This window comes from Paraburkholderia sartisoli (assembly GCF_900107685.1).
GTDB lineage: Bacteria > Pseudomonadota > Gammaproteobacteria > Burkholderiales > Burkholderiaceae > Paraburkholderia > Paraburkholderia sartisoli.
Genome location: NZ_FNRQ01000005.1, coordinates 344,657 through 400,555, shown reverse-complemented (window position 1 = coordinate 400,555; position 55,899 = coordinate 344,657). Strand labels below are relative to the sequence as shown.

Genomic DNA, 55,899 nt, shown 5'->3' with positions numbered 1-55,899 from the left:
ATTTTGATGGACCGAAGTGCCAGCATGGACGGTGTCATGGGAAAATCGCCCGTTGTCGAATCGGGCGGCATGTCCAAGAACGAGGTCGCCCGGCGCTCGCTTCGGCGTTTCGTCAGCGAGCGCCCTGATGACCGCCTCGCTTTCTTGATGTTCGGTATCAGCCCCGTGCTTGTCGTGCCCTTCACCCGCAATCACCGGGTTATTCAGGATGCCATCGAGGGCACGTCATTCGGCCGTGGGATGCCGGATACGCAGCTTGACCGCGGGCTGCTCGCTGCGATCGGCCAGTTTGACGGGCAGCCGCCCTATGCGGGTCGGCGCGCCATCGTGCTGGTATCCGATGGAGGCGCGAGACTGAACGCCAGGGCGCGCGCGGATATCAGGGCCGGTCTCGCACGAAACCGGATTTCGCTTTACTTTGTCTATTTGCGAACGAGCACCTACACCAGTCCCGACCTGACCAACATTGCGCCGTCTTATCAGTCTTCGGCCGAGGCCGAACTACATCGCTACTTTGAGACACTGGACACCCCTTACAGGCTCTATCAAGCGAACGGTGCCGCTGCCATGGCAGCCGCCATGGCGGAGATTAACAAGCAGCAAAAATCCCGTGTGTCGTTCACGGAATTTTTGCCGCGACAGGACGGTAGCGCCCTTTGTTTCGCTATCGCATTGGTATGTTGCACCTGCTTGCTGGGGTTGCGTCTCGTCCAGGTGCGGAGCTGGTCATGAGGCGGGCATCCATTCATATCGCTTTTGGAACGCTGGCGTTCTGTCTTGCCGGAATAGCGATATATGACGGGGCAACGCTGCGTTATGAGCGCTCTGTCGCTCACGCAGTCGTGACCTCGTCGACTGTCGGCAAAGCAAAGCCAGAAGCGGGGGGAATCGTTGATGATGCAGCGGAGGTGCGGCTCGCTCGCGCGGTGTTCCTGTCGAAGACGGGAGACTATGCTGGCGCCCAAAGGCTTTACGACGGACTGATCACGGCGGATACGAACAAAGCGATACAGACAGCGGCGCTGTTTGACCTTGGCAACATGTATCTCCGCCAGGCGACCCGCGGCGACCCGCCGGGTTCGATCCAGTCGCTACCGATGCTTGAGCAGGCCAAGGAACGTTATCGGTCGGTGTTGCGGCTTGCCCCCGACGACTGGGACGCCCGATACAACCTCGAACGGGCGCTACGGCTGGCACCTGAGATGCACATGGATTCGAACGAGCCCGACATCCAGAAGCAGACTCAAGTGAAGGTGCGCGGAGCGCAGAGCGAGGACCTGCCATGAATTTCCCGGCGATGACGCTCGGCCTGTTTGAGCAGCGACATTGGGCGACTGTTGCGGCGGTGCCGTTGCTAGCCGCCGCTGTGTGGATGCCGGGCTTGACGCTCCAGCGGAGCGTGTTCAGCTACATCGTCACCTTCGATATCACGCAGAGTATGGACGTCGAAGACGTCAGCCTGGGTAACACACCACTAAGCCGGCTGAACTTTGCGCGCGAAGTCATGCGGGACAGTCTGGAGCGGTTGCCCTGCGGCTCAAAAATCGGCTGGAGCGTTTTCACTGGCCAAAGCACCCTGCTCTTGCTGCCTCCCATTGAGGTTTGCAGCAACTATGATGCGCTGCTCGCCTCCCTTGACAGCATCGATGGCCGGATGCGCTGGAGCAACTGGAGCCGGATTGCCGAAGGCGGCGTCTATTCGGCTGTCCGCACGTCTCAGAGCGTGGGACACGACACGGGGGTCATTTTTTTCACGGACGGACAGGAAGCGCCACCGGTACTACCTTCAGACGAGCGCGTGCGCGACATTGCTCCCGGCCAGGTGAAAGGCTGGCTGATGGGCGTAGGGGGCGACCAACCCGCTGCCATCCCGCGAACCGACGAGAGCGGCAACCGTATCGGGTACTGGCGCGCCGACGACGTGATACAGGTACCGCCGCAACCGGGCGCCAGTATCGCCGTCGAAAGCCACGAAGAACTTTCCGAACTTCGCGGCCAATATCTGGCATCCGTCGCTCAGCGAACTGGTTTTGGATATCGACGTGTTCGTGTTCCGCAAGACGCGGTTGGGGCAATGCTCGATGAGCGTCTGGCACATCGAGAGCCCGTGCCGACCGATTTAAACTGGCTTCCTGCGGCCATCGCACTGGTTTTGTTGGCGTGGCGTTTCTTGCCGGAACGCTGGACGGCGCGCCGGCATGTTTCGCCTTCTCACTCGCGCGCCTGATGCAGCCATCGGAAATAACCGGATGGCGCACGGGTTGAGCGCTGAAACGAATCACTCAACCGTCACGGATTTGGCGAGGTTACGGGGCTTGTCGACATCCGTGCCCCGCGAGCACGCCGTGTGATACGCCAGCAACTGCAGCGGCACGACGTGCAGGATCGGCGACAGCACACCATAGTGCTCCGGCATCCGGATCACATGCAGCCCCTCTTCGCTGACGATGCGCGTGTCCGAGTCGGCGAACACATACAGCTCGCCGCCGCGCGCACGCACTTCCTGCATGTTCGACTTCAGCTTCTCGAGCAGCGCGTCGTTCGGCGCGACCGTCACGACTGGCATCGCTTCCGTCACCAGCGCGAGCGGCCCGTGCTTGAGCTCACCCGCCGGGTACGCTTCCGCGTGGATGTACGAGATTTCCTTGAGCTTCAGTGCGCCTTCGAGTGCAATCGGGTAATGCAGGCCACGCCCGAGGAACAACGCATTTTCCTTGCGCGAGAAATCTTCCGACCACGCGATGATCTGCGGCTCCAGCGCCAGCACGCTGTTGAGCGCGGCCGGCAGATGGCGCAACTGGCGCACGTATTGCGCTTCGAGCGAAGCGTCGACGTGCCCGCGCAGTTTGCCCAGCGTCGCGGCCAGCACGAACAGCGCGACGAGCTGCGTCGTGAACGCCTTGGTCGACGCCACGCCGATCTCGCGCCCCGCGTGCGTCAGGAATGACAGTTCGGTGAGCCGCACCATCGCGCTCGTGCCGACGTTGCACACCGAAAGCGTATGCCTGTGCCCAAGCGACTGCGCGTGCTTGAGCGCGGCGAGCGTATCGGCCGTCTCGCCCGACTGCGAAATCACCACCACCAGCGACTTCGGATTCGGCACTGAATCGCGATAGCGGTATTCGCTCGCGATCTCGACCTGCGTCGGAATCTTCGCGATCGATTCGAGCCAGTATTTCGCCGTCAGCCCCGAGTAATAGCTCGTGCCGCACGCGAGAATCAGCAGGTTGTCGATCTCGCCGAATGCCCTGGCCGCTGCGTCGCCAAAGAGCGATGCATCGAACGAATCGGCCTGCGGAATCGTGTCGCTGATCGCGCGCGGCTGCTCGAAGATTTCCTTCTGCATGAAGTGACGATAGGGCCCGAGCTCGACCGCGCCGCCATAGGCCGCGACCGTACGCACTTCGCGCTCCACGTCGCGGCCGTCGCGATCGGCGACGCGCACGCGTTCGAGCGTGAGCTCGCAAACGTCGCCCTCTTCGAGGAAGATGAAATGCTCGGTGCTGCCCGCCAGCGCGAGCGCGTCCGAAGCGAGGAAGTTTTCGCCCTGACCCAGACCGACGACGAGTGGCGAGCCCTGGCGCGCGCCGACCACCGTGTTCGGCTGGTCCTTATGTTCCACCGCGATCGCGTACGCGCCGTGCAGTTGCTGCACGGCCTCGCGCACCGCTACGAACAGGTCGCCGCGATAGAGGCTGTGGATCAGATGCGCGATCACTTCGGTGTCGGTCTGCGAGACGAACTCGTAGCCCTTGCCGCGCAGCATCTCACGCAGCGACTCGTAGTTCTCGATGATTCCGTTGTGTACGAGCGCAAGCGCATTGCGCGAGAAAATCGGATGCGCGTTGTTCGTGACCGGCGCGCCGTGCGTCGCCCAGCGCGTGTGCGCGATACCCGTGAAGCCTTCGAGATGCGTCTCGCGCACCTGCTCGTCGAGATCGGCGACGCGCGCCACGCTGCGCGCGCGACGCGGCTCGCCGCCCGCGAGCACGGCCACGCCGCAGGAATCGTAGCCGCGATATTCGAGGCGCCGCAGTCCTTCGATCAGAACCGGGACGATGTTACGTTGCGCAACCGCGCCGACAATGCCGCACATAAATATCAGTTCCTTTGCAGGGGTTGGGTACCGCGAAGTGTCAGAACGCGGCGCGTCCCGTCAGCCTTTTTTCTTGACCGGACGAACGTAGCCTGTCTTGCCGATCTGCGTCTTCTCGTTCAGCACGAGGAGATTCTCCTCGACGTCTTTCCATACCGTCGTGCCCGCCGCGATCGTCACGCCGCGCCCGACGCGCACCGGCGCGACGAGCTGCGTATCGGAGCCGACGAACACGTCGTCTTCGATGATCGTGCGGGACTTGTTCGCGCCGTCGTAATTGCACGTAATCGTGCCCGCGCCGATGTTCACGCGCGCGCCGATATCGGCGTCGCCGATATAAGTGAGGTGATTCGCTTTCGAGCCGTGCCCGAGCACCGCGTTCTTCACTTCGACAAAGTTGCCGACGTGCGATTCGTCCTTCAGCGTCGCGCCCGGGCGCAGCCGTGCGTACGGTCCGAGCACGACGTTCGCGCCGACGTCCGCGCCTTCGATATGCGTGAACGCGTCGACGCGCGTGCCCGCGCCGATCGTCGCGTTACGGATCACGCAGTTCGCCGCAATCGTCACGTTATCGCCCAGCGTGACGGTGCCTTCGAACACGCAGTTCACGTCGATCGAAACGTCGCGGCCGCATTCCAGCGTGCCGCGCACGTCGATACGCGCCGGATCGGCCAGCGTGACGCCCGCCACGAGCAGCGCTTCGGCCACGTTGCCCTGATGGATGCGCTCGAGTTCCGCGAGTTGCTGCTTGCTGTTGACGCCGAGCGTTTCCCACGCTTCGTCCGGCTGCGCGGTGACCACATCGAGGCCGCTTTCGATCGCGAGTTCGACCACGTCGGTGAGGTAGTACTCGCCCTGCGCGTTGTCGTTCTTCAACGATGCGAGCCAGCGTGTGAGTTGCTGCGTGGGCGTGACGATGATGCCGGTGTTGATTTCGGCAATCTTCAACTGCTCCGGTGTCGCGTCTTTCTGTTCGACGATGCGCAGCACCTTGCCGTTCGCGTCGCGCACGATGCGGCCGTAGCCGGCGGGGTCGTCGAGCGTCACGGTAAGCACGCCATAGCCGCCCTGGCCCGCGCGGTCGGTCAGACGCTTTAACGTGCCTGCGCGCGTGAGCGGCACGTCGCCATATAGCACGAGCGTGGGCACGGAGGGATCGAGCAGCGGCAGCGCCTGCTGCACGGCATGTCCCGTGCCGAGCTGTTGCTCCTGCACCGCGAACTGCACGTCGGGCGCCGCGACGGCGCCCCGTACAGCCTCCGCTCCATGACCGATCACGACGACGAGTCGCGTCGGGTCGAGCGTGCGGGCAGTATCGATGACGTGGGACAGAAGCGGCCGGCCGGCCAGTGGATGCAGCACCTTGGGCAGCGCGGAGCGCATGCGCTTACCGGTGCCTGCCGCCAAAATGACTATATTCATGGCGCCGACGAGGGGTCGAGTTGGAAGCCTTCAATGTTAGCACGCACTTCGCGCTATCGAAGACGCCTCCCACCCGGCGCTACTGCCGCCGTTGCGCAAAACCCACCGACGCAGCGCATCAGGTGATTTCCCTGGCTGCCAGATGGATATCGACCGGCCTTCTGCCACTTGCACATTTCCTCCTGCAGGCGCGCCGTCTGCTCGCCAAGTGCTTGATTTGTATTTGGATGTATCATCCGGGTTCTGCCCGGTACCGCTTTCTGACGCCTTTTCCCGGCGTCCACGCGCCACTGCGGCAATCTTCACTCTGTTGCGTGCCTGCCATGAAAGCCTCAAACAATTTTTTCCGCCTCGAAACCCGGTTGCAGTCGCAGGTCGGCAAAGCGATTGCTGACTTCAACATGATCGAGGACGGGGACAAAATCCTGACGTGCATGAGTGGCGGCAAAGACTCGTACACGATGCTCTCCGTTCTGCTCGCGCTGCAAAAGCGCGCGCCGATCGACTTCGAGATCATCGCGATGAATCTCGACCAGAAGCATCCTGGCTTTCCCGAAGAAATCCTGCCGCAGTATTTCGAGTCGATCGGCGTGAAGTACCGGATCGTCGAAGCGGACACGCATTCGATCGTCAAGGAGAAGGTGCCCGAGGGCAAGACCACGTGCTCGCTGTGCTCGCGCCTGCGCCGCGGCGTGATTTACCGCACGGCAAAAGAGCTGGGGGCCAACAAGATCGCGCTGGGCCACCATCGTGACGACATCGTCGAGACGTTTTTCCTGAACCTGTTCTTTGGTGGAAAGATGAAGGCGATGCCGCCGAAGCTCGCCACCGACGACGGCGCGCACATCGTGATCCGGCCGCTCGCGTACTGCAAGGAGTCGGACATCGCGACGTACGCGCGTGCGATGGAATATCCGATCATTCCGTGCGACCTGTGCGGTTCGCAGGAAAATCTTCAGCGCAAGAAAGTGAAGGACATGCTGACGCAATGGGAACGCGACACGCCGGGCCGCGTCGACAACGTGTTTCGCGCGCTGTCCGACGTCGTGCCGTCGCATCTCGCCGACACCAGCCTGTTCGATTTCCGCGCGCTCGCATCGGGTCTCGCGAAGATCGACGAAGCGTCGCTCTTCGGCGACACGTCCTACACGCAGACGGCGCTCGTGTTCTCGCATTCCAGCGAGAACCGCATCGAGTTCGTGCGTCCCGCGGCGCGCGCCGCTGCCCCTGACGTTAGCGCAACGGCTGCCAATACAGCCGACGCTTAATCTTCCTTGATCCGGAAGACTTCGACGCCGACGGCGTCGCAGTCCGGATACACATCCGGTTTTTCTGTCGAAACGCGTGCCGCGCGCACCTGCGGATGCGCGAGCAGGGTCTTGACGAGATCGTCGCAGAGCGTTTCCTGCAGATGGATGTGGCCCTGTTCGACGCGACGCGCGATGGTCGAGCGCATGAAGTCATAGTCGACGACTTCGCTCAGCCTGTCCGCGACAGGCGTGGACAAGGCGAGCGGCACGTATAGCTCCACGTTGATCACGACGCGCTGCTCGCCGCGCTTTTCGAAGTCATGCACGCCGATGTTGATGTGCACTTCGTAGTTGCGCAGAAAGAGCCGGCGACAGTCGGCGAGCCGGGGATGCGAAAGAGCGTCGTGCATGATCGTTCCAGTGTCGATAGAAGCGTGCGGACACGCAGGGAGCGCTTCGCGCAGTGAAGGCCTGCAGGCCTTCGCGTGCGTTCAGGCGCCCGTCAAAAACATTACGTCGCGCGGCAACGGCACGAGATGCTGACCGCCGTCGACGACCAGCGTCGAGCCCGTCACGCCCTGCGCATCCGCGAGATACAGCGCGGCGGCCACCAGGTCTTCTGGACGCGAAGCACGGCCAAGCGGCGTGACCGCATGCGACTCGGCGAAACCCTGCGGCGTTTGATCGGCGGATTGCAGCGTGAGCCCAGGCGCCAGCCCGACCACGCGCAGCTTCGGCGCGAGCGCCTGCGCGAGCGCGACGGTTGCCGTCTGCAGCGCGGCCTTCAACACCGTGTATGAAAGATAGTCCGGATTCATGTTGTACAGCTTCTGGTCCAGCACGTTGATGACGCAGCCGCGCAGCGATTCGTCGCTGCACGCGGCTTGCGGCGTCGCTTCATGCAACGTGCGCGCCAGCACGAGCGGCGCCGCCAGGTTGATCGCCGTGAGATGCAGCAGCCGTTCATAGCCGACGTCGTCCGCCGCGTCTTCAGCGAAGAGCGATGCATTGTTGATCACGCACGCGGGACGGCCGAGCGCTGCGATGCAATCCGGCACGAGCTTCAGGACCTGTGCTTCGTCGGCGAGATCCGCGTGCAGCGCGACCGCACGACGGCCGAGCGCGACGATCTCCTCGACCACTTCATCCGCTTCCTCGCGGGACGCACCGTAATGCACGGCCACGTCCCAGCCTTTCGACGCGAAGCCGATGGCGAGCGCGCGGCCAATCCGGCGGGCCGCGCCGGTGATCAGGACGATGCGCGCGGGGGCGCCGTGGATGCTGCCGGTGGGTGAAGTGCTGGAAGAGTCGGTCATTTACAATATGCGGATGAATCCGAAAGCTCACGAACCCGATAGTTTACCTGCTCCCGGCGCGGCCGCGCTTGCGCAGTCGGAGGCGCTGGTCGCGCGGATCCGCGCGGAGATCGACGCGAACGGCGGCTGGCTGCCGTTTGAGCGCTACATGGAGCGCGCGCTGTACGCGCCGGGCCTCGGCTACTACAGTGGCGGCGCGATGAAGTTTGGGCGCCGCGCGGAGGACGGCAGCGATTTCGTCACCGCGCCCGAGCTGTCGCCGCTTTTCGCCGCGACGCTCGCGCGCCCCGTGGCGGAGACCCTGTCAGCGAGCGGCACGCGTGCCGTGATGGAATTTGGCGCCGGCACCGGCAAACTCGCGGCGGGGCTTCTGAATGAACTTGCGGCGCAGGACGTCGAATTCGACACGTATTCGATCGTCGATCTGTCGGGCGAACTGCGTGAGCGTCAGCGTGCGACGATCGAAGCGGAGGCGCCCGCGCTGGCTGCGAAGGTGCGCTGGCTGGATGCGTTGCCCGAGCGCTTCGAGGGTGTCGTGATTGGCAATGAAGTGCTCGACGCGATGCCGGTGCGGCTCTTTGCGCGTACCGGTGGCGTGTGGCGTGAGCGTGGCGTGACCTGGCGCGATGGCGCGTTGACGTTCGAGGACCGGCCGGTTGGCACGACTGCCGACATGGCGTTTCTCGATTCCCTCGAAGTGGACGGCGACTATGTCGCTGAAACACACGAGGCCGCGTTTGCCTTTACGCGGACGATCTGTACGATGCTTGAACGTGGCGCCGCGTTTTTTATCGACTATGGATTTCCGCGCCACGAGTATTACCATGCGCAGCGCGCGCAGGGGACGCTGATGTGTCACTACCGGCATCGTGCGCATGGCGATCCGTTTTTGTATCCCGGGTTGCAGGACATTACTGCACACGTCGAGTTTAGTGGCGTCGCCGAAGCGGGTGTGGATACGGGGGTGGATCTGCTTGGGTATACATCGCAGGCGCGGTTTTTGTTGAATGCCGGCATTACCGATGCGCTTGGCGATCTGGATCCTTCGGACATCAAGCGGTATTTGCCTGCGGCGAATGCGGTGCAGAAGCTGCTTTCCGAGGCCGAGATGGGGGAGCTTTTCAAGGTGATCGCGTTTTCGCGCGGCATCGACGAGGGGATTGCCGCGTTTGCGCGCGGCGACCGGTCACATTCGCTTTGAGCGCGATGCCATGATCCGCTGGTTACTCACTACTTTTGTTGCTGTCGCGGTTTTGTCGCGGTGCTGGCCGTGGCTCAGGAAGGTCGGCATCGGGAGATTGCCGGGGGATGTCACCCTCAGGATTGCTGGGAAAGAGTACCCTTTTCCCTTTATGTCTACTTTGGTTTTGAGTATGGTTTTGTCTTTTATCGTTCGAATGGTTTAAAGGTTTTCGGTTTTTTTTTGCCTCTTTGGCGGGGCGGCATTTTGGGTTTTTCGTGCCGAAGCTGGGGTTTTTTGTTGATCTGGCTTTTTGGCCTTTCCTTGCATTCATGTCGGTCTATTAGTGTTGCCCCTGTGCGGGGCGGCATTCCGGTTTTTCGTGCCGAAGCTGCGGTTTCCTTTGGCCTTTCCTTGAATTCATGTCGGTCTATTAGCGTTGCCCCTGTGCGGGGCGGCACCTACTTTTCTTTGTCTTCCAAAGAAAAGTAGGCAAAAGAAAGGCGCTTCGAAAACTCATTTCTTCAAGGCGCATCTTCAGCGGGGAACGGCAACCCATGAAGTGTCGCCCCCACGCCTCACCCGCCATCGGCCCCCGCGCGATTCCATCCCGCGCGCGTTCAGTGCTCGTGACAAAGCCGTCATCCACCCGACTCCGCGCTACGCGCATCGCCGACCGGCATAACCCCGCCCGCGCATTCGCGCGGACACCCACACCCACACCCACACCCGCATCCGCAATCGCAATCGCAATCGAAGTCGCATTCGAAGTCGTGCTCGTGCTCGTGCTCGTGCTCGTGCTCGTGCTCGCATCTAAATTGTGATGGCAATCGCCGCCACAATCGCACTCTCAATCGCAATCGATGATCTTCGGCCCCTGATGCCGGCACCGTTGAGCGGGCGCTCCGCGACGCACGTAGTGCGGAGTGGGATGAATGAGCCCTGTGTCACGGGCGGTGCTGTGCGGGAGATCAGATCGTGCGCGGACCCGTGTGGCCTGGAGTGCGGGGGCGACATCTCATGGGGTGCCATTCCCCAACGATGACGCACCGAGAAAAGATGGCCTTTCGAAGCGCCTTTCTTTTGCCTACTTTTCTTTGGAAGACAAAGAAAAGTAGGTGCCGCCCCGCACAGGGGCGACGCTAATAGACCGACATGAATGCAAGGAAAGGCCAAAAACCCAGAACAACAAAAAAGCATGCCGCCCCGCCAAAGGGGCAAAAACCAACCTAAACAGACTCACCAAGAGCCAAAGCAACTTCCCGAACCCGCTCCTGCCGAACGGCATCTTTAATCAGAGAAGGCCGGTCAACAAACCGGCCAGCAACCGCGCCTCCATCCACAGCCCGCGCAGCAACAAGCGCGATACGCAGCCGTTCGGCCTGCGGATACTCCCGTGCCTCAAACCCCAGCCGCCCGCGCGCATCCGCCTCGCATGCCTGCAGCGCCTCGGCAAACCGCGCAGGTTTTCTCAACGCATCGCATCGCTCGAACAATCGCACAAGTCCGGCCGGCCCGGTCTCCATCACGCGATGAATATTGCCGTGCTCACGCGCCACCAGCACCGCCAGATCGCGACACTCATTCGGCACCCGCAACCGCTCGCACAAAGGCTTCAGCAAATCCACACTGCGCCCCTCGTGCCCAATATGCCGCGGCAACACGTCCTCGGGCGTCGTCGCCTTGCCAAGATCATGCGTCAACGCGGCAAACCGCACCGTCAACGCATAACCCTGCGTGGCGGCGTGATCCAGAACCATCATCACATGCACGCCCGTGTCGACCTCGGGGTGGTAATCGGCGCGCTGCGGCACGCCAAACAACGCATCGATCTCCGGCAACACGCGCGCAAGCGCGCCGCATTCCCGCAACAGATCAATCATCCGCGACGGCTTCGGCTCCATCAATCCACGTGATACCTCCTGCCACACGCGCTCCGGTACCAGCGCGTCCACCTCGCCCGCCGCCACCATCTTCCGCATCAGCGCCATCGTCTCCGGCGCAACGGTGAAGCCGGCAAAGCGCGCCGCAAACCGCGCAATGCGCAGGATCCGCACGGGGTCTTCAAGAAACGCATCGCTGACATGCCGGAATACACGATTCCGCAAATCAGCCTGTCCGTTGAACGGATCGATCACGGGCCCGGCAAGCTCGCCGTCAGGACGCACCTCGCGCGCCATCGCGTTGATCGTCAGATCACGCCGCGCCAGATCCTCCTCAAGCGTCACATCGGGCGCGTAGAAAAACTGGAAGCCGTGGTAGCCCGCCGCCGTCTTGCGCTCGGTGCGCGCAAGCGCATATTCCTCGTGCGTCTGCGGATGCAGGAACACCGGAAAATCCTTGCCGACCGGACGATAACCCTGCGCCACCATCTGCTCGGGCGTCGCGCCAACCACCACGTAATCGCGATCCTTGACGGGCACACCCAGCAGTTCGTCGCGGATCGCGCCGCCCACTGCGTAGATATTCATGCGCAAGCGTCGTAGTGCGCCACGCGATGCGTCTCACGCAACGCGTCATCAATCCACGCGCTTACGGCCGGCAGCTCCGTCACGCGGCGCGCGTAAGCAGAGGCAACCGCGGAAAGCGCAGGCTGCCACGTGTTGAAGCGCATCACGACCGGTGCGTACATCGCGTCCGCAATGCTGAAGTCGCCAAACAGGAACGGACCGCCATGCTTCGCGAGGCAGTCGCACCACAGGGCGTCGACACGCGCGATGTCCGCAAGCGCCTCCGGCGTCGCGCCCCGGCCCGGAAACGACGCGCGGATGTTCATCCACATCGACGAACGCAAGCCGACAAAGCCGGAGTGCATCTCGGCGCTCACGCTGCGCGCCTGTGCGCGCACGCCCGCGTCGCGCGGCCACATCGCGTGCTGCGTGAACTGCTCGGCAAGCGTCTCGCAGATGGCAAGCGAATCCCACACGTGTACGCGGTCGTCGGTGATCAGGCACGGCACCTTGCCCGACGGCGAAAGCGCAAGAATCGACGCCGTCGAATCCGCCTCCTGCAATTCGATCACGCGCTCCTCGAAGGGAATGCCGAAATGCTTCAGCACCAGCCACGGCCGCATCGACCACGACGAATAGTTTTTGTCGCCAATAACGAGTTTCATGCGTCTATCGATAAGTAAAAGTGAAAGTCACCGTCCCGCGCTCGCGCGGAACGCGTTGAAGCGCGAGCGCAGCGAGGCGCCCGTCAGATACACCGGTGCAATCGTTTCGATGCTAGCAGGCTCGATGTCGAGCTCGGGCGCAAGCGGCCCGCTCAGCACGCTGTCCACCTTCATCGAATCGAGATTGTCGCGCGTTATCACGGGCTCGCCAGGCGCCATTTCGAACGTCATCGCCTGAAGCCGCGCCAGCGCGTCCGGCAAGCGGATGATGCGCGCGTGACGCCCGATCACGTCGCCGCAGAATTTCACCAGCGCCTCCAGCGTGTACACGGTCGGCCCGCCAAGCTCGTACGTGCGGCCCGTGGCGGCATCGAGGTCGAGTACGTTCGCCATCGCCTTCGCAACGTCGCCGACAAACACGGGTTGAAACTTCGCGTCGGGCATCGCAAGCGGAATCATCGGGAAAACGCGCTGCAGGAACGCGAACTTGTTCAGAAACGCATCCTCGGGGCCGAACACGACGGATGGCCGGAACACCGTGGTCGCCAGCGTCGACTGGCGCACGGCCTTCTCGCCGTCGCCCTTCGAGCGCAGATACATGCTCGGCCCCTTTGGGTCGGCGCCGATCGCGCTCACGTGGATCAGGCGATGCACGCCCTTGCCTTCGCAGGCAGTGACGATTTTCGCGGGCAGTTCGACGTGCGCTTTCGCGAACGCTTCGCCATACGGATTCGCGCGGCTCGCGTGCAGGACGCCCACGAGGTTGATCACGGCGTCGGCGTTTTCAACGAAACTGGCAAGCTGCACCGGGTCGAACACGTCGACTTCGAGCACATCGACGGGCAACAGCGTGAGATGGCGGGCATGATTTCGCCGGCGGGTGGCGATGCGCACGTCCTTGCCGAGCTCGACAAGCGCGTTGACGAGGTGACTGCCGATGAATCCGGAACCGCCGATGATCGCGATGGCTTGATGGCGCATTTTCGACTCCCTGGGTGGAAGCCGCGGCAACGGCTGGTGAGGCGGCCGCCGCGCGGCGAAGCGCGGCGGCGTGGCGCGGGCGTTTTATGGTGCGATGTAGCCCAGACGCACTTTCAGCGATTGCGGACGGCCTTCGAACAGTGCCGCATAGTAGACCGTGTTGGACAGCACATTCTTCACGTAGTCGCGCGTTTCCTGGAACGGGATCGTCTCAGCGAAAATCGCGCCTTCGACGCCCCTCGGCAGATTCTGCTTCCACGCGCGCGGACGCCCCGGGCCGGCGTTGTAACCGGCCGTGGCCAGCACGGCAGACCCGTCGAACTGATTGTAGATCATCGACAGATAGTTGGTGCCGAGCAGGATGTTCGTGTCGATGTCGTTCATCTGCGCGCGCGAAATCGTGCCAAGCCCGATCTTCTTCGCGACCAGTTGCGCGGTGCCCGGCATCAACTGCATCAGGCCGCTCGCGCCGACTTCGGAGCGCGCATTCATGATGAAACGCGATTCCTGGCGGATCAGCCCGTACGCCCATTCGACGTCGAGCCCCGTGGATTGCGCATCGCGCTCGACGATATCGCGGAACGGCGACAGGTACCGCAACGAAAAATCGTGCTCTGTCTTCGTGCGGTCAGCGGTGTTCACCGCGCGGTCGTACAGCTGGATGCGCCTCGCGTATTCCGCGGCCGCGATGAGCTGGCGGTCGGTCATCGAGCGCAGCGGCCAGTTCCATTCGCGATTGCCTTCAAGGCGCAGGTTCAGCGCGTAGAAACGTTGCGCGAGCGCGAAGCCCGGCGTTTTGCCAGCCTCCTCGACTTCGGCGTCGGTCACGGTGGTTTTCGGTGGCACGGTGATCTTCTGGCCGAGCTCTTCGGCCGCGAGCTGGCCGTAGAAGTTATAGCCCGCCGCGATCTGCTCGAATTCCTGGTTCGCCGCGACCGTGTCGCCGCCCTGCTTCACCGCACGCGCGTGCCAGTAGATCCACGCAGGTTGCGCGCGCAGCGCAGGCGGCATCTGCTCGATCGACCAGCGCACCATCGTCCAGTCGCCGGCGAGCAGCGCCATGCGTGTGCGCCATTCGTATGCGGGGTTCGAAAGCGTGGCGTTCGCCGAGAGCCGGTACCAGTCGACCGCGGCCGGCATCTGCTTCGCCGCCGCCTGGTAGGCGATCGTGCCCCAGCCGATCGCGCGCTCGGGCGTGGTGAGCGACGGCGCCACCGAGGCAAACGTCGCAGCCGCCATCGCCGGATCGTTGCGCGCCATGCGCGTGATCGCGAGCAGCGCCAGCTGGTGCGACTGCGGATCCGGCCCGACGCCGCGTGCAAGCAGCAGCGGCGGCGTGCTGGCCGCCTGGTCGAACAGCGCCGGATCGGGACGCTGGTTGCCAAGCGCGTCGACGAGCCTCGCGCCCGTGTTCGTGTAGTTCTGCTCGTACGCGAGACGGATCTGCTGCCACACGTCGTCGGTCGAGAACTGCTGGTTGATCGCAAGCGCGGTGATCAGGTCGACGCAGCCGTCGCCATACTGCTTCGGATCGGTGAGCAGCGCGCGGGCCGCATCGGCGACGTTTTCGCCGCGCGCCGCGCGCGACTCGAGCGCGTAGCACTTCACCTGCGTGTCGTCGTTCAGCACGAAACGCGGGTACTGCTGGTCGAAGTTGCGCCAGTCGTGACGCGCGCCGAGCACGAGGAGATAGTCGTTGCGCAGGCGGTCGGCAATCGCCTGGCCGTCGTACTTCTGCAGGAACGACAGCACGGGCGCGTCCGGCGCGTCGATGCGCGCGTGGCCGGACGTATCGAAGAGCTGCGGCTTCAGCGTGAAGTACTCGAGATACGACGGCGCGGGATAGTCGGGAATCATGCTCGCCAGTTGCGCGGCGCGCGGCGCATCGTTATTGCGCGCTGCTTCGCGAAGCTGGATGAAGGTCTGATCGTCCGGCGTGAGCTGGGTGAACGTGACTGGACGAACTGCGGAGGCCGTGCCGCACGCGACGAGTGCCGCGGCAGCCAGCGCAGAACCGACCGCGCGATATACTCGAAAGAGGCGTTTGGACATCGTTATTTCTGGAGCGGAAATTGAAGCCAAGCATAGCACGCAACCCTCACGCGAAATCGAAAAAGGAACTGCGCGCAACACTGCTCAGAGCCCGTCTCGACGCGGCTCGCGAGCCCGCGCACGCACTCGCGTTAAAGCACCAGGTGCTCCGGACACTGGAACGATATGCGCCTGCATGCGTGGGGTTCTACTGGCCGCTCGCGGGTGAATTCGACGCACGCGAAGCCATCGCCGAATGGCTCGCCGCCGATGCAAAACGCGAGGCCGGCCTGCCGGTGATTCACAGCGTCGGCACGCCGCTCGCATTTCACGCGTGGACGCCGGACATGGCGATGAAAACGGGCCATCACCGTATTCCCGAGCCGGAGTCGGGCCGTGACGTCACGCCCGACCTGCTGCTGATTCCCTGTGTGGGTTTCGACGAAGACGCGTTCCGGCTTGGCTACGGCGGCGGCTATTACGACCGCACGCTGGCAGCATGGCCGGGCGCGGGCACGGGTGCTGCGCGGCCGGTGACGGTCGGCGTCGCGTACGAAGCCTGCCGCACGGACGCGATCCCGCGCGAGGCGCACGACATCCCGCTCGACGCGGTCATCACGGAACGCACCCGCTATCCCGAGCACACCACCGCGGACTGATCGCCGCGCGTCAAAGCGAAGCCGCCGCGCGCGCCGCCGTGTCGTAGAGGCCCGACGCGTTGCGCAGCAACTGCGCCGCCTCGCCGATCTGCTCATTCGTCAGGCCGCTTTCCTTCAGCGTCGAGATCAGGCAGCTTTCGCGCACTTCGCGATAGTGGAGACACAACGCGCGGCCGGCTTCGGTTGCCTCGAAAAACACTTCCTTGCCGGTCTTTTCGCTTTTTACATACCCTCTGGTTATGAGCTTCTTCAGTGCATAGGTCGCGACGTGGGTGTCCTCGATGTTCAGCACGAAGCAGATGTCGGCGAGTTTCTTGCGGCGCTCGCGATGGCTCACGTGGTGCAGCAGCGAGACTTCGATGGCGGTCATGTCCTTGTCGCCCGCCGCCGACATGCAGCGCACCATCCAGCGGTTGAACGCGTTGCCCGCCATGATCAGTGCGTATTCCAGCTCGGAGAGCTCCGCGCTCGATTCGGAAACGAGGTGCTCCGAGGAGACGATCTTGGTGGGATGACGCGACATGAGGCAATCTCGGCGCACGTTGGGAAGGTGCAGGAAGTGTACGACGCCCATCCGGAAAAGTGAGCCTGGCACAAACGCTTATTGATAAATTGTAGATAAATTATTGAGAATGTACGCTGCTCAACATGCCGCGCGCCCTCGCGAACCAGTCGAACGACCGGGTCGCGGCGCGCGTGCAGGGGCGGGCACCCGAATCGAACCAGGTCATCCATGAACCAGCCACGCATCTATCCGTTGGGCGATAACGCACTTGTCTGCGAATCCGCGCCGCCGGCCACGCTCGCCTGCCAGCAGCGTGTCTGGGCGGCCGCGCAGGCCGCGCGCACCTGGCCGCACGTACTCGAAGTCGTGCCGGGGATGAACAACCTGACGCTCGTCATCAACCCGCTCGACGCCGACCGCGACGCCCTCGCCGACCTGCTGCGGAGCGCCTGGGACAGCGCGGCAGACGCGGCGTCCACGGCCCGCGAAGTCGAAATTCCGGTGACGTACGGCGGCAAGGCAGGCCCGGATCTGGGCGCCGTCGCGAAGCACACGGGGTTGTCGGTGGATGAAGTCGTGAAGCGTCACGTGGCGGGCGAATACGTCGTGTTCTTTCTCGGCTTCCAGCCGGGTTTCGCCTATATGGGCGGTCTCGACGAGAAGCTGCACACGCCGCGCCGCGCCGAGCCGCGGCTCGAGGTGCCGGCCGGCACGGTCGGCATCGGCGGCGCGCAAACCGGGATTTATCCCGCCGCGTCGCCGGGCGGCTGGCAGCTGATCGGCCGCACCGCGCTGCCGCTCTTCGATCCGTCACAAACGCCGCCCACGCTGCTGCAACCGGGCGACCGCGTGCGTTTCACCATCGCGGGGATCGACGCATGATCGAAGTCGTCCGCGCAGGTCTTTTGACCACCATTCAGGATCTCGGCCGCCACGGCTACCGGCATCTCGGCGTCGCGATGGGCGGCGCGCTCGACCGCCTGTCGCTTGAAGTCGGCAACCGGCTCGTCGGCAACCGGCCCGATGCGGCCGGCCTCGAAATCACGTTCGGCCCGACCGTGCTGCGCTTTTCGCGCGCGACGCGCGTGGCGATCACCGGCACGGAGTTCGGCGCGACGCTCGACGGCAAGCCGGTCTGGTCGTGGTGGAGCCTGCCGGTGCAGGCCGGCCAGGCACTCACGCTCAACGCGGCGAGGCGCGGCATGCGCGGCTACGTCGCCGTGGCCGGCGGCATCGATGTCCTGCCGATGCTCGGCTCGCGCAGCACCGATCTGGCCGGTGGCTTCGGCGGACTCGGCGGACGCGCGCTGCGTGACGGCGACCGTCTGCCCATCGGCGTGCCGGCCGCGCGCCCCGGCTCGTGGTTCAGCCCCGAAGCGCCGGAATTCGGCGTGAAGGCGCCCGCCTGGTGCAAGTTCGTGCTGGTCGACGAACCCGTGCGGCGCGGACGTCATCCGTCGAACGTACCGTGGGCCGTGCCGATCCGCGTGCTGCCCGGGCCGGAATACGAGAGCTTCACAACCGCTGCGCACGGCGCGTTCTGGGACGACGAATGGCTCGTCACGCCGAACAGCAACCGGATGGGCTACCGCCTCTCCGGCACGGCGCTCGAACGGCGGCAAAAGGCGGACCTGCTCTCGCACGCGGTGCTGCCTGGCACGATCCAGGTGCCGCCGAACGGCCAGCCGATCATCCTGATGGGCGACGCGCAGACCACGGGCGGCTATCCGAAGATCGGCGCCGTGATCCAGGCCGACCTGTGGAAGCTCGCGCAGGTGCGCCTGAACGGCGCGATCCGCTTTCTGCCCACGACACCCGAAGAAGCGCGCCGCGCACTGCTCGAAGAACGCACGTATCTGCGGCAGATCGATGCCGCGATCGCCATGCATGAAGAACGCTGCGCGCGCCAGCCGGCGCTGGCGGCGTTGCACGACAAGTAGGAGAGAACCATGGAAATCGACCTGAACGCCGACCTCGGCGAAGGCTGCAACACCGACGAAGCGCTGCTCGATCTCGTCAGCTCGGCCAACATCGCGTGCGGCTGGCACGCGGGCGGCGCCACCGCGATGCGCGACTGCGTGCGCTGGGCGGTGAGCAAGGGCGTGTCGATCGGCGCGCATCCGAGCTTCAACGATCCCGAGAACTTCGGTCGCAAGGAGATGGACCTGCCGGCCGGCGACATCTACGCGGGCGTGCTGTACCAGCTGGGCGCGCTCTCGGCGATCGCGCAGGCGGAAGGCGGGCGCATCGCACACGTGAAGCCGCACGGCGCGCTCTACAACCAGGCCGCGCGCGATCCGAAAATCGCCGATGCCATCGCTTCCGCCGTGCATGACTTCGATCCTTCCGTCGCCGTGTTCGCGCTCGCGAACAGCGGGTTCGTGACCGCGGTGCGCGAGGCGGGATTGACCGCCATCGAGGAAGTATTCGCCGACCGCGGCTATCGCGCCGACGGCTCGCTCGTGCCGCGCTCGCAGCCGGGCGCGCTGCTCGACGACGAGGAGATCGTGCTCGAACGCACGCTCGCGATGGTGCGCGACCAGCGCGTGCAGGCCGTCGACGGCCAGTGGGTGCCGCTCAACGCACAGACGATCTGTCTGCACGGCGACGGTCCGCACGCGCTGGCGTTCGCGCGGCGCATCCGCGCGGCACTCGCGGATGCCGGCATCGACGTCCAGGCGGCGAGCGGCGCGCGAGTCTGACGCCCGCCAACGAAACCCACCGACGCCCCGCCTTTCGCGGGGCGTTTGCCAGATACCGTTGAAACAGCAGTCGCAGCACCAGTAATACCGCAATACCCGCAAGCCAGCAGCAACGACGCAGTCGACGCGGCCATCAAGAGCCGCGCAGGGCCGGACGGCGCACGGCACGCCCGCACGCCGCCCGTTATGAGCCGCCACCCGCGGCATCCGGGTTCATTCACACAAAACGAACCCAGTTTGGAGATCCAGATGCAGACTACAGTCAGTTTATGGCCGCTCATTGGCGTGGCCGTCATCATCATCGGCTTTGTGTTGCGCTTCAATCCGATGCTGATCGTGGCAGCCGCCGCGATTGCCACCGGGCTCGCCGCGCATTTCCCGCCGGAGAAAATTCTCGCGGCCATCGGTAGCGGTTTCATCAAGACCCGCAACATTCCGCTCATCATCCTGCTGCCGCTCGCGGTGATCGGGCTGCTCGAACGGCACGGCCTGCGCGAACGCGCGCAGATCTGGATCGGCGGCATCAAGGCAGCGACCGCCGGGCGTCTGCTGATCGTCTATCTGCTGGTGCGCGAGCTGACCGCCGCGGTCGGCCTGACCGGGCTCGGCGGACATCCGCAGATGGTGCGCCCGCTCCTCGCGCCGATGGCCGAAGGCGCCACCGAAACCCGCTTCGGCAAGCTGAGCGACGCGGTCCGCTATCGTCTGCGCGCATATTCGGCGGCGACGGACAACGTCGGCCTCTTCTTCGGCGAAGACATCTTCGTCGCGTTCGGCGCGATCGTGCTGATGGTGACGTTCCTGAAGGAAGCGGGCATCGTCGTCGAACCGATGCACGTGGCGGTGTGGGGCATTCCGACCGCGATCTCCGCGTTCATCGTGCATGGCTTCCGGCTGTGGCTGCTCGATCGCAGGCTCGAGCGTGAACTGAGCGGCAGCACGCCGGCAGGCGCGGGCGAGGTAACCACGCCGCACTCGCAGACGGCTTCGGGAGACAACGCATGATCACCATCGACTATCTGTTCTGGCTGCTCGGCGTCGTGCTGCTGATCGTCGGCGGCATGATCATGTCGGACCGGGAACATCCGCGCCGTTTTCTCGCGGGCGGCTTCTGGATCCTCTATGCGCTGATCTTCCTCATCGGCGATCGCCTGCCGGCCGACGTGGTCGGCGTGCTGGTGATCGCGATGGCGCTGATCGCGGGCTTTGGCGGCGTCACCGCGGGGAAGCCGAAAGTGCTGTCGGAAGAAACACGGCTCGCCAGCGCGCGGCGCCTCGGCAACAAGCTCTTCATCCCGGCGCTGACGATTCCCGTCGTCACCGTGATCGTGACGCTCACCGCGAAGTATTTCATCGTCGGCGGCATGCCGCTCGTCGAGCTGAAGAACGTCACGCTGATCGGCTTCGGCATCGGTTGCGTGATCGCGCTCGCCGTCGCGTGCGTGATGACGCGCGACACCGTCGGGCAGTCGATGAAGGAAACGCGCCGCCTCGTCGACGCGCTGTCGTGGGCCGCCGTCCTGCCGCAGATGCTGGGCATGCTGGGCCTCGTGTTCTCGGACGCGGGCGTCGGCAAGGCGGTCGCGCACCTGACGATCGCGTACGTGAACCTCGACTACCGGCTCGTCGCGGTGGCCGTGTACTGCGTCGGCATGGCGCTCTTCACGATGGTGATGGGCAACGGGTTCGCCGCGTTCCCGGTCATGACGGGTGGCGTCGGCGTGCCGATCCTGGTCGGCGTGTTCCACGGCAATCCGGCTGTGATGGTCGCGATCGGGATGTTCTCGGGCTACTGCGGCACGCTGATGACGCCGATGGCGGCGAACTTCAACATCGTGCCGGCGGCGCTCCTGGAACTGCCGGACAAGAACGCGGTGATCAGGGTGCAGATTCCGACCGCGCTGGTGTTGCTGGCCGTGAACATCTTCCTGCTGAACACCCTGATGTTTCTTTGACGCCTGTTGTGTACGCCTGTTCGCCGCGTCACGTTCGACGCGACGGACAGGCGGGCAGACGCCCGCGTTGCCGCTCAGTTCGCGTCGACGATGAACCCGCGCTGGCGCAGCAACGCCAGCACGCCTTTGCGCCCGCCCAGATGCAGCGCGCCGATCGCGACGAATACCGGCTTGTTCGGCGCGGCGATCGCCACCATCCGCGCGGCGAAGCGCCGGTTGCGGTCGTAGAGGATCTTGTTGTCGATCGACGCCGACAGGCGCGGGTCGCGCGCCAGCTTCTCCGACTTCGCGGTATTCCATGCGGCGATTGCGTCCGCGTCGCCCACGCGCCAGAGCCGGTGCAACATGCGCACGTCGGCGACGTTTTCCTCGGGCGTCTGCACGAGATCCTGCGCGAGCATTTCGCGCTGCTGCGCGAGCGTGAGCCCGGTGAACGCGCGCATCTGCCCGGACAGCGTTTCCAGCCCAACGATCTTGCCGCGCGTCTTCAGATAGACGTTCTGCAGTTGCGCCTCGGTGCCATATTCGGTCTGCAGGCCGGCGCTCAGCGAATCGTAGGTTTCGACCAGCAGCGCCGCGAGCCACGGACGCATTTTCTTGATCTCATCGAGCGCGGCCGGATTGTCGCGCAGACGCAGCGCAAGCCGGTGCCACAGCGGATCCGGCAACAGGCGCGGCAGACATTCGCGCGAACACACGCCGAACTTCGAGACGTCGTCCTGCGACACGAGCAGGTCGTCGGGTGACAGTTCGAGCGCGAGCGTCGGTGAAGCGGCGAGCGCGGCAAGGATCGGCTTGCGAAACGGCTGGTCCGGCGGATAGTCGATGGGGTCGCCGACGTGCAGCGTGCCGAGCACGTAAATCGTCGTGCTGCCGCGCGTCGCGACATAGAACGGCATGCGCGCGGGCTGCATGCGCACCGCGCCGCTCGCGGAGTTGTTCGACGGCGGCGGCGGATTAAAACCCGGCAGGGTCGCACGCGGCAGAGGCGGAGGTGAAACCGGCGCCCTCGATTGCACCGGCGTATTCGCCGATGGCCCGACGGCGTGTGCTACCGGCGACACTGCTGCGATACTCACGCACAGAAGCACGGATGCCAGCGCGGCGATCCGTCCGGGCACGCCGGACGGCCGCTGGCCATGCTGCATCAAAACGCGTGCGGCGGCGACAGGTGAGAGCCGACGCAACGGCCAGCGCAACGCGCCGCGCAGCGCACCGACGCAGCCCAAAGCGCAGCCGCAAGCGCACGCAGCGATTGACGTAACAAGAAGCGCGAAGACGGCGCGCAGGCCGCCCTCACGCAGGCGACGCGCAGCACGACGCGCCGCCAACGGATCAGGCATCCGCCTCCCCTACCTCCTCGGCACGGTGACACGATACCTGACGGCCATCCACTTCACGCAGTTTCGGCTCTTCGGTCCGGCACCGGTCGATCGCGTACGGGCAGCGCTGATGGAACGTGCAGCCCGACGGCGGATTGAGCGGCGACGGCATCTCGCCCTGCAGCTTGATCTGGATGCGCCGGTCGGCTTCGAAGATCGACGGCGTCGCGGACATCAACGCCCGCGTATACGGGTGCCGCGGCTTGCTGAAAATCGTCTTCTTGTCGCCGAGTTCGGCGACGCCGCCGAAGTACATCACCATCACGTCATCCGCGATGTGCTCGACCACCGACAGGTTGTGCGAGATGAACACATAGCTCGTCTTGAACTCTTCCTGGAGGTCCATGAAGAGGTTCAGGATCTGCGCCTGGATCGACACGTCGAGCGCGGAGACCGGCTCGTCGGCCACGACGATCTGCGGATCGAGAATCATCGCGCGCGCGATCGCGACACGCTGACGCTGGCCGCCCGAGAACATATGCGGATAGCGCTTCGCGTGCTCGGGGCGCAGGCCGACCGTGCGCATCATCTGCGCGATGCGGTCGGCGCGCTCGCTCGCGGAGAGCGGCGTGTTGATCGCAAGCGGCTCGCCGAGCGTCTGCTCGACCGTCTTGCGCGGATTCAGCGACGCAAACGGGTTCTGGAACACCATCTGCACGCGCCGCCGCAACGCCGCGATTTTCGTGTGATCCGCGCCCGCGACATCTTCACCATCGATCAAAAGACGCCCGGACGTGGGCGCCTCGATCATCGTGAGCTGGCGCGCGAGCGTCGACTTGCCGCAGCCGGATTCGCCGACCACGGCGAGCGTGCGGCCGCGCTCCAGCGAAAACGACACGCCGTTGAGCGCCTTCACCGTGCCCTGGCCAAACATGCCGCGCTTGACCGCATAGTGACGCGCGAGCTGGTCGGCGATCAGCACCTTGTCGCCGGCGGGGCGCGCCGGCGGCGTGTGGCGCGTTTCGGGTACTGCATTCATCGTGCGCCTCCGCGAGTGTGAATGTTGGCGTCGCCGGTCAGGTTCAGCGGCTTGATGCAGCGCACCTGCGCCGTTTCGCCATGCGAGGGCAGCGGCGCGAGCGCCGGGCGCGCCTTCATGCAGTCGTCGACCACATACTTGCAGCGCGGCGCGAACAGACACCCGCGCGGCCGGTCGTCGCGTCCCGGCACCATGCCGGGCAACGCGGCGAGCCGCACCGCGCCGACGTTGTGCTCGGGAATCGCCGCCAGCAACGCCTCCGTGTACGGATGATGCGGCGCGGCGAAGATATCGGGCACCTTGTTGGTCTCGATGATCTCGCCCGCGTACATCACGGCGACGCGCTGCGCGACTTCCGACACCACGGCGAGATCGTGCGAAATCAGCACGAGCGCCATGCCGCGCTCCTTCTGCAGCTTCACGAGCAGTTCCATGATCTGCGCCTGGATCGTGACGTCGAGCGCGGTGGTCGGCTCGTCGGCGATCAGCAGTTTCGGGTTGCACGCCACCGCCATCGCGATCATCACGCGCTGGTTCATGCCGCCCGACATCTGGTGCGGAAACGACGTGATGCGGTTCTTCGCGTCCGGAATGCCGACCTGGTCGAGCAGTTCCAGCGCGCGCCGGTGCAACGCGTCGCCGCGCAGGCCTTCGTGCAGCTTCAGCACTTCCTTGATCTGATAGCCGACGGTGTAGCTCGGGTTCAGGCTCGTCAGCGCGTCCTGAAAGACCATCGCGATGTCCTTGCCGATGATCTTCCGGCGAGCACCCGCCGATGCCTTCAGCAGGTTCGTGCCGTTGAAGGTGATCTCGTCGGCGGTCACTTTGCCCGGCGCGTCGATGAGGCCCATCAGCGCCATCATCGTCACGCTTTTACCCGAACCCGATTCGCCGACGACACCCACCACCTCGCCGGGTTTCACGTCGAGGTTGATCCGGTCGACAGCGGGCGCGCCGCTGAAGTTCACCGCGAGATTGCGGATGGTCAAAAGGTTACTGTCAGTGCGCGCACGGCCGCCCGAAGCGTGCTGAACGGCCCCCTCGGAGGACGGCGAATGAAGTGAGCGTGGGGATTGTTCCATGTCAGGCCATCCGCTTCAGTTTGGGATCGAGTGCGTCGCGCAGCCCGTCGCCGAGCAGGTTGATCGCGAGCACCGAAATCAGGATGGAAAGGCCGGGCATCGTGACGATCCACCATGCGCTGTCGATGTAGTCGCGCGCCGAGGCGAGCATCGCGCCCCACTCCGCCGCGGGCGGTTGCACGCCGAGGCCGAGAAAACCGAGCGCGGCGGCATCGAGAATCGCCGACGAAAACCCGAGCGTGGCCTGCACGATCAGCGGCGCGGTGCAGTTCGGCAGCACCTGCGAGAACATCAGGCGCGGCGTGCTCGCCCCCGCGACGCGCGAAGCCGTCACGTATTCCTTCTGCAGTTCGCCTTGCGCCGATGCACGCGTGAGACGCACATAACCCGGCAGCGCGACGATCGCGATGGCGAGCATCGTGTTGATGAGACCCGGGCCGATGATCGCGACCACGGCGACGGCGAGCAGCAGCGACGGCAGCGCGAGCAGCACGTCCATGATGCGCATGATCGGCGTGTCGGCCCACTTCTCGAAGAACGCGGCGATGAGCCCGAGCACGATGCCGGGAATCAGCGCCAGCACCACCGAAACGAAGCCGATCCAGAACGACAGCCGCGCGCCGTACATCAGACGCGAAAGGATATCGCGGCCCGCTTCGTCGGTACCGAGGATGAACTTCCAGTTGCCGCCCTCGAGCCATGCCGGCGGAATCTTCACGAAGTCGCGGTACTGCTCGATCGGGCTGTGCGGCGAGATCAGCGGCGCGAAGATCGCGATGAAGACCAGCGCGAGCACGATGATGCCCGCCGCGACCGCGCCGCGATTGCGCGAGAAGTTGGCCCAGAATTCGCGGGCGGCCAGCGTGCGGCCGCTCGGGGGGGTGACTGCGGTAGGGACGGTGTTTTGTATGTCTGCCATAGCTTTTTCTACCTCGTATGGCGAATGCGTGGATTCAGCACGCCGTACAACAGATCGACGATCAGGTTCACGAAGATCACCAGCGTGGCGATCATCAGGATCCCGCCCTGCACGACCGGATAGTCGCGCCGGCTGATCGCATCGATGAGCCATTTGCCGATGCCCGGCCACGAGAACAGCGTCTCGGTGAGCACCGCGCCCGCAAGCAGCGTGCCGACCTGCAGGCCGATCACCGTGACCACCGGAATCAGCGCGTTGCGCAGCGCATGCACGACGATCACCCGTGCCGGCGCCAGCCCCTTCGCGCGCGCGGTGCGGATGTAGTCCTCGCGCAACACCTCGAGCATCGACGAGCGCGTCATGCGCGCGACGACCGCGAGCGGAATCGTGCCGAGCACGATCGAAGGCAGGATCAGGTGGCTGACGGCCGAGCGGAACGCGCCTTCGTCGGTCGAGAGCAGCGCGTCGATCAGCATGAAACCAGTGACGTGCGGAATGTCATATTCCACGGCGATGCGGCCGGAAACCGGCGTCCAGCCGAGGCTGACCGAGAACACCATGATGAGGATCAGCCCCCACCAGAAGATCGGCATCGAGTAACCGGTGAGCGCCGTGCCCATCACGCCATGATCGACCACCGTGCCGCGTTTGAGCGCGGCGAACACGCCGGCGGGCAGACCGAGGATCAGCGCGAAGCACATCGCGCAGATCGACAGCTCGACCGTTGCCGGAAAGCGCGCGAGGAATTCACCCATCACGCTCGTGTTGGTGATGATCGACATGCCGAGGTCGCCGTGCAGCGCGCGGCCGACGTAATGGACGTACTGCAGGGGGAGAGACTCATCGAGCCCGAGGCGGTGCATCGCGGCGGCGTGCATCGCCGGATCGACCCCGCGTTCGCCCATCATGACTTCGATCGGGTCGCCGGGGATCAGGTGAATCAGCGCGAACGCCAGAATGGTGATGCCGATGAACGTCGGTATCACCATGCCGATGCGGCGCAAAACGAATCGGAACATGGTTCGTCCCTATGTGCTGGATGCTTGATGAACAGAAAAAATGCAACCGGCGACGAGGGCTCGTGACCCCGGTCGCCGGTCTGTTTTCGACCCGTTTTCCTGTTTTTATCTGAACGTGCGGAAAACCTGGTGCGCGCGTCTTACTTCACGCTCACGCCGTCGAAGCGGGCATAACCCAGCGGCTCGATGCGCATGTCCTCAACCTTCTTGCTGACCGGCTGATACACCGTCGAGTGAGCGATCGGCGAGAACGGCAGCTGCTGCGCGAAAATCTGCTGCGCCTCCGTGTACGCCTTCGTCCGTGCCGCGACATCCGACGTTTCGCGACCCTTGCGGATCAGGTCGTCGAACGGCTTGTCGCACCATTTCGAGAAGTTGTTGCCGTTCACCGCGTCGCAACCGAGCAGCGTGCCGAGCCAGTTGTCCGGATCGCCGTTGTCGCCGGTCCAGCCGATCAGCATCGTGTCGTCTTCGCCTGCGTGGGCGCGCTTGATGTACTCACCCCATTCGTACGTGACGATCTTCGCCTTCACGCCGATCTTCGCCCAGTCGGCCTGGATCATTTCGGCCATCAACTTGCCGTTCGGGTTGTACGGACGTTGCACCGGCATCGCCCACAGCGTGATGTCGAAGCCGTTCGGGTAGCCGGCCTTCGCCAGCAGCGCCTTGGCCTTCTCCGGATCGTACGTCTGCGACTTCAGGTTCTTGTCGTACGACCATTGCGTCGGCGGCATCGGGTTCGTCGCCGCCTGGCCCGCGCCCTGGTACACGGATTCGACAATCGCCTTCTTGTTGATCGCCATGTCGAGCGCCTGACGCACTTCGAGCTTGTCGACCGGCTTGTGCGACACGTTGTACGCGAGATAGCCCAGGTTGAAGCCCGCCTGCGACGGCATCGCGATGTTCGGCTCCGCCTTCAGCGGCGCGATGTCGGCCGGACGCGGATAGCTCATCACCTGGCATTCGTCGCGCTTCAGCTTCTGCACGCGCACGCCGGCGTCCGGCGTGATCGAGAAGATCAGCTTCGAGATCTTGACCGCGCCCGGCTTCCAGTAATCCGGGTTGCCGTCGAAACGGATCGTCGCGTCTTTCGTGTAGCTGCGGAAAATGAACGGACCCGTGCCCACCGGCTTCTGGTTGATGTCGGCGGCCTTGCCTTCCTTGAGCAGCTGATCCGCATATTCGCCCGACAGGATCGACGCGTATTCCATCGCCAGATTCTGGATGAACGGCGCGTTGACTTCCTTCAGCGTGAACTTGACGGTGTACGGATCGACCTTTTCGACCTTGTCGATCAGCTTGTCGAGGCCCATGTCCGTGAAGTACGGGAACTGGACCGGGTAAGCCTTGCGGAACGGCTGGTTCGTATCCAGCATGCGCTGGAACGTGAACACGACGTCGTCCGCGTTGAATTCGCGCGTCGGCTTGAAGTACGCCGTGGTCTGGAACTTCACGCCGTGACGCAGATGGAACGTGTAGGTTTTGCCGTCAGCCGAGACATCCCACTTTTCGGCGAGACCGGGTTCGACTTTCGTGCCGCCGCGTTCGAATTCGACGAGACGGTTATAAACGGTGAACGTGTTCGCCGTGAAATCAACGCCCGTGGTGTACTGGGCCGGATCGAAGCCCGCGGGACTGCCTTCTGAGCAGTAAACGAGCGTCTTGTTCGGAATCCCGGCAGCGTCCGCGAGACCGGACACCACCATCGACGCCGCTGCGGCTGCGACGAGCGTGGTCATACGCGCGGCGCGCAACAGGTTGTTTTGCTTCATGTTTCCTCCAGGTTCGGAGCCGGCTTGCGCCAGCGTAGCGCGATATTACTGACCTTTGCCAGCCCGAACAAGCGGAGGAAATTCCCGTTGTGTACGATCGGAAACCTGTTTGACGTGAATTGCCCCAACGCGGCCGGCAGGCGCCCGCCCTGCTTACAGAACGATTTCGGACAGATCGTCAGCGATTGTTCCATCTTCTGTCTGGCGACGACGCTGGACATGCAGGTCGATCCTGAACCCGATACCGTGTTCGTCTCATGACAGCATCGCTGCGGGGCGCGCTCGCGCGCCGCGGCGATTGAGCTAGCGCGCGCCGAGACGCTCGCAGATACTGCGGGTCGCCGCCGCGCCGTTCAGCGTATAGAAGTGCAGGCCCGGCACGTTCGCATCGACGAGCCGCCGGCACAGGTCGGTCACCACGTCGAGGCCGAACGCGCGGATCGATTCGCGATCGTCGCCGAAGCTTTCCAGACGCCGCGCGACCCAGCGCGGCACTTCCGCGCCGCACATGTCGGAGAAGCGCATCAGCTGCGAGAAGTTCGTGATCGGCATGATGCCCGGCACGATCGGCACATCGACGCCGAGCTTCCTTGCATCGTCGACGAAACGGAAATACGCGTCCGCGTTGAAGAAATACTGCGTGATCGCCGAGTTCGCGCCGGCTTTCACCTTGCGCGCGAAGTTTTCCAGATCGGCGCTGGGCGAGCGCGATTGCGGGTGATATTCCGGGTACGCGGCGACTTCGATATTGAACCAGTCGCCGGTTTCGGCGCGAATGAACGCGACCAGTTCCGACGCGTAACGCAGCTCGCCGACGGCGCCCATGCCCGAAGGCAGGTCGCCGCGCAGCGCGACGATGTGACGGATACCGTGCGAGCGGTATTCATTGAGTATCGCGCGCAGGCTTTCCCTCGACGATCCGATGCACGACAGATGAGGCGCGGCTTCGATGCCGTCCTTCGCGATGTCGAGCACGGTATCGAGCGTGCCTTGCTGTGTCGAGCCGCCCGCGCCGAACGTGCAGGACACGAACTTGGGCTTGAGCGGCGCGAGCTGCGCGCGCGTGGCGCGCAGCTTGTCGACACCTTCCTGCGTTTTGGGCGGGAAGAATTCGAATGAGAGTTCGATCGGGTTCATGATTCACCATGCCTCGCCCTGACGGGCGCGAGCAGTGCGGCGAGGCGTCAGCCGAAGCTGCGATTGCCGAAAATGAGCGCGGACAGCAGCCACGACACAATGCTGTACAGGATCGAGCCGAAAAACGCCGACCAGAAACCCGACACTTCGAACCCCTTCAGCAGCGACGCGCACAGCCAGAAGCACAGCGCATTGACCACCAGAATGAAGAGCCCGAGCGTGAGAATCGTGACAGGCAGCGTGAGCAGGATCAACACTGGCCGCAGCACGGCGTTGATGAGCCCGAGGACCAGCGCGACGATCAGTGCGGTGCCGAAACTGCGGATGTGAATCGACGGCACCAGATACGTGATGATCAGCAGGGCAAGCGCATTAACGAACCAGGTCAGCAGCACAGTCATGTAAAGCTCCTTGTGGGCGTGAAGTCCGGGAATGAGGCCACGCGGGCAACGCAACATGAATGCGGCGCGGGACGGAAACCGCGCCGCATTCACCTGCTTCACCGCATGAGGACCGGCACCTTCGCCCACGCCGCATTACGTGCGGACATGCGGACATGCGGACGAAGGCGACCGCCTTAATAGCGGTAGTGGTTCGGCTTGAACGGGCCGTTCTTGTCGACGCCGATGTAGCCAGCCTGGTCGTCCGACAGCACGGTCAGGTTCGCGCCGATACGCGCCAGATGCAGGCGTGCGACCTTTTCGTCGAGCTGTTTCGGCAGCACGTACACCTTGTTCTCGTACTTGTTGCCTTCGGTGAACAGTTCGATCTGCGCGAGCGTCTGGTTCGTGAACGAGTTCGACATCACGAACGACGGGTGACCCGTTGCGCAGCCGAGGTTCACGAGGCGACCTTCAGCCAGCAGGATGACGCGCTTGCCGTCCGGGAAAATGATGTGGTCGACCTGCGGCTTGATGTTGTCCCACTGGTACTGACGCGTCGACGCAACGTCGATTTCCGAATCGAAGTGGCCGATGTTGCAGACGATCGCGTTATGGCGCATCGCCTTCATGTGGTCGTGGCCGATCACGTGGAAGTTGCCGGTGGCCGTCACGAAGATGTCGGCCTTGTCGGCGGCGTATTCCATCGTCACGACGCGGTAGCCTTCCATCGCCGCCTGCAGCGCGCAGATCGGATCGATTTCGGTGACCCACACGGTGGCGCCCAGGCCGCGCAGCGACTGCGCGCAGCCCTTGCCCACGTCGCCGTAACCGGCAACCACGGCGATCTTGCCGGCGATCATCACGTCGGTCGCGCGCTTGATGCCGTCGACGAGCGACTCGCGGCAGCCGTACAGGTTGTCGAACTTCGACTTCGTGACCGAATCGTTCACGTTGATGGCCGGGAACGGCAGACGCCCTTCCTTTTCCATCTGGTACAGGCGGTGGACACCGGTCGTGGTTTCTTCGGTCACGCCCTTGATGTGGACGAGGCGCTTCGAGTACCACGTCGGGTCCACGTCCAGATGCGCGGCGATCGACTTGTACAGCGCCGTTTCTTCTTCGTTGGTCGGTTTGGCGATGACCGAGCGGTCCTTCTCGGCCTTCGAACCGAGGATCAGCAGCAGCGTTGCGTCGCCGCCGTCGTCGAGGATCATGTTGGCGAATTCGCCGTTCGGCCATTCGAAGATGCGGTGCGAGTATTCCCAGTATTCGTCGAGCGATTCGCCCTTGTACGCGAACACCGGCGTGCCGCTCTTCGCGATGGCAGCGGCTGCGTGATCCTGCGTCGAGAAGATGTTGCACGAGGCCCAGCGCACGTCGGCGCCGAGCGCCGTCAGCGTTTCGATCAGCACGCCGGTCTGGATCGTCATGTGCAGCGAGCCCGCGATGCGCGCGCCCTTCAGCGGTTGCGATGCCTTGTACTCTTCGCGCGTCTGCACGAGGCCGGGCATTTCCGTTTCGGCGATGTTGAGTTCCTTGCGGCCCCAGTCGGCCAGCGACAGGTCGGCAACAACGTAATCTTTTGAATCTTTGGAATCGTAAACTGCGGCGTTCATCACGCCCTCCTTTCTAAAAATTGACTAGAAATTTGACGTGAGCGCGGTTCGATGCGGTGGGTAAAAGGCGCGTGGCGCATTCTAGCCGTCCGATTGAAGCCTCCGAGCCTGGCGGGCCACTCGCGAATGCAGATTCGCGGTACCCGTCGCAACGCTCCTCGGAGACGAACGGCGATTGTAGCAAATCGAGATGGATTAGGGATCAACGAAATGCGCCCGGATCCGGGCGCATTTCGTCCCGTTGCCACGGGAAACAGCGTACACGTGCTTCGCCGGATTACAGCAGGCGCTCCGTCATGACGGCGGTGCTGTCAGAAAGGCAGAACGCCGAGCGCCGGAGCCAGCAGCACCATGACGACGCCCGCGATCATCATCGTCAGGCTGGCGACGACGCCCTCTTCGCTGCCGAGTTCGCGCGCCTTTGCCGTGCCCACACCATGCGCGGCCGCGCCGAACAGCGCGCCACGCGCCGTGCGCGTGCGCAGCGGCACGAGCGCCAGCACGATCTCACCGAACAGCATGCCGCACACGCCCGTCGCGATCACGAAGAGCGCGGTCAGGTCTTTCGGCGCGCCGATCCTGTCGGACACCGCGAGCGCGAACGGCGTGGAAACCGAGCGGGTCATCAGGCTGCGCTGCAGTTCCGGGGACAGATGCAGCAGCTTCGCGAGCACGAGCGAGCCGCCCACCCCGACGACGATCCCGACCGTCACGCCGACGGTGAGCGAAATCCAGTGGCGCTTCAGCAGATCGCGATACTCGTAGATCGGCACCGCGAACGCGACGGTCGCCGGGCCGAGCAGCCACATCAGCCAGCGCGTGTCCCGGAAGTACACCGGATACGGAATATGCGCGACCAGCACGATCACGGCGAGCACGACCGGCACCGCGACGAGCGGCGTGAGCCAGGGGCTCCTGAAGCGCGCGTACAGATACTTCGACGCGAAATACAGCGCGACGGTCATCACGAAGCAGCCGGCGGCGATGAGCCGTGCGGCGTCATCGGCGATGAGGGATGCGTAGAAGGCGTTCATGGCTTCGGCTTCGTTTTCGACGTGGGTTCTGGTCTTGTGGCGAGGCGTGCGATTTCAGCGAGATGAACGCGCGGCGTCGGGTTCACGCCCGCGCGGCGTGGGCGTGACGCGTCACCCGCACGCGACGCAGCGCGAGACGGCGTTCGAGACGCGCGGCCTGCTCCACCGCGAACGCGACCGCCACCATCACCATCAACGTGCCCGCGACGACGACGAGCGCGAGGCGCCAGCCGTCCTCCCTGAAGAGGCCGCCGTACTGGACGGCCGCGACGGCCGCCGGAATGAAGAAGAGCAGCATGTCGGACAGGAGCCAGTCGGCGCCGGACTTGATCCAGCGCGTCGGCAGGCCGCCGCTGAACAGCAGCGCCAGCATCGCGACAAGGCCGACCACGCCGCCGGGCACCGGCAATCCAAGATGGCGCACGATGAAATCGGCGACATACCATACGACGGCGAGCGCGGCGCTTTGCACGGCAATCCGGGCGAAGCGCGCGACAGGCCGGACGCGGGCCGGCAGCGCTTGCGTGGAAAAAGTGGTCGTTATCATGGCAATCCCTGGGTGACTTCTGGATGAAAGTCAGTATAGGGATCGTGAATTCATAAATATAATGACTTAACATCATCCACTTCATTCCAATCTGGAATTCGGAGACTCAAAACGTGGAATTGCGCGCGCTTCGCTACTTCGTGGAGGTGGTCCGGCAGCAGAGCTTCACCGTCGCGGCCGAGCAGATGTTCGTCACGCAGCCGACCATCAGCAAGATGGTGAAGGCGCTGGAAGACGAAATCGGCTCGCCGCTTCTGCTGCGCGACGGCCGCCAGATGGTGCTCACCGACGCCGGCCGCATCGTCTATCAGCGCGGCCAGGACGTGCTCGCCGCGCACGCGCAGTTGCAGGCGGAGCTGAACGACCTCGGCACGCTCGGCAGCGGCGAGCTGACCATCGGCATTCCGCCGATGGGCGGTTCGCTCTTCACGCCGGCCATCGCGGCGTTCCGGCAGCGCTATCCGAAGATCGACCTGAAGCTCTTCGAACAGGGCTCGCGCGGGATCGAATCGGCGCTGATGTCGGGCGAACTCGAACTGGGCGGCGTGCTGCTGCCCGTCGATCCGGACAGGGTGGAAGTGCTGCCGATGACGCGCCAGCTGCTGTGGCTCGTCACGCGCCGCGGCTCACGCTGGGACGACGTCGAGCAGGTGGCGCTCGCCGATCTCGCGGCGGAGCCGTTCGTGTTCTACGGCGAAAGCCTCGCGTTGAACGACGTCGTGCTGAACGCGTGCCGCGAGGCGGGCTTCTCGCCGACGATCGTCGCGCGCAGCGGCCACTGGGATTTCATGGCGGCGCTCGTGCTGGCGGGCGTCGGCATCGCGCTGCTGCCGCAGCCGTATTGTCAGCGGCTCGATTCGACGCGGTTCAGCTGCCGCCCCGTGGTGGCGCCGGAGATCGTGTGGGAAATGGCGATCGGCTGGCGGCGCGACGGTTATCTGTCGCACGCGGCGCGCGCGTGGCTGGAAGTGGCGCGCGAAAACCTGCCCGGCCAGGACGGCGACGATTTCATCCACGCGCCCACGCCTGGGATCACGCGCATGCCGCCTTCGGAATAAGACTTCACGCGGCGGCGGCCACTTGCGCGTTGCACCGCGCGGCCGCCAGCCGCGCTGAAACCGGCTGCGCGCTAGCTGGTCATCACGGCCGGCGCGCTCGATAATGGTTGCACGCAGTTGCGCGTCGCCAGGTAAGGAGGTGCGATCCCTCTAAACGAAACGCCGCCCGCGCTCCTATGATGAAAAGCGGCCGCCGACGCGGGCCAGCGCGGTGCCGCGGCATCCGAACGCGTCAAACGATGCGTCGCCTCCCGCAACGTGGCAAGGCGCGCATTGATCGAACATCGATCCAGAAACGGACCCGGGCATGCATCCGGTGAACGGAGACAGCAGATGGAACCGCAAAGCCTCGGCAAGACCCACGACGTGACCAATCAGGTCCCGCCGCTCGCAAACTACAACCTCTTCGAGAGCGACGCCGCGCTGACGGCCGCCGTCGATCGCGAAGGCGCCGCGTGGCATCGCGATGCGCTGCGGTGTCACGGCGCGGCGTTGTCCACGCCCGAGGTCCTCGCGCTCGCCGAAGCCGCGAACCGTCACACGCCCGAACTCTTCACGTTTTCGCCGTGCGGTGAGCGCATCGACGCGCTGGAATTTCATCCGTCGTGGCACAGCCTGCTCACGCTGCTGCGTCGCGAAGGGCTGCACGCGCTGCCGTTTTCCGATCCGCGAAAAGGCGCGATGGTCGCGCGCTGCGCCGGTTACTTTCTGCACGCGCAGTTCGAATCCGGCTCGCTGTGCCCGGTGACGATGACGTTCGCCAGCATTCCCGTGCTACAACGCGAGCCCGCGCTTTTCGACACGCTGCGCGAGCAGTTGTATACCCGCGAGCACGACCCGCGCGACCTTCCGCTCGCGCAGAAGAAGTCGATGATGATCGGCATGGGCATGACCGAGAAACAGGGCGGCTCGGACGTGCGCAGCAACCAGACGCGCGCGTTCGCGCAGCCGGGAGGCGCCGGCCGCGGCGCCGCTTACCGGCTCGTCGGCCACAAATGGTTTTTCTCCGCGCCGCAGTGCGACGCGCATCTCGTCCTCGCGCGCACCGACGATCACGCGGGCCTGTCGTGCTTCTACGTGCCGCGTTTTCGCCCTGACGGCAGCAGGAACGCCGTGCAGATCCAGCGCCTGAAAGACAAGCTCGGCAACCGCTCGAACGCGAGCAGCGAGGTCGAATTCGTCGACGCCCACGGCGTCATGATCGGCGACGAAGGACGCGGCGTGCCGACCATCATCGAAATGGCGAACTACACGCGGCTCGACTGCGTGATCGGCAGCGCCGCGTTGATGCGCGCCGCGCTCGTGCAGGCGATTCACCACGCGCGGCATCGCAGCGCCTTCGGCAAACATCTCGTCGACCAGCCGCTGATGCGCAACGTGCTCGCCGATCTCGCGCTCGAATCCGAAGCGGCGACGGTGCTGTTCATGCGCCTCGCCCGCGCCTTCGAGGACACGCACGACACACCCGAAGAACGCGCGTGGCGACGCATCGTCACGCCGGCGGCGAAGTTCTGGGTCTGCAAGCGCGCGCTCGAATTCACCGGCGAGGCGATGGAAGTCTGGGGCGGTAACGGTTACGTCGAAGAAGGCCCGATGGCGCGCTTTTATCGCGAGGCGCCGGTCAACTCGATCTGGGAAGGCTCGGGCAACGTGATGTGCCTCGACGTGCTGCGCGCGCTGGAACGCGAGCCGGACGCCGCGCAGGCGCTGCTGGCCGCATGGCGCGCGACGGCGCAGCACGGCCACCCCGCGCTCGGGTTGGCGCTGGAGCGGCTCGTCGCGACGCTGGGCGCGGCGCCGGAACGGCGCGAAGCCAGCGCACGCCGGATCGCGCAGCAGATCGTGCTCGTCGCGCAGGCGGCGCTCCTCGTGCAGCACGCGCCCGCCGCGATCGCCGACGCGTTCATCGCCACGCGTCTCGCCGACGGTTGCGGCGACAGCGGGCGCGTCTACGGCACGTTGCCGGCGGACGTCGATCACGCGGCGATCATCGACCGCGCATTCCAGATCTAGCGGGTGGCCCGGTCCGCAGGCGAAGTGGGCTCGACAGCGGTGCCGGGCGCGTCGTCGGCGGCGCCGCTTTCGAGGCGGTGCAGCCACGCGAGCAGTTCCGCGACGGCCTGGTACAGCTGCGGCGGAATGCGCGTGTCGAGGTCGACCTGCATCAGCAGCGACACCATTTCGGGCGCCTCGTGTACATACAGGCCGGCTTCCTTCGCGCGCTGCACGATCATCTCGGCGACGAGGCCGTATCCCTTCGCGATCACGCGCGGCGATGCGTCGCCGCTGTTGGCGTCGTAGCGCAGCGCCGCCGCGCTCCGGCGATGCGTGCGGCTCATGCGAGATCCCAGTCGTAACCCGCATCCGGCGGCGCGGCGTGTGGGCTCGTGCCCGCGCCTGAAGCGGAACCGGCCCCTGCGGCACGCGCCGCCGCGCTGGCCGCCTCGCCGGCTGCCGCGGCCGAGCGCGCGTACGCGCTCGTTGCCTGCGCGGCGCTGGCGCCGCTGCTGTTCAGCCCGCCCGCTTCCCCGCCGCCGATCTCACGGATCGACAGCGCGCTGAGATCGATGCCCGCCGCCGCGAGGCGCTGGCGAAACAGCTCGCCTTGTGCGGCAAGGCGCGTCGCGCCATTCGGGCTCGCCTGGACCCGCACCATCAGTTGCGTGCCGTTCAACGTCAGGTCGGCGTCGATGGTGCCAAGCGAAGGCAGCGACAGCGTGAGCCGCGTGCGCCACGGATACGGCTCGTCGCCTTCCGCGCCGCCGCCGCTGCGTTGCCATTCGTCGCCGTCCTGCTCGATGGTCCAGTCGAGCCGCGCGCCCGGCCACGCTTCGCCGGTCCAGCGAAACTGGCCGGTCGCCAGCAGATCGAGCTGCTGGCGCACGAGCGGAATCGTCGCGGGATGAATCGATGCGGCCAGTTGCTGCGACGTACTGGCGGCATTCGCGCTGGACGCGGCGTCGCCGGGCGACGTATGCAGCAGCGAGCGCAGCGACTGCGACGAATCCGGGAACGCGTCGTCGGCGGCGAGTTCGAGCGCGACAAAGCGGGCCGCCTGCGTCTGTGAAGCGTCGGACGCGCCGCGCGACGTGGCCGCGCCGCCGCCCGCGAACGCGTTCGGGTTCTGCGTGGCGGCCGTCGAGCGGGCCTGTGCGGCGGCGCCGGACGCCCACGGCTGCGCGGACGCTTCGCCGTCCGTGCTCCAGTCGAGCGGAAGCTGGGCGGCCGCGTCGGCGAGCCGGTTCTGCGGTTCGCCGGCGAGCGACGCGGGCGTGCGCTGCCCCGAGAGCCACTGCGCCAGATGCGATTCATAGAAAAGGCCGCTTTCGGCCACCGTGCGCGCCAGCGCCGCGGCGAGCGCGGCAACCGGCAACGGCGAAGCGACCACGCTCGCCGCTGCGGCGCCCGTCGCGGCGCCAGCGCCGGCATTCGGCGCGGCCCCGCCGGCTGCCGCCGAAGCCGAACCCGGGGCCGAGCCTGCCGGTGTATCGAACAGCGGCAAGGGCATGCCTTCGATGGCGACGTCGATGGCGGGCGCGGCGGCCCACACCGGCACCTGGCCGACGACAGCGGGCGTCGCGTCGCCGCCCGAGCGGGCGATCGCGTCGAGCGTGAGGGCGACCGCGGACAGCGCGGTCTGCGCGGAAGCTGGTGGGGTGGCGGGAGGGGCGGGCAACGCGCCGCCTGGCGTAACCGGTGTATCGACGGCGAGCGCGGACGCGCCCGTCTGCGACGTGGCGACGTCGGCCCGCGAGCCGATCGAAAGAAGGCTGTCGACGCGGCTTGCCAGCAGCGAAGCCACAGCCGTGTCGATTCCGTTCATGCCGATTCCTCTCGCGCGCCCCGGGCGCGTGGGTCATCGGCGGCCATGCGCCCCGACGACGGTACGGGTCGATAAAAAAGCGCGCTCAGCGCGCCTGGTAAAGTTCCTTCAGTACGCTGGCCGGACAGCTCGCGGCGAACAGCGCCGACAGCTTCGCCATGCGCGGGTTTGCGAGATCGCGGATCGCGGCGTCGTCGGCGAGGATGCGGCGGATCAGCTCGTATTTACGCGCGCGCTCCGCATCGTCGAGCTTCACGCCTTCTTCTGCGTGCTTCAGCCTGTCAACAAGCCGACGATATTCCTCCTGCAACACCACGAGTTCATTCCAGAGCGCGTGGCGCGCTGCCATCAACATCCGTTCGGAAATCACTGCGATCGCCTCATAGCGGGCGAAATATTCTGCGTTCGATGTCATCTCATGCTTTCAGCGGACGACTGTGTCGCCATCCGCGCGATCTCCGGGGCAATCCCAATCCAGGCTTCTTCGAGCGTGGCCAGCAATCCGTCGACTTCGACGAGCATGGCTTCGCTCTGCTTGATATTGGCGTCGAGCAAACGTCGCGCCATGTACGTGTACAGCCCGTCGAGCCGCTCCGCGATTTCGCCACCGGCCTCCAGATTGAGCGACTGCTGCAGTCCACTGCCAATGATCTCGATCGCCTTGCCGATCGCCTCCCCGCGCGCCGCGACGTTGCCCTGCTGCAGGTGCATGCGCGCCTGCGCAATCGCCTGGCGTGCGCCCTGGTACAGCATCACGATCAGGCGGTGCGGACTTGCGCCCATCACCCCCGTTTCGACGCCGACGCGCGCATAGGCATTGGCTCCAGCCTGTCCTGGGGAAAACATCGGCGCTCCTCCTGTGTGATGCGGATTGCGGTAGCGGGCGGATTGTCACGGAGCGTCATCGCCCGCAATCCGTCAGCCCAGTAACCGGGTTATCGGATTACGCGCGCAAAGCTTTAGCCCACAGGGGAGCGAACGACGGTTCAAACAGGGGTCTGCATGATGTCGTTGTAGGCCGAAACCAGCTTGTTGCGGACCTGCAGGCCGAACTGGAAGCCCACATTGGCCTTCTGCATGTCGACCATCACGTCGTTCAGCGAAACGTTCGGCGCGCCGATTTCGAAGGCATGCGCCTCGCTGATCGAACTCTGCTGGTCGCTGCTGATCTTGTCGATCGACGCCTTCAGCGCCGCGGCGAAGTTGCCGGGCGTGGCCGCGCCGGACACGGAAGCCGCCGGGGCCGTGCCGCCGGCGGCCTGCGCCGCCATTGACTGCATCTGCTGTAGCGCCGACAAAAGCGGGCTCACGGGCAATGTCATGTTCTCTCCAGAAGAAGGAAAACCGGCGTGCCAGGGCGTGCCGATCTGAAATGAAGCATAGCAGCGGCCCTTTTGCCACAGACGCGAAAGTAGGGGTGAAACCCGGCTCTATTCGACCAATCAGGTTGCATCCCGGTGGGGATAATCCCTAACGTGAAAGTGTCTGCCCCTGCGCCCGTCAAGCCCGACGCGGCGGGCCGGAGCAGGACTCAAGGCATCCCGGAGATACCCGACGCATGGATTCGTCAGCCAACTCTTTGATCAACCCCGACGCCCGCATGGGTCTCGCCGGCGCACAGGCCGGCGGCGCCGGCCAGGCGGGCGCAGCGGACCTCGGTGGCGGCCTCGGTGGCAATTTTTCGCAGCGCCTGTCGTTCCCGACCTCGCTCTCGCAGATGCGCGGCAATCCGCGCGCGCCGCTGATCTTCGCGGTCGCGCTGCTCGTCGCCATCGTCGCGGGCCTCGTGCTGTGGTCGCGGGCGCCGGACTACAAGGTGCTCTACAGCAACCTGTCCGACCGCGACGGCGGCGCGATCATCAACGCGCTCCAGACGGCGAACATCCCCTACAAGTTCAGCGAAACCGGCGGCGCGATCCTCGTGCCGGCCGAGCAGGTCCACGAAATGCGCCTGCGCCTCGCCTCGCAGGGTCTGCCGAAGGGCGGCTCGGTGGGCTTCGAGCTGATGGACAACCAGAAATTCGGCATCAGCCAGTTCGCCGAACAGGTCAACTACCAGCGCGCCCTCGAAGGCGAGCTCGAACAGACGATCGAATCGATCTCGTCGGTGAAGTCCTCGCGCGTGCATCTGGCGATTCCGAAGCCTTCGGTGTTCGTGCGCGATCACGAGGCGCCGTCGGCTTCGGTGCTCGTCAACCTGTATCCGGGCCGCATGCTCGACGAAGCCCAGGTCGTGGCGATCACGCACATGGTGTCGTCGGCGGTGCCGGATCTGCCGGTGCGCAACGTGACGATCGTCGACCAGGACGGCAACCTGCTCACGCAGCCCGCCTCCGGCACCGGTCTCGACGCGACGCAGTTGAAGTACGTCCAGCAGGTCGAGCGCAACACGCAGCAGCGCATCGATGCGATCCTCGCGCCCCTGTTCGGCGCCGGCAACGCGCATTCGCAGGTCAGCGCCGACATCGACTTCTCGAAGGTCGAACAGACCTCCGAGAACTACGCGCCGAACGGCAACCCGCAGCAGGCCGCCGTGCGCAGCCAGCAATCGAGCACGGCAACGGAAATGGCGCAGAGCGGCGCGTCGGGCGTGCCGGGTGCGCTGTCGAACCAGCCGCCGCAGCCGGCGTCCGCGCCGATCACCGCGGGCGCGAACGCCGCAAGCGGCGTGACGACGACACCGATCAGCGACCACAAGGACACCACGACCAACTACGAGCTCGACAAGACCGTGCGCCACTACGAGCAGCCGATGGGCAGCGTGAAGCGCCTGTCGGTGGCGGTGGTGGTCAACTATCTGCGTAGCGTCGACGCGAAGGGCCACGTCACGATGCAGCCGCTCACCGCCGACAAGCTCACCCAGGTGAACCAACTGGTGAAGGACGCGATGGGTTACGACGCGAAGCGCGGCGACTCGGTGAACGTCGTGAACAGCGCGTTCTCGACGGAAATCGACCCGAACGCGAACCTGCCGTGGTGGCGCACGCCGGACATGATCGCGCTCGCGAAGCAGATCGCGACGTACGCGGGGATCGGCCTGGTGGCGCTGGTGCTGTACTTCATGATGGTGCGCCCGGCGTTTCGCCGTGCGTTCCCGCCGCCGGAGCCGGTCGTCGCCTCGCTGCCTTCGCCGGACGAGCCGATACTGCTCGACGGCCTGCCGGTGCAGGAAAAGGCCGCCATCACGGAAGAGGACGAGGAAACCACCATGATCACGTCCGAACACGACAAACGCAGATATGAACGCCACCTGGATTACGCCCGCAACATCGCGCGCCAGGATCCGAAAATCGTAGCAACCGTTGTCAAGAGCTGGGTGTCCGATGAGCGCTGAAGGCGTAGTGAAGAGCGCCCTCCTGCTGATGTCGATCGGCGAGGAAGAGGCCGCGCAGGTGTTCAGGTTCCTCGGACCGCGCGAGGTGCAAAAGATCGGCGTCGCGATGGCGTCGCTGAAAAACGTCACGCGCGAACAGATCGACGAGGTGCTGCAGGAGTTCGCGCGGGAAGCAGAGCAGCACACCGCGTTGTCGCTCGATTCGAGCGAATATATCCGCTCGGTGCTGACCAAGGCGCTCGGCGACGACAAGGCCGGCGCGATCATCGACCGGATCCTGCAGGGCAGCGACACGAGCGGCATCGAGGGCCTCAAGTGGATGGATTCGTCCGCCGTGGCCGAACTCATCAAGAACGAGCATCCGCAGATCATCGCGACGATCCTCGTCCACCTGGACCGCGATCAGGCGTCGGAAATCGTCGCGTGCTTCACGGAGCGCCTGCGCAACGACGTGCTGCTGCGCATCGCGACGCTCGACGGCATCCAGCCGACCGCGCTGCGCGAACTCGACGACGTGCTGACGGGCCTGCTCTCGGGCAGCGACAACCTGAAGCGCAGCCCGATGGGCGGCATCCGCACGGCGGCGGAAATTCTCAACTTCATGTCGAGCAACCACGAGGAAGGCGTGCTGGAAAACGTGCGCCAGTACGACGCGGAGCTCGCGGAGAAGATCATCGACCAGATGTTCGTCTTCGAAAACCTGCTCGACCTCGAAGACCGCGCGATCCAGCTGCTGCTGAAGGAAGTGGAATCCGAATCGCTCATCATCTCGCTCAAGGGCGCGCCGCCCGCGCTGCGCCAGAAGTTCCTGTCGAACATGTCGCAACGCGCCGCGGAACTGCTCGCGGAAGACCTCGATGCACGCGGTCCGGTGCGCGTCTCGGACGTCGAGATGCAGCAGCGCCGTATCCTGCAGGTCGTGCGCAACCTGGCGGAAAGCGGCCAGATCGTGATCGGCGGCAAGGCGGAAGATGCATATGTCTGAACAGGACCCCCTGCGCAAGGAAAGCCTCTCGGCCTACCAGCGCTGGGAGATGGCCTCGTTCGATCCGGTGCCGGAACCGGACCCGGTCGACGACGGCGCCTTCGAAGCCGAACTGCAGCGCCTGCGCGACGCCGCGCATGCACAGGGCGTCGCGTCCGGCCATGTCGCCGGCCAGGCGCTCGGCTATCAGGCCGGCTACGAACAGGGCTACGCGCAGGGCCTCGAACAGGGCCGCGTCGAGTCGCACGCGGAAGCCGCGCGCCTCGCGGCAATCGCCGACACGTTCAATGCCGCGCTCGCCGGCGCACGCGGCGAAATCTCCGAGACCCTCGTCGCGCTGGCGCTCGACATCGCGCAGCAGGTCGTGCGCCAGCACGTGCAGCACGACCCGGCCGCGCTGATCGCCGCCGCCCGCGAAGTGCTGGCGATGGAGCCCGCGCTCGTCGGCGCGCCGAGCCTGATCGTCAGCCCGGCGGATCTGCCGGTCGTCGAGGCGTATCTGCTTGAGGAACTGCAGGCGCGCGGCTGGACCGTGCGCACCGATCCGTCGGTGGAACGCGGCGGCTGCCGCGCGCATGCGAACACGGGTGAAGTGGATGCCGCCATCGGCACCCGCTGGGAACGCGTCGCCGCGGCGCTGGGCAAGGTCAGTACATGGTAAAGACGACGCTCGCCGAGATCGAATCCAGCGATCTGACGCCGCTCGAGCGCGAGCTCGCGCTGGCGTCGTTCGGCGTGCCCGAATCGAAAGCCACGGCTGCGGCTGGCGACCGTGCGGCAGCGCGCCGCGCGCCGCGCGGCGCCGCGGCCGCGGCCGCTGCCACCACCGCCGCGCCGGCCATCGTGCCGGACCCGGCGCTTGCGGAGAATCCGCATTTCCAGGCGTGGCGCGCCCGGCTCGACAGCCTGCGCGCGCGCAACGCGATCGCGCGGCCGCTGCGCGCCTGCGGCCGTCTTACCCGCGCCGCCGGTCTCGTGCTCGAGGCGGTCGGCCTGCGCCTGTCGGTCGGCTCGGAAGTGATGATCGAACTGCCTGCGGGCAGCCCGATCGCGTTTGCCGAAGCGGAAGTTGTCGGCTTTGCCGGCGACAAGCTGTTCCTGATGCCGACGACCGAAGTCCATGGCCTGCTGCCTGGCGCGCGCGTCTATCCGCTCGAAAGCGCGCCGATCGCCGATCCGATGGCGGGCGCGAAGCGTCTGCCGGTTGGCTGGGAGCTGCTCGGACGGGTCGTCGATGCATCGGGCCGTCCGCTCGACAGTCTCGGCCCGCTGGGCGCGGCGAACGACGCGCCGCTCTCCGCGCCGTCGATCAACCCGTTGAATCGCGAGCCGATCCACAAGGTGCTGGACGTCGGCGTGCGCGCGATCAACGCGCTCCTGACCGTCGGACGCGGCCAGCGCATGGGGCTCTTCGCCGGCTCGGGCGTCGGTAAATCGGTGCTGCTCGGCCAGATGGCGCGCTACACGAGCGCCGAAGTGATCGTGATCGGCCTGATCGGCGAGCGTGGCCGCGAAGTGAAGGAATTCATCGAACAGATTCTCGGCGACGAAGGGCGCGCGCGTTCCGTCGTCGTCGCCGCGCCGGCCGACGTTTCGCCGCTGCTGCGGATGCAGGGCGCCGCCTACGCGACCTCGCTCGCCGAATATTTCCGCGACCAGGGCAAGCACGTGCTGCTGCTGATGGATTCGCTCACCCGTTACGCGATGGCGCAGCGCGAGATCGCGCTGGCGGTCGGCGAACCGCCGGCGACCAAGGGTTATCCGCCTTCCGTGTTCGCGAAGCTGCCGGCGCTCGTCGAGCGCACCGGCAACGGCCCGGAGGGCGGCGGTTCGATTACCGCGTTCTATACCGTTCTGACCGAAGGCGACGACCAGCAGGACCCGATCGCCGATTCCGCGCGCGCGATTCTCGACGGCCACGTCGTGCTGTCGCGCCAGCTTGCCGAGTCCGGCCACTATCCGGCGATCGATGTCGAAGCGTCGATCAGCCGCGCGATGACCACGCTCATCGACGACGCCCATCTCGACCGGACCCGTCTTTTCAGGCAGATGCTTTCGCGCTACCAGCGCAACCGCGATCTGATCAACGTCGGCGCTTATTCGAGCGGGCGCGACGCGCTCCTTGACCGGGCCATCGCGCTGTATCCGCGCATGGAAGCGTTCCTGCAACAGGGTTATCGCGAAAGCGCCGGCTTCGAGCCGAGTCTCGCGATGCTCGACGCACTGTTCGAATAGGGAGAACGTCGATGTCGAAACATTTTCCGATCAAGACGCTGATTGGTCTCGCGCAGGACGACGTCGACGCCGCCGCGCAACGGCTTGGCCGCGTGCAGCGCGAACGCGGCGAGATCGAGGCGCAGCTCGACTCGCTCGTGCAGTATCGCGACGAATATCACCGTCGTTTCACGGCGACGGCGCAATCTGGCATGCCTGCCGGCAACATGCGCAATTTCCAGGCGTTCATCGACACGCTCGACGCCGCGATCCAGCAGCAGCGCGGGCTGCTCGCCAGCGCGACCGCGCGCGTCGAGGCGGCGAAGCCCGACTGGCAGCGCCAGAAGCAGAAACTCGGTTCCTTTGAAGTGCTGCAGGCGCGCGGCGACGCCGCCGAGGCAAAACAGAGCGCGCGCCGCGAACAGCGCGACGCCGACGAACACGCAGCGCGCATTCTCCGGATGCGCGTGGAAGGCGCCTGACGCCACCGCGCCCTGACTGACACGAACCTACGGGATCACGCATGACGCCACTTTCACTCCTCAATTCGCTGCTCGGCGCGACCACGGGCGCGACGTCGGGCGGATCGTCCTCCACGTCGGGCGGCGGCACGCTGCCGTTCTCGCAGACGCTGCAGCAGAGCATCGACTCGCAGAACAGCGCGGCGAAGGCGCCGGTCAGCCAGTCGTCGTCACAATCGTCGTCGCAATCGTCGTCGCAATCGTCGTCGCAGTCATCGAACGCTTCGTCATCGTCATCGGGTTCTTCTTCCTCGTCGGGTTCGACGACGGCTTCGGCGAATTCATCATCGTCCGCATCGTCTTCGACGTCGAGCGTGCATGACGTGTCGACGCCTGCGGATGCGTCGAAGGACAGCAGCGCGAGCGCGACCGGCGGCAAGCAAAACACGGACGGCACGACGAAGGCCGACGCCTCTTCGGGCGCGGACCAGCAGACCACGACGGCCAGCGGCACCGGCAAGACCAGCGGCGCGGGCACGAAGTCGCAACAGGGCGGGGACGCATCGAGCGTGCCGGCGACGGCCGCAGCCCTGGCCGCGGCGGCAGCCGCTGCTGCTGCGGCGGCTGCGCAGGCGCAGGCGAGCGCCGCGATGGACACGGCGGCGGCGAAATCGGCCGATGTGCTTCCGGCCGATGCCACTGCTGCGACGACGGCGACATCGGCTGCGAGCACGCTGGCGACGAGCGCGACGACTATTGGCAAGAAGCTCGCGTCGCTCGATCCCAAGTCCGTGCAGGACGCATTGCAGGCGGCGCTTGCCGCGCTGTCCAATGGACAGGGTGCGATTGCCGCGCCGGCCATGAAAACGGGTGCATCTTCGACTGGCGCGGGTTCGGCTGGCGACACCGGTTCTGGTGTACGTGGCGTGGACAAGGGACTGGCGGCGGGCGCATCGTTTGCCGACGGCAAGGGCACGAAGGGCGAAGGCGGGAAGCAGGCGGTGGCGAACGCCGCGACGGCGGCGACGCCGGACGCGCACAGTGCGGCGGCTGACGCGACGGCGGCTGCGGCTGCGGGCGCGGGGGGCGCGCAGGACAGCTTTGCCGCGTTGAAGAGTACGGCTGACGCGGCGAGTGCGAGCCTGGCGGCGACTCAGGCGGCGACGGCTGCGGCGGCTTCGGGGGCGACGGCGCAGGTTTCGAATCCGAACGCCGTGGTGGCGGCGAGTGCCGCGCTGGCGCCGCAGGTGGGGACGCCTGACTGGGAGGCGGCATTGGGGCAGAAGGTGGTGTTCCTGTCGAATGCCCACCAGCAGAGTGCGGAGCTCACGCTCAACCCGAAAGATCTGGGACCGCTTCAGGTCGTGCTGCAGGTTGCCGATAACCATGCACATGCGTTGTTTGTTTCACAGCACCAGCAGGTTCGGGAAGCGGTGGAGGCCGCGCTTCCTAAACTGCGCGAGGCGATGGCGCAGGGGGGGATTGGGCTGGGCAGCGCGAGTGTGAGTGATGGGGCTGGGTTTGCTGGGCAACAGCAGCAGCAAGGTCAAGGGGGGTCTGGTGGGCGTAGCTCGGCCTCTGGTGGTTTTTTTGCCTCCGGCGGTGATGAACCGGTTTCTTCTGTCGCTGCTTTGCCTGTCCGGCGGAGTGTCGGGATTGTTGATACGTTTGTCTGATTTTTTTCTGGGGTTTGATTTTTTCTGGGTTTTTGGCCTTTCCTTGAGTTCGTGTTGTGCCCCTTTGGCGGGGCGGCATTTCGGGTTTTTCGTGCCGAAGCTGGGTTTTTTCTTTGGCCTTTCCTTGCATTCATGTCGGTCTATTAGCGTCGCCCCTGTGCGGGGCGGCACCTACTTTTCTTTGTCTTCCAAAGAAAAGTAGGCAAAAGAAAGGCGCTCCGAAAACTCATTTGCTCAAGGCGCATCATCCGCGGGGAATGGCAACCCATGAAGTGTCGCTCCCGCACGTCACCCGACATAGGTCCCCGCGCGATTTCATCCCGCGCGCGGTCCGCGTTCGTGACAAAGCAGTCATTCACCCCACTCCGCACTTCGTGCGTCGCGGCGGGGTCATAAGCCGCGCATCCGCGTGCGCCGCCGGGAATGGTGCCGGTCGGCGACGCGAAGCGAAGCCGGGTGGATGAGCCCTTTGTCACGAGCGGTGCTGTGCGGGAGACCAGATCGTGCGCGGACCCGTGTGGCTTGGGCTGCGGAGGCGACACTTCATGGGGTGCCATTCCCGTGGGATGACGCACCTTGAGGAAATGAGTTTTCGAAGCGCCTTTCTTTTGCCTACTTTTCTTTGGAAGACAAAGAAAAGTAGGTGCCGCCCCGCACAGGGGCAACGCTAATAGACCGACGTGAATTCAAGGAAAGGCCAAAGAAATTCCAGAACCACGAAAAAAACAAAAACCCATACAGAGAAAACCTGAAAAAGCCCGAACGGGCAAACTCCCGAGCTAACCCCGATTCCCCCTTCTTTTCGACCCATCGCAAGCCTGGAAGAAACCCGAAAATCCATCCTACAGCATCGAGGCTATCTAAAACCCCATGGCAACCACGACCACAAACCAGCAAGCTATCGCATCGTCCCCCCCTGGAACGACAAAGCGCATTCTCGTGATCCTGCTGATCGTACTGGTCGCGGCCGGCGCCGCCGGTGCGGGCACCTGGTTCTTCATGTCGAAACGCGCCCCGGCTGCCGCATCGGCGGCCACGCCGGCCCCCTCGCCCGTGCCCGTGTTCTTCCCGCTCGAACCGCTTACCGTGAACCTGCAGTCCGACGATGGCCAGCAACACTTCCTGCGCATCGGCCTCACGCTCAAACTCACGGACCAGGCCACCCAGGAACACCTCACCCAGCACATGCCGGAAATCCGCAGCCGCGTCCTGCTCGCGCTGTCGAACAAACACCCCGAAGAACTGCAAACCCTCGACGGAAAACACGCGCTCGCAAAAGAACTCGCAGCGCTCATCGAACAGCCGACCGATACCGGCGGCCAGCCAGCCCACGTCTCCGATGTGCTGTTCACAGAATTCGTCGTGCAGTAACGCGCCGCCGCGTAACCGCCAACAATAACCGTCACGGGACGCACGAGGAACAGGATGGGCCACGAAGAGTTCATGTCCCAGGAGGAGGTCGATGCCCTCCTCAAGGGCGTCACCGGCGAATCCGACACGGAATCCGATTCCGCGGATCGTACCGGCGTTCGCCCGTACAACATCGCCACGCAGGAACGTATCGTTCGCGGCCGGATGCCCGGTCTCGAAATCATCAATGACCGTTTCGCGCGCCTCCTGCGCATCGGCATTTTCAACTTCATGCGACGCACGGCGGAAATCTCCGTCGGCCCGGTGAAGGTCCAGAAGTACAGCGAATTCACCCGCAACCTGCCGATCCCGACGAACCTGAACCTCGTCCACGTGAAGCCGCTGCGCGGCACGTCGCTCTTCGTGTTCGATCCGAATCTGGTGTTCTTCGTCGTCGACAACCTGTTCGGCGGCGATGGCCGCTTCCATACGCGCGTCGAAGGCCGCGATTTCACGGCCACCGAACAGCGCATCATCGGAAAGCTGCTGAACCTCGTGTTCGACCACTACACGGCTTCGTGGAAAAACGTGCGCCCGCTGCAGTTCGAATTCGTGCGCTCGGAAATGCACACGCAGTTCGCCAACGTCGCCACGCCAAACGAAATCGTCATCGTCACGCAGTTCTCGATCGAGTTCGGCTCGACAGGCGGCACACTGCACATCTGCATGCCCTACTCGATGATCGAGCCGATCCGCGACACGCTGTCGTCGCCGATCCAGGGCGAAGCAATGGACATCGACCGCCGCTGGGTACGCGTGCTCTCGCAACAGGTGCAGACAGCCGAAGTGGAACTGACGGCGGACCTCGCCAGCATTCCGGTGACGTTCGAGCAGATCCTCAACATGCGCAAGGGCGACGTGCTGCCGGTCAACATCCCCGAACACCTCACGGCAAAAGTCGACGGCGTTCCGGTGATGGAATGCGGCTACGGAATTTTCAATGGTCAGTACGCGTTGCGGGTCCAGAAAATGATCAGCGCAGCCGACACGATGAAGGAAGGTGGATATGAGTGAGCTGAACCCCACGCCGGAGAACGAATTGCCCGCCGTCGAGCCGCAACTGGCCGCGGCTGCGGCAGCGGCCGCCACAACCGAAGAAGACGATATTGCAATGGATGACTGGGCAAGCGCGCTCGCCGAACAGAACAGCAACCCGGAGCCGGCACCGGCCGCCGCGGGCGTGTTCCAGCCGCTGTCGAAAGTAGAACCGACGACGACGCGCAACGACATCGACATGATCCTGGACATTCCCGTCCAGATGACCGTCGAGCTCGGTCGCACGAAAATCGCGATCCGCAACCTGCTGCAACTCGCGCAGGGCTCGGTCGTGGAACTCGACGGCCTCGCCGGCGAACCGATGGACGTGCTCGTCAACGGCTGCCTGATCGCGCAGGGCGAAGTGGTCGTCGTGAACGACAAGTTCGGTATCCGTCTGACAGACATCATCACGCCATCCGAGCGCATCCGGAAGCTGAACCGATGAAACGCCTCGCCCGCCGGGCCGCGTTCGCAACGGGCGGCTTGCCGCTCGCCGCGCGCACCCGGCTTGCCTCGCTGACGACATCCTGCGCGGCTGCCGGCGTCTGGATGGCGCTGCTGTCCGGCGCGGCCTTTCATGCGCTGCCGGCTCACGCCGCCGACATGAACGCGGTCAACAATGCCGCGAAAATCGCCTCGGGCGTGGGCGCGGGAACGGCCGTGCCATCGCTCGGCGTCGGCGCCGTGCTGCAGACGGTCGTCGGCCTGGCTGTAGTGATCGGGCTGGTATTCGGCTGTGCGTGGCTCGCGCGCCGCCTCGGCCTGCAACCGTCGCAACGCGGCGGTCTCGTGAAGACGATCGGCGGCGCATCGCTCGGCGGCAAGGAGCGCGTCGCGGTCGTCGAGATCGGCGACACGTGGCTCGTGCTCGGCACCGCGCCGGGCAACGTCCGGCTGCTGCACACCATGCCGGCGGGTTCGGTCGAAGCCGGTCTCGCGACGCCCGGCGCAGCCGCTGCGCCCGGCCCCCTCCCCGGCTCCTTCGGACAACGCTTTCGCGACGCGCTGAAACAGGAAGCAGGCAAACGTTTCCAGCGAAGCGTCAGCGGAGAACAGTAAATGCAGTTCGATCATCGTGAAGCGCGGGACGTCCGCGCGCCGACCCGCCACGTCCCGACACCGACCCGTACCGTGCTGAAGCGCGTCGCCACGCTCGCACTGCCGGCCCTGCTGCTGACGCTGCCGGCGCTCTCGTTCGCGCAGACGGCCGGCCTGCCCGCATTCAACACGAGCCCTGGCCCGAACGGCGGCACGACGTACTCGTTGAGCGTGCAGACGATGCTGCTGCTCACGATGCTGACGTTCCTGCCGGCGATGGTGCTGATGATGACTAGCTTCACGCGCATCATCATCGTGCTCTCGCTGCTGCGCCAGGCGCTCGGCACGAATTCGACGCCGCCCAACCAGGTGCTGGTCGGCCTCGCGCTTTTCCTGACGCTCTTCATCATGTCGCCGGTGCTCGACAAGGCCTACACCGACGGCTACAAGCCGTTCTCCGAAGGCACGATCCAGATGGACGAGGCCGTGTCGCGCGGCGTGCTGCCGTTCAAGACGTTCATGCTGCGCCAGACCCGCGAAGGCGATCTCGCGCTCTTCGCCCGCATTTCTCACGCCCCGCCGATGCAGGGACCGGAAGACGTGCCGCTGTCGCTGCTGGTGCCGTCGTTCATCACGAGCGAGCTGAAAACCGGCTTCCAGATCGGCTTCACGATCTTCATTCCGTTTCTCATCATCGACATGGTGGTGGCGAGCGTGCTGATGTCGATGGGTATGATGATGATCTCGCCCGCGACGATCTCGCTGCCGTTCAAGCTGATGCTGTTCGTGCTCGTCGACGGCTGGCAGCTGCTGCTCGGCTCGCTCGCGCAGAGCTTCATCGGAACGTGAACGGCGCACAGGAAGGAGACCGGCCATGACGCCAGAAACCGTCACCACACTCGCCCACCAGGCGATGTACGTTTCGATGGTGCTCGCCGCGCCGCTGCTGCTGGTGGCGCTCGTCGTCGGCCTGCTCGTCAGCCTGTTCCAGGCCGCGACGCAGATCAACGAAACCACGCTGTCGTTCATTCCGAAGCTGATCGCGATTCTCATCACGCTCGTCATCGCCGGCCCCTGGATGCTCACGACGATGCTCGACTACATGCGTCACATGCTCACGAGCGTTCCGTCGCTCGCCAGCTAAGCGCTTTCCGGCTGCACGTCCCGTCATGTTCTCCGTCACCTACGCGCAGCTGAACGTGTGGCTCACCGCGTTCCTCTGGCCGTTCGTGCGGATTCTCGCGCTCGTGGCGGCGGCGCCCGCGTTCGGCGACACGTCCGTACCCGTGCGCGTGAAAGTGGGCCTTGCCGCCTTCACCACGATCATCGTCGCGCCGACGCTCGGTGCGCTGCCGCAGGCCACCGTGTTCTCGGCCGAAGGCGTGTGGATCATCGTCAACCAGTTCCTGATCGGCGTTGCGCTCGGCTTCACGATGCAGATCGTGTTCGCCGCGGTCGAGGCAACGGGCGACATCATCGGCCTCAGCATGGGTCTCGGCTTCGCGACGTTCTTCGATGTCCACGCGAGCGGCTCGAGCGCGGTGCTGTCGCGCTTCATGTGGACGATCGCAATACTGACGTTCCTCGCGTTCGACGGCCATCTGCAGATGTTGAGCGCGCTCATCGCGACATTCCAGTCGATTCCGGTTTCGGCGAACATGCTGGGGGCGAACGGCTGGCGCGTACTGGCCAGCTACGGCAGCACGGTGCTGACTTCGGGATTATTGCTGGCGATGCCGGTCGTGACGGCCCTGTTGATCACCAACCTGGCGCTCGGCATTCTGAACCGCGCGGCGCCGCAGATCGGCGTGTTCCAGGTCGGCCTGCCGCTAACGATGCTGGTCGGCCTGCTGCTCGTGCAGCTGATGTTGCCGAACATGATTCCGTATTTCTCGCGGCTTTTCGACGGGGGTATCGAACAGATGGGGCGGGTGGCGGCGGGGTTCAGATAGCAGGCAGGCGCTTCGTAGTGGCGACCTTGCCACGACCTGATGATCTGGCTCAGTCCGACCGATACCGCACTTCATCGTTACATCATGCCGCGTGGGTGCGTTCCAGCATCCTGCGTGAAAACCGGCTCGGCGCCTGCGCCGGCAGGCCGAGAAACTTCAGCACCGTCTGCCCGACAGGAGAATCCAGAGACGGCATCATGGGTTCAGATAAAACAGAAACGCCGGCGCACAAGAGCCGCGCCGGCGTGAAGGTCAACAGAGCAACGGTTACTGCGTGATGAGCTGGAACGTGCCGTTCGTTTCGAGACTGGTCCGGCCCGCGACTTTCGCATTGGCGGCGGGCACACGCGGATCAACTTCAACCTGTGCGGAAAAGCTCGTTCCCTTCGCCGGGCGACCGTCGACGACCGGCACGATCACCTGCCCAGGCGCGAACTGGGCGACGGCAGCGGGGCTCGCCGGCAACATGCCCATGCCGGCGGCGCTACCGATCATCGCAGGCCGTCCGTCGACCTGCGCGTTCGCCATCCTCACCGTGACACTACCGCCGTTACCGAAGCTGTAATCCGCACCGTTAGCGCCGCTGCGAAACGCCACGGCCATCGTTACCGGCATCCGGCAATTCACGTTCAACGTCAGCTGACGCTTGCCGAGACTCAGCGTCGCGGCCTGAGCGTTGTCGCCCTGAAGCTGATAACGGGTGAACGTGCCGTAATCGACCGAGCTTTCGTTCACGGTCATCTGGCATTCGCCAGGACCCTGTGCCTGCGCTGCGGTACAGGCGCCCATCGCGAGCAATGCGGCAGCTGTAAGTTGCGCCACGGCATTGCCCAGCGCGCGCACTGGATGAAATCTGATTTTCATGACGTTTCTCCTGTATGAAGGCGTGGCCTTAGCGGCACACAGCCTCTGCATTTTCAAAGTAGCTCTTCAGGTCCGGTTTTTCGGCGAGCTTGTATTCAAGCGAACAACGGTTGCCGTCCAGATCCACCACCTTCAGGTTTTCACCTTCGTTGCCGTTCAGGAAGATGTTGCCGTCGTCGAGCACGGTGGTGAGGTAGTTGTCGTCCTTGTCGAGTACCGACGCGTTCTTCGGCAGAACCTGACCGCGCTTGTCGATGGCGCGCAGCAGGATGCGGCGCACCTTGACGATGTCGAAGTTCACGTAGTTCACCGAGCCACGACCCGGATTCACCTGCGCGAAGCCGTTGCCGATATCGACGTTACGCGGCAGCGTCTTGCCGGACACTTCGATACGGCTTGTCGAATACGCAGCTTCCGACGGGATGACTGCCTGACCCCAGAAGTCCGTCCACACCGGACCTTGCGGCGTCGAAATCTTGACGCCCGCCACGTCGCTCGTCTTCGCGATGCCGAAGGTGTCGGCCACCGGATACGGCGAGAACGTCACGCCGTGCTTGTGCGCCACGACGCCGCCACGCAGCTCTGCGTTGTACGAGGTCGAATTCGTGCCGTTTTGCGATACGCCTACGTTCATCTGCGTGTAGTGCGGTGTGATCGACGCATTCGCGCTGCTCGAAGCCGTACCGTTATTCGGCTGCAGTTCGGCGTTCAGGCTGTAGTTCAGCTCGTCGCTGACGACTTCGCTGTACGTCGCGCCGACGCGTGCATTGCCGTCCGTCGAGTTCACATAGGTCTTCACGCTGCGCTTGCCGAACGGAATCGTTGCCGTCAGGTACACCGAATTGCCGCTGTTGCCCGACACGCCGCCACCGAGGCTGTGCTCGATATTCAGGTTGACCGTCGCGTACTTGAACGTGCGACCCCACGAGCCGGTGACACGTTGCGTCGTCTGGCCGTTGAACAGATCCGAGCGCGTGTAGCCTGCGGTAAAACCGCCCAGCCACGGATGCAGCCACGCCGCCGAAGCCGTGTACTGGCTGCGATAGTGGTTGTCATTCCAGTTCTGCGTTGTGTCCTGCGTCGTATCGGTGAGCGTGCGGTAACCCGGCGTCTGCAGGCTCGCGGATGCATTGAGCGACAGCGATTGTGTAATCGGCGTGCTGATCGATGCAGTTGCCTGACCGCCACGCAAACCTTCGCGGGTTGCGTTCGACCACGTGCTCTGCGCGCTGATCGCGGTGCGATCAAAAATCGTCGTTTGACCGCCGAAGCCGATCGACTGGTATTCCGTCGCACCCAGCACGCCGGCCGTCACGCTGGAACTTTTGCCGATCGACCACGTGCCCGTGCCGGTCGCCATCCACGGTTTGCTTGTCGCGTTGTCGCCGAGATCGCGCAACCTGCCGACTGCCGCCGAGTAACCCGGAGCGATGCCGAGCGAACCCGCCGAGAGCGAAGCCGCCGGCACGATGAACTTGCGCGAGGAACCATCCGCTTCGATCACGGTGACTTCGAGATCGTTGGTTCCGTTCAACAGCGGAAGGTTGCTGAGCGAAAACGGGCCCGGCGGCACAACCGTCGAGTAGATCAGCGCGGCGGCCTGGCGCACCTCAACGCGCGCCGTTGACTGCGCGATACCGGTGACTTGTGCAGCAGCATTTGTCGTATGGGTCAGCGCAGCTTCCGGCACCCATTGCGCGCCGTCGATCGACATACCCGAAAAGATCGAGTTGCTGACGTTGATCTCACCCGTCTGGAACACCGATTTATAGTCGGTAAAGGTGCGCTGCGCGTAGGCATACAGATGCTCGAACTGCGAGCGCTTCCCGTCGTTCGTGTACATGCTGCGGTTGCGCACGATCCAGTCGCCTGCGTTAAAGCCGAGTTCCGTCGCGCCAGAGAAATACTGCGAGCTGGAACCGCTACCCTGATTGCCGATTGCAAGCAGGTCGTAGTTCAGCAGCGCAGCGGTGCCACCGGTCGTGTAGTTCGTGTCGGCCAGGGCTTCGGGGCGGAGTGCGTCGGTCGGTACGATCAGTTCGACCGTTGCCGTGTTCGGGTAGGGCTTGACGATCGCTTCCGGCCATGCAGCCATGAAGTCTTCGCATGCGCTGACTGTGTCAGCGGTTCCTTCGGCTTCGTCAGCTTTCGCTGCCTTTGCCGGCACGGCATCCTTTTTCAACTGCAGACCAGCACGTGCCATGAACTTCGAATCGAAACACAGATTGCCCTGTTCGTCGAAGCGCGCCGCAACTGTGCCTTTCTTGCTGCCGTTTACCAGCAACGTGACGTTGCTGATGCCCGGGCGATAACGCGGGGCATCCTTGAAGTATTCCGCGACCTTCGGATCGATGCCACGGGACTTTAGCATTTCCATGTCGAAACCAGCATTGGTTTCCACGGTGGCTGCTTCGTTGTTCGCTTCTGCAGCGAACGTATTGTTTGTAGCGACGCCGAGCATCATCAGCGTCACGGCTACTGCGATTGGAGCGAGCTTGAGGGTGGGCTGTCCTCCTTGCTGGCCGTGCCTGCTGAAGGCATGTGGGTTGAGCTTCATGATGTCGGACGTCTCTAGACTGATTACTTCGAAACCGATACTTGCGAGGCCGGTGCCTGTGCTTGCGTCTGCGTTGCTACGGCGGAAGCCGGCGTGATGGGTGCGTCGTACGGATCGACCGAGTAGCCATACGTGGTGGCCGGGAACAGGCGCGCGATGGTCGCTGCTGCGCTGGCGCCCTTCATCGGTACGGTCACCCTTGTCTTCGGCAGCACATAAGGACGCGGCAGGTCGATGTTCTTTTGTTCCGGTTGCAACTGCACCGTCTGCGCAAGACGCACGACATAGGCACTCGGGTTTTCGATCGTGAGTTCGTCTCCGGTGATCGAAACCTTCAGTTCCTTCCACGGTTCGCGATTCACTGCGAGGCCCTTCGGATGAATCACGAGCGGCAGATCCTGCCGCAC

Annotated in this window: 57 protein-coding genes and 1 riboswitch (2 of these 58 only partly in view); of the genes, 28 read left to right on the top strand and 29 right to left on the bottom strand. The window is 64.8% G+C overall.

The window, feature by feature from the left end; all coding sequences use genetic code 11:
* The 3 genes in view from BLV45_RS17685 to BLV45_RS17675 are tightly spaced (each overlapping or abutting the next) and all read left to right on the top strand, a layout consistent with a single transcriptional unit that may run on beyond the window.
* On the top strand, positions 1-732 hold the 3' portion of the coding sequence (locus BLV45_RS17685; RefSeq protein ID WP_090535236.1) for a vWA domain-containing protein. It extends 261 nt beyond the left edge of the window; only the last 732 of its 993 coding nucleotides appear in the window; its start codon lies off the left edge, out of view; it ends in the stop codon at positions 730-732.
* The gene (locus BLV45_RS17680; protein WP_090535235.1) at positions 729-1,286 is read left to right on the top strand and encodes an MxaL protein; all 558 of its coding nucleotides are present in this window, start codon (positions 729-731) and stop codon (positions 1,284-1,286) included. The genes BLV45_RS17685 and BLV45_RS17680 overlap by 4 nt, the downstream gene beginning before the upstream one ends.
* Positions 1,283-2,227, top strand: coding sequence for a vWA domain-containing protein (locus tag BLV45_RS17675; protein WP_090535234.1), 945 nt, complete (start codon positions 1,283-1,285; stop codon positions 2,225-2,227). The genes BLV45_RS17680 and BLV45_RS17675 overlap by 4 nt, the downstream gene beginning before the upstream one ends.
* A 51-nt stretch (positions 2,228-2,278) precedes the next feature.
* Here the strand turns inward: BLV45_RS17675 and glmS are convergent, their stop codons facing one another.
* Complete coding sequence (gene glmS / locus BLV45_RS17670) at positions 2,279-4,096, bottom strand: glutamine--fructose-6-phosphate transaminase (isomerizing) (protein WP_090535233.1); 1,818 nt, start codon at positions 4,094-4,096, stop codon at positions 2,279-2,281.
* Positions 4,097-4,156: 60 nt separating this feature from the next.
* Positions 4,157-5,518 carry a bifunctional UDP-N-acetylglucosamine diphosphorylase/glucosamine-1-phosphate N-acetyltransferase GlmU gene (gene glmU, locus BLV45_RS17665; protein ID WP_090535232.1) on the bottom strand — a complete coding sequence of 454 codons (1,362 nt, stop codon included), beginning with the start codon at positions 5,516-5,518 and terminating at the stop codon, positions 4,157-4,159.
* Between the two features lie 323 nt (positions 5,519-5,841).
* Here glmU and ttcA point away from each other — a divergent pair, with 323 nt between their 5' ends.
* The gene (gene ttcA / locus BLV45_RS17660; protein ID WP_090535231.1) at positions 5,842-6,786 is read left to right on the top strand and encodes a tRNA 2-thiocytidine(32) synthetase TtcA; all 945 of its coding nucleotides are present in this window, start codon (positions 5,842-5,844) and stop codon (positions 6,784-6,786) included.
* On the opposite strand, the gene BLV45_RS17655 is transcribed toward ttcA, so the two are convergent.
* Positions 6,783-7,178: a dihydroneopterin aldolase gene (locus BLV45_RS17655; protein WP_090535230.1), complete on the bottom strand. Its 396-nt coding sequence runs from the start codon at positions 7,176-7,178 to the stop codon at positions 6,783-6,785. The two genes, ttcA and BLV45_RS17655, sit on opposite strands and share 4 nt — an antisense overlap.
* Before the next feature lie 81 nt (positions 7,179-7,259).
* Positions 7,260-8,084, bottom strand: coding sequence for an SDR family oxidoreductase (locus BLV45_RS17650; protein ID WP_090535229.1), 825 nt, complete (start codon positions 8,082-8,084; stop codon positions 7,260-7,262).
* A gap of 13 nt (positions 8,085-8,097) precedes the next feature.
* On the opposite strand from BLV45_RS17650, the gene BLV45_RS17645 reads away from it, so the two are divergent.
* From BLV45_RS17645 to BLV45_RS27165, 3 genes are all read left to right on the top strand, one after another.
* Complete coding sequence (locus BLV45_RS17645) at positions 8,098-9,285, top strand: class I SAM-dependent methyltransferase (protein WP_090535228.1); 1,188 nt, start codon at positions 8,098-8,100, stop codon at positions 9,283-9,285.
* A 10-nt stretch (positions 9,286-9,295) separates the two neighbouring features.
* Entirely contained in the window at positions 9,296-9,490 is a 195-nt protein-coding gene (locus tag BLV45_RS17640; protein ID WP_090535227.1) for a DUF2905 domain-containing protein, read from the top strand.
* Positions 9,491-9,893: 403 nt separating this feature from the next.
* Complete coding sequence (locus tag BLV45_RS27165; protein WP_143130442.1) at positions 9,894-10,088, top strand: hypothetical protein; 195 nt, start codon at positions 9,894-9,896, stop codon at positions 10,086-10,088.
* A gap of 405 nt (positions 10,089-10,493) precedes the next feature.
* Here BLV45_RS27165 and BLV45_RS17635 read toward each other — a convergent pair whose 3' ends face one another.
* The 4 genes from BLV45_RS17635 to BLV45_RS17620 form a co-directional block, all read right to left on the bottom strand.
* Positions 10,494-11,735, bottom strand: coding sequence for a multifunctional CCA addition/repair protein (locus BLV45_RS17635; protein ID WP_090535226.1), 1,242 nt, complete (start codon positions 11,733-11,735; stop codon positions 10,494-10,496).
* Positions 11,732-12,379: a glutathione S-transferase family protein gene (locus BLV45_RS17630; RefSeq protein WP_090535225.1), complete on the bottom strand. Its 648-nt coding sequence runs from the start codon at positions 12,377-12,379 to the stop codon at positions 11,732-11,734. Before BLV45_RS17630 ends, BLV45_RS17635 begins: the two co-directional genes overlap by 4 nt.
* Before the next feature lie 27 nt (positions 12,380-12,406).
* Complete coding sequence (locus BLV45_RS17625) at positions 12,407-13,360, bottom strand: complex I NDUFA9 subunit family protein (RefSeq protein ID WP_090535224.1); 954 nt, start codon at positions 13,358-13,360, stop codon at positions 12,407-12,409.
* 84 nt (positions 13,361-13,444) lie between these two features.
* Positions 13,445-15,412: a lytic transglycosylase domain-containing protein gene (locus tag BLV45_RS17620; RefSeq protein WP_090535223.1), complete on the bottom strand. Its 1,968-nt coding sequence runs from the start codon at positions 15,410-15,412 to the stop codon at positions 13,445-13,447.
* Positions 15,413-15,432: 20 nt separating this feature from the next.
* Between BLV45_RS17620 and BLV45_RS17615 the strand changes: the two genes are divergently transcribed.
* Positions 15,433-16,050: a 5-formyltetrahydrofolate cyclo-ligase gene (locus BLV45_RS17615; protein WP_090535222.1), complete on the top strand. Its 618-nt coding sequence runs from the start codon at positions 15,433-15,435 to the stop codon at positions 16,048-16,050.
* A gap of 10 nt (positions 16,051-16,060) precedes the next feature.
* Here BLV45_RS17615 and BLV45_RS17610 read toward each other — a convergent pair whose 3' ends face one another.
* Positions 16,061-16,573 carry a winged helix DNA-binding protein gene (locus BLV45_RS17610; RefSeq protein WP_090535221.1) on the bottom strand — a complete coding sequence of 171 codons (513 nt, stop codon included), beginning with the start codon at positions 16,571-16,573 and terminating at the stop codon, positions 16,061-16,063.
* A 210-nt stretch (positions 16,574-16,783) separates the two neighbouring features.
* Here BLV45_RS17610 and pxpB point away from each other — a divergent pair, with 210 nt between their 5' ends.
* The 5 genes from pxpB (at position 16,784) to BLV45_RS17585 (ending at position 21,212) form a co-directional block, all read left to right on the top strand.
* Positions 16,784-17,437 carry a 5-oxoprolinase subunit PxpB gene (gene pxpB / locus BLV45_RS17605; RefSeq protein ID WP_090535220.1) on the top strand — a complete coding sequence of 218 codons (654 nt, stop codon included), beginning with the start codon at positions 16,784-16,786 and terminating at the stop codon, positions 17,435-17,437.
* Positions 17,434-18,495, top strand: a complete 1,062-nt coding sequence (locus BLV45_RS17600; protein ID WP_090535219.1) for a 5-oxoprolinase subunit C family protein — start codon at positions 17,434-17,436, stop codon at positions 18,493-18,495. Before pxpB ends, BLV45_RS17600 begins: the two co-directional genes overlap by 4 nt.
* 9 nt (positions 18,496-18,504) lie before the next feature.
* A complete protein-coding gene (pxpA, locus tag BLV45_RS17595) occupies positions 18,505-19,257 on the top strand; it encodes a 5-oxoprolinase subunit PxpA (RefSeq protein ID WP_090535218.1) in 753 nt (250 codons plus the stop codon).
* Positions 19,258-19,506: 249 nt separating this feature from the next.
* Complete coding sequence (locus BLV45_RS17590) at positions 19,507-20,262, top strand: DUF969 domain-containing protein (protein ID WP_090535311.1); 756 nt, start codon at positions 19,507-19,509, stop codon at positions 20,260-20,262.
* On the top strand, positions 20,259-21,212 hold the full coding sequence (locus BLV45_RS17585) for a DUF979 domain-containing protein (RefSeq protein ID WP_090535217.1): 954 nt from the start codon (positions 20,259-20,261) through the stop codon (positions 21,210-21,212). Before BLV45_RS17590 ends, BLV45_RS17585 begins: the two co-directional genes overlap by 4 nt.
* Positions 21,213-21,286: 74 nt before the next feature.
* Here BLV45_RS17585 and BLV45_RS17580 read toward each other — a convergent pair whose 3' ends face one another.
* From BLV45_RS17580 to BLV45_RS17525, 12 genes are all read right to left on the bottom strand, one after another.
* Positions 21,287-22,555: a TraB/GumN family protein gene (locus tag BLV45_RS17580; protein ID WP_245753350.1), complete on the bottom strand. Its 1,269-nt coding sequence runs from the start codon at positions 22,553-22,555 to the stop codon at positions 21,287-21,289.
* Positions 22,548-23,573 carry a peptide ABC transporter ATP-binding protein gene (locus tag BLV45_RS17575; RefSeq protein WP_090535216.1) on the bottom strand — a complete coding sequence of 342 codons (1,026 nt, stop codon included), beginning with the start codon at positions 23,571-23,573 and terminating at the stop codon, positions 22,548-22,550. Before BLV45_RS17575 ends, BLV45_RS17580 begins: the two co-directional genes overlap by 8 nt.
* Positions 23,570-24,562 carry an ABC transporter ATP-binding protein gene (locus BLV45_RS17570; protein WP_090535215.1) on the bottom strand — a complete coding sequence of 331 codons (993 nt, stop codon included), beginning with the start codon at positions 24,560-24,562 and terminating at the stop codon, positions 23,570-23,572. Before BLV45_RS17570 ends, BLV45_RS17575 begins: the two co-directional genes overlap by 4 nt.
* A 94-nt stretch (positions 24,563-24,656) precedes the next feature.
* Positions 24,657-25,574 (bottom strand): ABC transporter permease subunit, encoded by a 918-nt coding sequence (locus BLV45_RS17565; RefSeq protein ID WP_090535214.1) that lies wholly within the window; start codon positions 25,572-25,574, stop codon positions 24,657-24,659.
* An 8-nt stretch (positions 25,575-25,582) separates the two neighbouring features.
* Entirely contained in the window at positions 25,583-26,593 is a 1,011-nt protein-coding gene (locus BLV45_RS17560) for an ABC transporter permease subunit (protein ID WP_090535213.1), read from the bottom strand.
* 140 nt (positions 26,594-26,733) lie between these two features.
* On the bottom strand, positions 26,734-28,365 hold the full coding sequence (locus tag BLV45_RS17555) for an ABC transporter substrate-binding protein (protein ID WP_090535212.1): 1,632 nt from the start codon (positions 28,363-28,365) through the stop codon (positions 26,734-26,736).
* Positions 28,362-28,586 (bottom strand): hypothetical protein, encoded by a 225-nt coding sequence (locus tag BLV45_RS17550; RefSeq protein ID WP_090535211.1) that lies wholly within the window; start codon positions 28,584-28,586, stop codon positions 28,362-28,364. The genes BLV45_RS17555 and BLV45_RS17550 overlap by 4 nt, the downstream gene beginning before the upstream one ends.
* Before the next feature lie 82 nt (positions 28,587-28,668).
* The gene (gene metF / locus BLV45_RS17545; RefSeq protein ID WP_090535210.1) at positions 28,669-29,502 is read right to left on the bottom strand and encodes a methylenetetrahydrofolate reductase [NAD(P)H]; all 834 of its coding nucleotides are present in this window, start codon (positions 29,500-29,502) and stop codon (positions 28,669-28,671) included.
* 47 nt (positions 29,503-29,549) lie between these two features.
* A complete protein-coding gene (locus BLV45_RS17540; protein ID WP_090535209.1) occupies positions 29,550-29,903 on the bottom strand; it encodes a phage holin family protein in 354 nt (117 codons plus the stop codon).
* Between the two features lie 176 nt (positions 29,904-30,079).
* Positions 30,080-31,501: an adenosylhomocysteinase gene (gene ahcY / locus BLV45_RS17535; RefSeq protein WP_090535208.1), complete on the bottom strand. Its 1,422-nt coding sequence runs from the start codon at positions 31,499-31,501 to the stop codon at positions 30,080-30,082.
* Between the two features lie 32 nt (positions 31,502-31,533).
* Positions 31,534-31,667, bottom strand: a riboswitch (S-adenosyl-L-homocysteine riboswitch).
* A gap of 145 nt (positions 31,668-31,812) precedes the next feature.
* Positions 31,813-32,535, bottom strand: coding sequence for an LrgB family protein (locus tag BLV45_RS17530; RefSeq protein ID WP_090535207.1), 723 nt, complete (start codon positions 32,533-32,535; stop codon positions 31,813-31,815).
* Positions 32,536-32,617: 82 nt separating this feature from the next.
* On the bottom strand, positions 32,618-33,082 hold the full coding sequence (locus tag BLV45_RS17525) for a CidA/LrgA family protein (protein ID WP_090535206.1): 465 nt from the start codon (positions 33,080-33,082) through the stop codon (positions 32,618-32,620).
* A gap of 113 nt (positions 33,083-33,195) precedes the next feature.
* On the opposite strand from BLV45_RS17525, the gene BLV45_RS17520 reads away from it, so the two are divergent.
* Both BLV45_RS17520 and BLV45_RS17515 read left to right on the top strand, forming a co-directional pair.
* A complete protein-coding gene (locus tag BLV45_RS17520) occupies positions 33,196-34,140 on the top strand; it encodes a LysR family transcriptional regulator (protein ID WP_090535205.1) in 945 nt (314 codons plus the stop codon).
* 333 nt (positions 34,141-34,473) lie between these two features.
* Positions 34,474-36,153, top strand: coding sequence for an isovaleryl-CoA dehydrogenase (locus BLV45_RS17515; protein ID WP_090535204.1), 1,680 nt, complete (start codon positions 34,474-34,476; stop codon positions 36,151-36,153).
* On the opposite strand, the gene BLV45_RS17510 is transcribed toward BLV45_RS17515, so the two are convergent.
* The 5 genes from BLV45_RS17510 to fliE all read right to left on the bottom strand — a co-directional run bounded on the left by BLV45_RS17510 (position 36,150) and on the right by fliE (position 39,285).
* Positions 36,150-36,479 carry an EscU/YscU/HrcU family type III secretion system export apparatus switch protein gene (locus BLV45_RS17510; RefSeq protein WP_090535203.1) on the bottom strand — a complete coding sequence of 110 codons (330 nt, stop codon included), beginning with the start codon at positions 36,477-36,479 and terminating at the stop codon, positions 36,150-36,152. The genes BLV45_RS17515 and BLV45_RS17510 overlap by 4 nt on opposite strands.
* Positions 36,476-37,963 carry a flagellar hook-length control protein FliK gene (gene fliK, locus BLV45_RS17505; RefSeq protein ID WP_090535202.1) on the bottom strand — a complete coding sequence of 496 codons (1,488 nt, stop codon included), beginning with the start codon at positions 37,961-37,963 and terminating at the stop codon, positions 36,476-36,478. The genes BLV45_RS17510 and fliK overlap by 4 nt, the downstream gene beginning before the upstream one ends.
* A gap of 85 nt (positions 37,964-38,048) precedes the next feature.
* On the bottom strand, positions 38,049-38,378 hold the full coding sequence (locus BLV45_RS17500) for a flagellar protein FliT (protein WP_090535201.1): 330 nt from the start codon (positions 38,376-38,378) through the stop codon (positions 38,049-38,051).
* A complete protein-coding gene (fliS, locus tag BLV45_RS17495; RefSeq protein WP_090535200.1) occupies positions 38,375-38,809 on the bottom strand; it encodes a flagellar export chaperone FliS in 435 nt (144 codons plus the stop codon). The genes BLV45_RS17500 and fliS overlap by 4 nt, the downstream gene beginning before the upstream one ends.
* 140 nt (positions 38,810-38,949) lie before the next feature.
* Complete coding sequence (fliE, locus tag BLV45_RS17490; protein WP_090535199.1) at positions 38,950-39,285, bottom strand: flagellar hook-basal body complex protein FliE; 336 nt, start codon at positions 39,283-39,285, stop codon at positions 38,950-38,952.
* A gap of 236 nt (positions 39,286-39,521) precedes the next feature.
* Here fliE and fliF point away from each other — a divergent pair, with 236 nt between their 5' ends.
* From fliF to fliR, 13 genes are all read left to right on the top strand, one after another.
* Complete coding sequence (gene fliF / locus BLV45_RS17485; protein ID WP_090535198.1) at positions 39,522-41,297, top strand: flagellar basal-body MS-ring/collar protein FliF; 1,776 nt, start codon at positions 39,522-39,524, stop codon at positions 41,295-41,297.
* Positions 41,287-42,282 (top strand): flagellar motor switch protein FliG, encoded by a 996-nt coding sequence (gene fliG, locus BLV45_RS17480; RefSeq protein ID WP_090535197.1) that lies wholly within the window; start codon positions 41,287-41,289, stop codon positions 42,280-42,282. Before fliF ends, fliG begins: the two co-directional genes overlap by 11 nt.
* The gene (gene fliH, locus BLV45_RS17475; RefSeq protein WP_090535196.1) at positions 42,269-42,943 is read left to right on the top strand and encodes a flagellar assembly protein FliH; all 675 of its coding nucleotides are present in this window, start codon (positions 42,269-42,271) and stop codon (positions 42,941-42,943) included. The genes fliG and fliH overlap by 14 nt, the downstream gene beginning before the upstream one ends.
* Entirely contained in the window at positions 42,937-44,517 is a 1,581-nt protein-coding gene (gene fliI / locus BLV45_RS17470) for a flagellar protein export ATPase FliI (RefSeq protein ID WP_090535195.1), read from the top strand. The genes fliH and fliI overlap by 7 nt, the downstream gene beginning before the upstream one ends.
* Before the next feature lie 11 nt (positions 44,518-44,528).
* Positions 44,529-44,978 carry a flagellar export protein FliJ gene (gene fliJ / locus BLV45_RS17465; RefSeq protein WP_090535194.1) on the top strand — a complete coding sequence of 150 codons (450 nt, stop codon included), beginning with the start codon at positions 44,529-44,531 and terminating at the stop codon, positions 44,976-44,978.
* A gap of 41 nt (positions 44,979-45,019) precedes the next feature.
* Positions 45,020-46,633: a flagellar hook-length control protein FliK gene (locus BLV45_RS28105; protein ID WP_090535193.1), complete on the top strand. Its 1,614-nt coding sequence runs from the start codon at positions 45,020-45,022 to the stop codon at positions 46,631-46,633.
* Between the two features lie 870 nt (positions 46,634-47,503).
* Positions 47,504-48,004 carry a flagellar basal body-associated protein FliL gene (gene fliL, locus BLV45_RS17455; protein WP_090535192.1) on the top strand — a complete coding sequence of 167 codons (501 nt, stop codon included), beginning with the start codon at positions 47,504-47,506 and terminating at the stop codon, positions 48,002-48,004.
* Positions 48,005-48,058: 54 nt separating this feature from the next.
* Positions 48,059-49,057, top strand: a complete 999-nt coding sequence (gene fliM / locus BLV45_RS17450) for a flagellar motor switch protein FliM (protein ID WP_090535191.1) — start codon at positions 48,059-48,061, stop codon at positions 49,055-49,057.
* Entirely contained in the window at positions 49,050-49,526 is a 477-nt protein-coding gene (fliN, locus tag BLV45_RS17445; RefSeq protein ID WP_090535190.1) for a flagellar motor switch protein FliN, read from the top strand. Before fliM ends, fliN begins: the two co-directional genes overlap by 8 nt.
* Before the next feature lie 104 nt (positions 49,527-49,630).
* Positions 49,631-50,140, top strand: coding sequence for a flagellar biosynthetic protein FliO (fliO, locus tag BLV45_RS17440; RefSeq protein WP_090535309.1), 510 nt, complete (start codon positions 49,631-49,633; stop codon positions 50,138-50,140).
* Positions 50,141-50,968: a flagellar type III secretion system pore protein FliP gene (gene fliP, locus BLV45_RS17435; protein ID WP_176954192.1), complete on the top strand. Its 828-nt coding sequence runs from the start codon at positions 50,141-50,143 to the stop codon at positions 50,966-50,968. It abuts the gene before it with no gap.
* A 25-nt stretch (positions 50,969-50,993) separates the two neighbouring features.
* On the top strand, positions 50,994-51,263 hold the full coding sequence (gene fliQ / locus BLV45_RS17430; RefSeq protein WP_090535189.1) for a flagellar biosynthesis protein FliQ: 270 nt from the start codon (positions 50,994-50,996) through the stop codon (positions 51,261-51,263).
* A 25-nt stretch (positions 51,264-51,288) separates the two neighbouring features.
* Positions 51,289-52,071, top strand: a complete 783-nt coding sequence (gene fliR / locus BLV45_RS17425; RefSeq protein WP_090535188.1) for a flagellar biosynthetic protein FliR — start codon at positions 51,289-51,291, stop codon at positions 52,069-52,071.
* Positions 52,072-52,338: 267 nt separating this feature from the next.
* On the opposite strand, the gene BLV45_RS17420 is transcribed toward fliR, so the two are convergent.
* The 3 genes in view from BLV45_RS17420 to BLV45_RS17410 are tightly spaced (at most 28 nt apart) and all read right to left on the bottom strand, a layout consistent with a single transcriptional unit that may run on beyond the window.
* On the bottom strand, positions 52,339-52,935 hold the full coding sequence (locus tag BLV45_RS17420; protein ID WP_090535187.1) for a DUF1120 domain-containing protein: 597 nt from the start codon (positions 52,933-52,935) through the stop codon (positions 52,339-52,341).
* Positions 52,936-52,963: 28 nt separating this feature from the next.
* Positions 52,964-55,492 carry a fimbrial biogenesis usher protein gene (locus BLV45_RS17415; RefSeq protein ID WP_090535186.1) on the bottom strand — a complete coding sequence of 843 codons (2,529 nt, stop codon included), beginning with the start codon at positions 55,490-55,492 and terminating at the stop codon, positions 52,964-52,966.
* 23 nt (positions 55,493-55,515) lie between these two features.
* Positions 55,516-55,899: the end of a fimbria/pilus chaperone family protein gene (locus BLV45_RS17410; protein WP_090535185.1), read on the bottom strand. Its footprint extends 390 nt past the window's final position; only the last 384 of its 774 coding nucleotides appear in the window; its start codon lies beyond the right edge, outside the window; its stop codon occupies positions 55,516-55,518.

Coding starts and splice junctions, on each gene's coding strand:
- BLV45_RS17675 (WP_090535234.1), top strand. CDS start 1,283: ATGAATTTCCCGGCGATGACGCTCGGCCTGTTTGAGCAGCGACATTGG.
- BLV45_RS17560 (WP_090535213.1), bottom strand. CDS start 26,593: ATGTTCCGATTCGTTTTGCGCCGCATCGGCATGGTGATACCGACGTTC.
- ttcA (WP_090535231.1), top strand. CDS start 5,842: ATGAAAGCCTCAAACAATTTTTTCCGCCTCGAAACCCGGTTGCAGTCG.
- glmU (WP_090535232.1), bottom strand. CDS start 5,518: ATGAATATAGTCATTTTGGCGGCAGGCACCGGTAAGCGCATGCGCTCC.
- fliR (WP_090535188.1), top strand. CDS start 51,289: ATGTTCTCCGTCACCTACGCGCAGCTGAACGTGTGGCTCACCGCGTTC.
- fliI (WP_090535195.1), top strand. CDS start 42,937: ATGGTAAAGACGACGCTCGCCGAGATCGAATCCAGCGATCTGACGCCG.
- BLV45_RS17610 (WP_090535221.1), bottom strand. CDS start 16,573: ATGTCGCGTCATCCCACCAAGATCGTCTCCTCGGAGCACCTCGTTTCC.
- BLV45_RS17585 (WP_090535217.1), top strand. CDS start 20,259: ATGATCACCATCGACTATCTGTTCTGGCTGCTCGGCGTCGTGCTGCTG.
- fliK (WP_090535202.1), bottom strand. CDS start 37,963: ATGAACGGAATCGACACGGCTGTGGCTTCGCTGCTGGCAAGCCGCGTC.
- pxpB (WP_090535220.1), top strand. CDS start 16,784: ATGAACCAGCCACGCATCTATCCGTTGGGCGATAACGCACTTGTCTGC.
- BLV45_RS17590 (WP_090535311.1), top strand. CDS start 19,507: ATGCAGACTACAGTCAGTTTATGGCCGCTCATTGGCGTGGCCGTCATC.
- BLV45_RS17645 (WP_090535228.1), top strand. CDS start 8,098: ATGAATCCGAAAGCTCACGAACCCGATAGTTTACCTGCTCCCGGCGCG.
- BLV45_RS17510 (WP_090535203.1), bottom strand. CDS start 36,479: ATGAGCCGCACGCATCGCCGGAGCGCGGCGGCGCTGCGCTACGACGCC.
- pxpA (WP_090535218.1), top strand. CDS start 18,505: ATGGAAATCGACCTGAACGCCGACCTCGGCGAAGGCTGCAACACCGAC.
- fliE (WP_090535199.1), bottom strand. CDS start 39,285: ATGACATTGCCCGTGAGCCCGCTTTTGTCGGCGCTACAGCAGATGCAG.
- BLV45_RS17575 (WP_090535216.1), bottom strand. CDS start 23,573: ATGAATGCAGTACCCGAAACGCGCCACACGCCGCCGGCGCGCCCCGCC.
- fliP (WP_176954192.1), top strand. CDS start 50,141: ATGCAGTTCGATCATCGTGAAGCGCGGGACGTCCGCGCGCCGACCCGC.
- fliL (WP_090535192.1), top strand. CDS start 47,504: ATGGCAACCACGACCACAAACCAGCAAGCTATCGCATCGTCCCCCCCT.
- fliQ (WP_090535189.1), top strand. CDS start 50,994: ATGACGCCAGAAACCGTCACCACACTCGCCCACCAGGCGATGTACGTT.
- BLV45_RS17525 (WP_090535206.1), bottom strand. CDS start 33,082: ATGATAACGACCACTTTTTCCACGCAAGCGCTGCCGGCCCGCGTCCGG.
- fliJ (WP_090535194.1), top strand. CDS start 44,529: ATGTCGAAACATTTTCCGATCAAGACGCTGATTGGTCTCGCGCAGGAC.
- BLV45_RS17625 (WP_090535224.1), bottom strand. CDS start 13,360: ATGCGCCATCAAGCCATCGCGATCATCGGCGGTTCCGGATTCATCGGC.
- fliN (WP_090535190.1), top strand. CDS start 49,050: ATGAGTGAGCTGAACCCCACGCCGGAGAACGAATTGCCCGCCGTCGAG.
- BLV45_RS17555 (WP_090535212.1), bottom strand. CDS start 28,365: ATGAAGCAAAACAACCTGTTGCGCGCCGCGCGTATGACCACGCTCGTC.
- metF (WP_090535210.1), bottom strand. CDS start 29,502: ATGAACCCGATCGAACTCTCATTCGAATTCTTCCCGCCCAAAACGCAG.
- fliM (WP_090535191.1), top strand. CDS start 48,059: ATGGGCCACGAAGAGTTCATGTCCCAGGAGGAGGTCGATGCCCTCCTC.
- BLV45_RS17655 (WP_090535230.1), bottom strand. CDS start 7,178: ATGCACGACGCTCTTTCGCATCCCCGGCTCGCCGACTGTCGCCGGCTC.
- BLV45_RS17630 (WP_090535225.1), bottom strand. CDS start 12,379: ATGAAACTCGTTATTGGCGACAAAAACTATTCGTCGTGGTCGATGCGG.
- glmS (WP_090535233.1), bottom strand. CDS start 4,096: ATGTGCGGCATTGTCGGCGCGGTTGCGCAACGTAACATCGTCCCGGTT.
- fliG (WP_090535197.1), top strand. CDS start 41,287: ATGAGCGCTGAAGGCGTAGTGAAGAGCGCCCTCCTGCTGATGTCGATC.
- BLV45_RS17680 (WP_090535235.1), top strand. CDS start 729: ATGAGGCGGGCATCCATTCATATCGCTTTTGGAACGCTGGCGTTCTGT.
- BLV45_RS17620 (WP_090535223.1), bottom strand. CDS start 15,412: ATGTCCAAACGCCTCTTTCGAGTATATCGCGCGGTCGGTTCTGCGCTG.
- BLV45_RS17415 (WP_090535186.1), bottom strand. CDS start 55,492: ATGAAGCTCAACCCACATGCCTTCAGCAGGCACGGCCAGCAAGGAGGA.
- BLV45_RS17540 (WP_090535209.1), bottom strand. CDS start 29,903: ATGACTGTGCTGCTGACCTGGTTCGTTAATGCGCTTGCCCTGCTGATC.
- BLV45_RS17515 (WP_090535204.1), top strand. CDS start 34,474: ATGGAACCGCAAAGCCTCGGCAAGACCCACGACGTGACCAATCAGGTC.
- BLV45_RS17650 (WP_090535229.1), bottom strand. CDS start 8,084: ATGACCGACTCTTCCAGCACTTCACCCACCGGCAGCATCCACGGCGCC.
- fliS (WP_090535200.1), bottom strand. CDS start 38,809: ATGTTTTCCCCAGGACAGGCTGGAGCCAATGCCTATGCGCGCGTCGGC.
- ahcY (WP_090535208.1), bottom strand. CDS start 31,501: ATGAACGCCGCAGTTTACGATTCCAAAGATTCAAAAGATTACGTTGTT.
- fliO (WP_090535309.1), top strand. CDS start 49,631: ATGGCGCTGCTGTCCGGCGCGGCCTTTCATGCGCTGCCGGCTCACGCC.
- fliH (WP_090535196.1), top strand. CDS start 42,269: ATGCATATGTCTGAACAGGACCCCCTGCGCAAGGAAAGCCTCTCGGCC.
- BLV45_RS17600 (WP_090535219.1), top strand. CDS start 17,434: ATGATCGAAGTCGTCCGCGCAGGTCTTTTGACCACCATTCAGGATCTC.
- BLV45_RS28105 (WP_090535193.1), top strand. CDS start 45,020: ATGACGCCACTTTCACTCCTCAATTCGCTGCTCGGCGCGACCACGGGC.
- BLV45_RS17530 (WP_090535207.1), bottom strand. CDS start 32,535: ATGAACGCCTTCTACGCATCCCTCATCGCCGATGACGCCGCACGGCTC.
- fliF (WP_090535198.1), top strand. CDS start 39,522: ATGGATTCGTCAGCCAACTCTTTGATCAACCCCGACGCCCGCATGGGT.
- BLV45_RS17640 (WP_090535227.1), top strand. CDS start 9,296: ATGATCCGCTGGTTACTCACTACTTTTGTTGCTGTCGCGGTTTTGTCG.
- BLV45_RS17635 (WP_090535226.1), bottom strand. CDS start 11,735: ATGAATATCTACGCAGTGGGCGGCGCGATCCGCGACGAACTGCTGGGT.
- BLV45_RS17500 (WP_090535201.1), bottom strand. CDS start 38,378: ATGACATCGAACGCAGAATATTTCGCCCGCTATGAGGCGATCGCAGTG.
- BLV45_RS17565 (WP_090535214.1), bottom strand. CDS start 25,574: ATGGCAGACATACAAAACACCGTCCCTACCGCAGTCACCCCCCCGAGC.
- BLV45_RS17550 (WP_090535211.1), bottom strand. CDS start 28,586: ATGTCCAGCGTCGTCGCCAGACAGAAGATGGAACAATCGCTGACGATC.
- BLV45_RS17420 (WP_090535187.1), bottom strand. CDS start 52,935: ATGAAAATCAGATTTCATCCAGTGCGCGCGCTGGGCAATGCCGTGGCG.
- BLV45_RS17580 (WP_245753350.1), bottom strand. CDS start 22,555: ATGCCTGATCCGTTGGCGGCGCGTCGTGCTGCGCGTCGCCTGCGTGAG.